The organism is Rathayibacter sp. AY1C7 (assembly GCF_002931865.1).
GTDB lineage: Bacteria > Actinomycetota > Actinomycetes > Actinomycetales > Microbacteriaceae > Rathayibacter.
In genome coordinates this window covers 1-55,318 of sequence record NZ_PSWB01000022.1, presented here as the reverse complement: position 1 = coordinate 55,318, position 55,318 = coordinate 1, and the positions used below count along the sequence as shown (strand labels likewise).

The following is a 55,318-nucleotide window of genomic DNA, read 5'->3' as shown; positions in this document are numbered from 1 at the left end:
TGCCCGCCGTCGGGCGCGACGATCCGCAGGCCGTCCTCGGTCGCCCAGTAGGCGGTGACGCCGTGCTCCTCGACGAGGGTCGTGAGCAGCGCGGCGGTCCGCTCCTGCTCGCCGGGACCGACGGTGATCGCGGCCCAGGGACCGGAGATCTCGACCGGGGCGCCCCGCTCCGCGCCCGCAGCGTCCCGCAGGTCCTCCGCCGCCCGGACGATCGGGAGCAGCGCGGGCAACCCGCCGGAGACGTCCTCGAAGGAGTCGAGGGCGAAGGACCCCTCGCGGAGCGACGCGTGCAGCTCCAGGTCGCGGCCGAGCCCGTCGATCCGCTCGAGCAGGGCCGACGCGTCGACAGCGGGAGCGGGGCACGCGGCGGTCGGCTCCTCCGCGCCCGCGAAGGAGAGGGTGTTCCCGCCTGCGGACGTCGCCCGGAACGACCACAGCACCGGATCCGCGTACTCGGTCGCGCAGGCCGTCGCGAGGGCGTCGGCGAGCGCCGGCTCCTCGACCGCGACCCCGACCCACGAGGTCGGCGGGCCGAACGCCGGCGCCTCGACCCAGCGCTCGGCGCCGTCGAGGGAGACTCCGGGCACCGCGGCGACCTCGCTCGTCAGACGGTCGAAGCCGGCGTCGGGCCGTGCGAACGGCGTCTCGTCGATCGTCCAGACGAGGAGCGTCAGCCCGCCGGCGGCGAGGACCGCGGCGAGGACGCCGGCGACGGGAAGGAGGAGGCGACGGGACACGCCCCCATCCTCGCTCCCCTCCTCCGCGGCGTCACGTGGACATCGGGTGAACGGACGGTGCGCCGGCGTCGCCGCCGCCCGCCTCGATCGAGCGCATCATCCGGGTGTTCACGGGCGACGGGTGGACCGAGTCGACGCGGACGCCGGTGCCCGCGACCTCGAGGGCCGCGCTCCTGGTGAGCCCGGCGACCCCGCGCTTCGAGGCGACGGAGGGGCTGAGGCCCGGGGCGCCGTCGAGCCCGGCGACGGAGGAGGTGGTGATCACGCTGCCCCGCCCCTGCTCGATCATCCGCGGCAGCACGGAACGGAGCCGGTGCCGACCCGCTCCCAGCACGCTGGGCGGCGGCCGGCCGCCTGCCACGGGGGTCGACCTCCGCGGGGGGCAGGGGTTACCGGCGCAGTCCCGAGACGAGCGCGAGGAGCCCGTCCATCGACTCGACGACGAGGGGCGGGAGGTCGCCGCGCTCGGCGACGAAGGCGACCGCGAGCACGCCCGCTCCGGACGCGTCCGACTGCTCCCGCTCCGGCACAAGGCCCAGCGCGCGGGCCGCCGTCTCCGCTTGACTGGGGGCGACGCGCCGACCCTCGGCGCACCCGGGAGGCGACATGGCGAACCACCGTTTCGAGCTGCGGTCCGGCCGCGGGATGGGCGTCTCGGCGGCGGGCGATCCCGTCGCCGACCGGCTGGTGGTGTTCTGCCACCCCACTCCCGGAGCGGGCGGCTTCGACCCCGACCCCACTGTCACCGGCCCCTGGGGCCTGCACCTGCTGATCCTCGACCGCCCCGGCTACGGCGCCTCGGACCCGGTCGACGCCGCTCACGGCCGCGTCGAGGACCGCGCGGACGACCTCGCCGAGTACCTGCGCCGCTCCGAGCGCACCGCCCGCATGGTCGAGGGCGCCCGCTTCGGCAGCGTCGGCGTGGTCGGCTGGGGCTCCGGCGGCGCGTTCGCGCTCTCGCTCGCGGCCCGGCACCCCGACCTCGTGGACCGCCTCGCGCTGGTCGGCACCCCCGCGCCCCCGCAGGCCGGCGTGATCGTGCACCCCACCAGCGCATGGGAGCGGCGCGAGACCCTCCGCGGGGAGGACGCCGACGCGATCGCCGCCGCCCTCCCGCAGACGCAGCCGGGCCTGGACGCGCTCGGGATCGACTCCGACGACCCGGTGCTCGCCACCCACGGCGGACTGCGCAACCGGCTGGAGCGGATGCTCGCCGAGGGCTGGCGGCAGGGCCCGAGCGGCGCCGCGACCGACCTCGCGGCGCTCCGCGACGGCTCCTGGGCCGACGACCTCGACCGGGTGACCGCCGAGACGCTCCTGGTCCACGGCGACGCGGACCCGGTGGCGAGCGCCGAGGACGGCCGCTGGTACCGCGGCCGCCTCGCGCGGGCGCGCACCGTGACGGTCGACGGAGCCGGCCGGCTGGCGCTCGTGCGCGAGTGGCGCCGGATCCTCGACCACGTCGCTCCGCTCGAGCGCGGGGCGGAGGGCCGATGAGCGGCCTGGGCGCGGGCCCGCTCGTGCTCGTGTCGGCGATGGCGGTCTCGGGAGTCGTCCACCTGGTGCACCCGCGGACCTTCGACGCGGTGGTCCCGCGAGGGATGCCCGGCTCGGCGCGCGGATGGGTCCTCGTCTCGGGAGCGGCGGAGCTGGTCTGCGCGGCCGCGACGCTGCACCCGCGGACCCGCGCGGTCGGCGGTCTCGCCTCCGCCACCCTGATGGCCGCCGTCCTCCCCGGCAACGTGCAGATGGCGCGGGACGCCCGTCGGCCGCGGACCCGGGTGATCACGCTGCTGCGCCTCCCGCTCCAGATCCCGCTCGTGCTCTGGGGTCTTCAGGCGGCACGCAGCCGCTGACGCAAGCCCGCGCGGGCGCGGATCGCCCGCTGCTACCGTCCAGGCATGACCGACCAGAGCGCGGACGACCGCCACGACCAGCTGACCAGCGCCCCGAAGGCGACGGAGGCCGACGCGGCCCCGCGCATCGAGGTCTCCACCACCGAGGCCGGCGACACCCGCATCGACATCCGCGAGGACGCCGCCGTGCGTCCGGGCCGTGTCGACGAGAACGGCGACGAGCTCGACGAGAGCCGCGACGATGCCTGAGCGCCGCCGCGCCGCCCTCGTCTACAACCCCGTCAAGGTCGACCTGGAGTCCGTGAAGGCCGCTGTGAAGCGCGCCGAGGAGGCCGCCGGCTGGGAGGAGACGCTCTGGTACGAGACCTCCGTCGAGGACCCCGGGGCCGGTCAGACGAAGGAGGCCCTCGCCGCGGGCGCCGCCGTCGTGATCGCGGCCGGCGGCGACGGGACGGTCCGCGTCGTGGCGGAGGCCCTCCGAGGCTCCGACGCCTCGCTCGCGCTGCTGCCCTCCGGCACCGGCAACCTGCTCGCCCGCAACCTGAACCTCACGCTCGACGACATCGACAACTCCCTGACCGTCGCGTTCTCCGGACAGGACCGCCCGATCGACGTCGGGATGATCGACATCGAGACCTCCACGGGCCGCGACCGCTATGCCTACGTCGTGATGGCGGGCCTCGGGATCGACGCGAAGATGCTCGCCAACACCGACGACGACCTCAAGAAGCGCGCCGGCTGGCTCGCCTACGTGGACGCGCTGCGGAAGGCCCTGCTCGACAAGAACCAGCTCGAGTTCCGCTACCGCCTCGACGGCTCGAGGACCCGCAAGGTGCGCGCGCACACGATCATCGTGGGCAACTGCGGCGCCCTGCCGGCGAACATCCTCCTGCTGCCGGACGCGGCCGTCGACGACGGCGAGTTCGACATCGTCCTGCTGCGCCCCGAGGGCTTCTTCGGCTGGGTGCAGATCATCTTCAAGGTGGTGTGGGAGAACGGCGTGCTCCGCCGCAGCGGCGTCGTCGGCAAGAAGCTGATGGGCCTGACCAAGGAGGTGTCGGCCCTGCGGTACGTGAAGGGCCGCGACCTCACGGTCCGCCTCGAGCACGCGCAGGAGATCGAGCTCGACGGCGATCCGTTCGGCTCGACCTCGGCGTTCCGCACCTGGATCGAGCCCGGCGGGCTGACGGTGCGCGTCCCGGCGTAGCGCCGGCGGCGGCCGGGCGGATCCGCCCGGTCCGCCTCCCGCCGGGAGAGAGGATCGTCATCCCTCCCGGCGGAGGCGTCTGCTCCGAGCAGGGCGGTGCAGTGCGGCTTCGGGTACCGCACCCCATGCACCTGCATGAACACGGCGACTGTAGTGCGGAATCCGTCGCCGCCGCAACGATCCGCGGGGCTCCGGCGGCTCGAACGGGTAGTTCCACCGTGCGATGCTCCGTGGCCGCGACGGATTCCGCACCTCCTCCGCATCGGGGCGCACGGGATCGCCCGTCCGTCGATCGACGGGGCTTCTCCTCGGCACAGTGCCGACACGCGCACGAAACGCCCGCCCGCTAGCGTGCGGACATGACATTCCGTGCGTCAGCCGCGCTCAGCGCGCTCGTGGCCTCCTCCCTCCTCCTCGCACCCGCCGCCATCGCCTCCCCCGCCGCCCGCGCGGGCGCCGTCGACGGGGGCACCAGCGCCGGCGATCCGTATTTCCCCGGCCTCGGCAGCAGCGGCTTCGACGCCCTCACCTACAGCCTCGTCCTGAAGTACGATCCGGCGACCCGGGCCCTCGGCGGCAGGGCCGTGGTCACCCTCGCGCCCCAGAAGGACCTGCGCTCGCTCTCCTTCGACCTGACCGGCCTCACCGTCTCGAAGGTCACCGTCAACGCGGGGGGCGCCCGGTTCTCGCAGTCGGGGGACGAGCTGACCGTCACGCCCGCCCGGACCCTCCGGAAGGGCCTGCCCGCGCTGGTGAGCATCGACTACGCCGGGACCACCGGGAACCCCGTCGACGGCACCGGGGCCCCCTTCGGCTGGTGGTCGACGGACGACGGCGCCCTGGTCGCCAGCGAGCCGGACGGCGCCTCGACCTGGTACCCCGTCAACGACTCGCCCGCCGACAAGGCGCGCTACACCTTCAGCATCACGGTCCCGGAGGGCCGGACGGTCGTCGCGAACGGCCTGCCGGTCGGCTCCCCCACCACGTCGAAGGGGTGGACGACCTCCCGCTGGGTCGAGACCAGCCCGATGGCGAGCTACCTCGCCATGGTGAACATCGGCGACTACGACCTGGTCCGCTCCACCCAGGGCGGCGTGACGACCATCGACGCGATCGACCGGGACATCACCGGCGACACCCGCGCCCGCACCGAGGCGGCGCTCGCGAAGCAGGGCGCGATCATCGACTACTTCTCCTCCGTCTTCGGCCCGTACCCGTTCCGCTCGGCCGGAGCCGTGGTCGACGACGAGCGGATCGGCTACGCCCTCGAGACCCAGGGCCGCTCGTTCTACTCCGGCGGCGCGGACGAGTCGACCGTCGCGCACGAGACCGCGCACCAGTGGTACGGCGACAGCGTCACTCCGGAGACCTGGTCCGACATCTGGCTGAACGAGGGCTTCGCGACCTACGCCGAGTGGCTCTGGGAGGAGCACACCGGCGGCGCGAGCGTCACCGAGTCCGCCGCCCGGGTCGCAGCCGCTCCCGCCGACGACCCGTTCTGGTCGACCGCCGTCGCCGACCCCGGAGCCGCAGGCCTCTTCGACGCGCCCGTCTACGCCCGCGGCGGCCTGACGCTCGTCGCCCTCCGCGACCGGATCGGCGCGGACGCGTTCGGCGTGCTGCTGAAGCGCTGGGCCTCCGAGAACCGCTACTCGAACGCGACGACCGCCGACTTCCAGGCCCTGGCCGAGAACGTCTCCGGCTCCGACCTGGCGGACTTCTTCGACACCTGGCTGCGCACGCCGGAGAAGCCCGCCGGTCTCTGACCCCCGGATCTTCGCGGCGCGGCCGGGGTGTCAAGGAGGGACGGCAGGTCGGTCCGAGCCGATACCGTCCCTCCATGGGCTTCTTCGACCGCAACGACTCCTCGACCAGCGCCGCCGCGCCGCAGCCGAGCGCACCCGATCCGCAGCGGCGGGTCTGGAGCGACGGCCTCGGCCGGTTCGCCACCCGCTGCCTCCAGGTGGTCATCGTCCTCCTGCTGGCCTCGGTGCTCGTCTTCGCGATGACGCAGCTCACGCTGGTGCTCATCCCCGTGATGATCGCGCTCATCCTCGCCGCGGCGATCCACCCGGTCCTGGCGTGGATGCGGCGCAAGGGCGTGCCGTCGATCCTCGCGACCTGGCTGGCGCTGATCGGGCTGCTCGCGGTCCTCGGCGCGGTCGGCTGGCTGATCACGGTCGCGGTCCGCAACCAGTGGGACGAGCTGGTCAGCAGCGCCTCCGACGGCATCACCTCGCTGCAGGACTACGTGCAGCACCTGCCGTTCCAGATCACCGACGAGCAGATCGAGTCCGCCCGCCAGTCGGTCGTCGACTTCCTCACCTCCAGCTCGTTCGGCAACGGCGCGCTCGCGGGCGTCTCCGCGGCGGCGAACTTCATCACCGGCCTCGTGCTGATGATCGTGGTGCTGTTCTTCTTCATGAAGGACGGCCCGAAGATCTGGGAGTTCCTCCTGCGCCCCTTCACCGGCTCGGGCTACGAGCGCGCCAAGCGCGTCGGGCACAAGACGGTCGACGTGCTGGGCGGCTACGTCCGCGGAACGGCGACCGTCGCGGCGGTCGACGCGATCGGCATCGGCGTCGCGCTGGCGATCATCCAGGTGCCGCTGGCGATCCCGCTGGCCGTCATCGTCTTCCTCACCGCGTTCATCCCGATCGTCGGAGCCACGGCCGCCGGCATCCTCGCCGCTCTCGTCGCCCTGGTCGCCAACGGCCCGGTCGCCGCGCTGATCGTGATCCTGGTCGTCATCGGGGTCAACCAGCTCGAGGGCAACTTCCTCCAGCCGGTCGTGATGGCGCGCTCGCTGAAGCTGCACCCGCTGATCGTCCTGATCGCCCTGACCGTGGGCACCGTCCTCGCCGGCATCGTCGGCGCCGTGCTGGCCGTGCCGATCGCGGCCGTCGTCTGGGGCATCGTCTCGATCTGGAACGGGCCCTCCGACCCCGCCGAGCCCGCGCGGCAGAAGCGCGCCGAGACGGTCTAGGCCCCCGGGACCGTCGAGCGCGGGCCTAGCGCTCGACGATCCCGTCGCGCAGCGCCTGCCGGCGGAGCGAGATCTTCGTGCCGACGGCCAGCCCCTCCGCCCGGTACTTGCCCCGGGCGCTGCGCAGCGAGCTCCGTGCGGCGTCCTGGGTGATGCCGAGGAGCGTGGCGACCTGCTTCAGCGGCATCCCGTCGACGAAGAGGCGGACGATCTCCCGCTCGCGGTGCGTCAGGGTGCCCGGGCGGTCGGCCCCGAGCAGCTCCCGCGTCTGCGCCGTCAGGAAGCGCTCGTCGCGCGCCGCCGCCCGGATCGCCGCGAGGATCGTCTCGGTCCGCTCGCTCTTGACCACGTAGCCGTGCGCCCCGGCCTCGAGCGCCCGGCTGATCGTGCCCGGCTCGGAGTGCGTGCTGATGATGATCGTGGCGGCGCCGGCGGCCGCGATGATCCGGATCTTCATGGCGAGGTCGAGCTCGTCGCCGAGGTCGATGTCGAGCAGCACCACGTCGGTCGGGAAGGCCGGATGCGCGAGCAGGTCCGTCCAGGTGCCGACCGTCGCCGCCACGCGGATGTCCGTGCCCGAGCGGCGGATCCACTCCGCCAGCGCCGCCAGCAGGATCGGGTGGTCGTCGAGGATGGCCAGCGTGATCGCGGGCTCGTCGCTCATGTCGCCGTCCTCCTCCGGGGCCGGTGGGCGACGAGGATCCTCGTCGCGCCGTGGTCGGTCGTCGTGCGGTGCTCGCCGAGCTCGCTGAGGATGCCCCAGACCGAGCGGTCGAGGTCGCGGGCGCGGATGCCCGCGGCGACCAGGGCGAGCTCCACCCCGCCGCCCTGGCCCGGCTCCAGGCGGACGGCGAGCGGAGTCCTCCCCGCGGGGGCGGTGAGCAGCCAGAGCACCGAGAGCAGCCGCGAGCGGTCGAGCGGGGCCAGCAGCGCCGCAGCCCCGCTCGGATCGTCGATCGCGACAGCGGAGGACAGCAGCGCCGACTCCTCCACCGCGATCCTCAGCCAGGTGCGGTCGTGGCTGCGGGCGAGCGCCTCGCGGAGCTCGTCTCCGAGCACCCGCGCCCGCTCGCCCAGCTCCTCGTCCAGCGGCACCGGCGTCCGGACCCGCTCGAGGAGCTCCTCGATGCGGGCGTCCACCTGCGAGAACTCGTCGTCCGCGGCGGGGACGGTGCCGTCGGCCAGGCTGCGGTCGAGCGTGCGCCGCACGTACTGGTCGAGCGAGGTGAGCACGACGACGCACACGGCCGCGGGCGCGACGGCGAGGAGGACGTTGCTCACCGCGAGGGCGGCGCCTCCGTCGCCGAGGAGCGCCTGGCCGACGAGGCCGAGCGCCGTGAGCCCGACCAGGACCACCAGAGCGAGGAACGAGCGCGAGAGCGGCTGGAAGGTGATCAGCGCGATCACGCCCGCGCCCACTCCCACGCAGACCGACGGGTAGTACATCGGAGCCGGTGTCGGCAGGGCGTGGTCGGCGAACTCGAGCAGCAGCGCGGCCACGTCCACAGCGAGGACGCCCGCGAAGGCCCGGCGCGGCAGCTCGCCGTGGCGGCGGAGGGCGATCGAGACCCCCACCGCGCTCGCGGCGACGACCAGCAGCCAGGAGAGTCCGCTCAGCCAGGTCGCGGACCGCGCGTCGAGGGACCAGAGGTACGAGATCACTCCGCGGATGTCGAGCAGCACCGCCATCGTGAGGAAGCCCAGCCCGAGGTAGCTCCCGCTCAGGCGGTTCGGCCGGGTGAGGCGCTCGCGGATGCTCCACAGCGCGCCCGGGCTCCTGTCCGCCGCCCGGACCAGCTCGAGGAGCGTCCCCTCCTCCTGCCGCGACCCGCTCACAGCGGCACGCTCAGCAGCACGGTCGCGCCGGACCCGGGCGCCGAGAAGACCCGGACCGTGCCGCCCACCGCCTCGATCCGGCCGACGACCGACTCCGCGAGGCCGAGGCGTCCGGCCGCCACCGCGGCCGGGTCGAAACCGCGCCCCTCGTCCGAGACGACGACGCGGAGCGTGCCCGCCTCCTCCGCCACGCTCACGTGGGCCAGGGCCGCTCCGGAGTGGCGCCGCACGTTCTCGAGGCACTCCCCGGTCGCGCGCACCACGGCGTCGAGCACCTCCGGTCGGATCCGCGGCTGCGCACCGCCGTGCCAGCGCACCTCCACGCCCACCGCCGCCGACCGCCGACCGAGCGCGAGGAGCGCCTCCGGCACCCCGGCCGCCCCGTCCGGGTCCGGCTCCTCCACCGTCTCCAGACCGCGCAGGAGGGCCAGGTCGGCGGCGGCCCGGTCGCGCAGCACGGGAGCGGGCACGCCCTCCCCCCGGTGCGCCACCAGCGTCAGCGTCGCCAGGATCGTGTCGTGCATCAGCCGCGCGTCGGCGCGGTGCCGGGACTCGCTCTCACTCGAGCGGCGCTCGGCGTCGTGGGCGGTCCGGAGGCGGGCGGTGCCGACGTGCGCACGCGCGACGCTGCCCGCGAGCCACCGCGCGGCGGTCAGCAGCAGCGCCCAGCAGACGACGACCGAGATCAGGACGAAGGGAGCGCGCCCGGACGCGCCCGTCGCCGCCGCGCTGAGGGCGAGGACCGGGAGCAGCGCGAGGACCGCGGCCCACGGCAGACCCCGCCAGGAGCCGACGGCGAGCAGCGCGCACGGCAGCGCCATCGAGGCGAGCATCGTGATCCCGCCCAGAACGGCGCGGAGGGAGGCGTCGACGCCCGGCGAGAGGAAGGCGGCGAGTGCCGCGACGTCCAGCGCGGATCCGAGGATCACGGCCCTCGTCCCGGTCGCGACCGATCGGCCGGGCGCGAGCTGCACGAGCGCCGAGACGACCAGCAGCGCCAGGCTCGGCAGCACCGTGGTCAGCTGCGCGGGCGTCAGGGCGAGCAGGTGCAACGCGGAGGCGGCGGTCAGCACCCCGCCTGCACGCCGGGCGCAGAGCACGCCGACCTCGCACTGCTCGCGCAGCAGCACCGCGGCGTCGGCGGGCCGGGGAGGCAGGGGCACGGTGACCTCGGGAGGACGGGCTCCGGGCTCGTTCCGGGGCGACGGTGGCGGGGAGGCTGTGGCGGGGAGGCTGTGGCGGGGTTCGGCGGCGGGGAACGGCGCGATCCGAGTCGTATCGTGGCACACCGCGACCCGCCCGGACAGCGGTTCCGGCCGCCTCGCGCACGCGGATCGGCGCGCCGTCTGACGCGGGCGGTCGCGCTCGGGGGCCGTGATCCCGTAGAGTCGAGACATCTCCTGGGCGATCGCCCGAATTCCACGGCTGAGAAGTCGCACGACGACGAAGAGACTCAGCCCCTGATAGAGACCGCACCGACCGAGAGCATCGTCCTCGGTCGTCCGGTTCGAACGCCCGCCTCGCACGCGGGTACCGCCCTTCACAGGACGCCGCGGAAGCCGCGCCGTTCCTCGTTCGACCCCCGCTCCACCGGCACGCCCGGTCCGCGGGACGTTCTCCCCCGCAGAGCCGCCCTCCCCCGGAGGCGCGAGCTCAGCCCCTAGACGACCCGGACGACTCCGGCAGACGCGTGTTTCACCCGCGGAGGCCGAGTCGAGCGGGTACCGCACACTCGTGCGGACTCTGACGACGCAGGCCCCGGTCGGCGTCATTAACACATAAGGAAAAGAAATGCCTACTGGCACCGTTAAGTGGTTCAACTCCGAAAAGGGCTTCGGCTTCATCGCTCCCGACGACGGAGGCGCCGACGTGTTCGCGCACTTCTCCGCCATCGCGAAGCAGGGCTACCGCGAGCTCGTCGAGAACCAGCACGTCGAGTACGACGTCGAGCAGGGCCGCAAGGGCCCGCAGGCCGCGAACATCCGCGGCGTCGGCGAGTAATCTCCGACTTCCGACGCCCCGTCGACCAGGATCCCCGGATCCAGTCGGCGGGGCGTCCGTCGTTGACAGGGTGATCCCGCCCTCGGCCGGCGGAGGCGAAACCCGTGTCACCCCTCCGGGTCGCAGGATCGGTATCCTCTCCGAGGCGGCTCCCGAGCTCACGGAGCCCGCGACGCCGTCCGGGACTCCGGCGCGTCGGCACCACTTCACGGCGGAGACAATGGGACGACTGATCTACGGACCGCAATCACTCGAGATCGACTTCGAGGACCGGCTCCTCGCGCACCTCAAGGTCGCGATGTTCACCAAGATGCGGCGGAACGAGTCGTTCAGCCTCTCCTGGAGCGAGCCTGAATCGTCCGGCTACGGCCGCAGCTCCGTCTGGGTGCACCCGACGACTCCGCTGCACTTCCGGTTCCACGGCAGCAAGCGGCCGTCGCTCAACCGCCTGTGGATCGAGCAGTTCATCGCGAGCGCGAACAACACCGGCGAGATGACCGTGGTGCCGGAGCCGGCCGAGGGCTCCTGACCCGCGACGCTCCTCAGACCACGAGCGGCCGGGCCGTGTGCACGAGCTCCTCGTGCGGCAGGGCCCCGAGGCGCTCGGCGATCTCGGCACGGGCGCCCGCGTCGACCGACGCCCGGGCGTGCTCCTGCGGCCGCAGTGGCGTGAGGGTGACCAGGTCGGCGTGACCGGTCGCCAGGTCGAGCCGCTCGGGCAGGCCGGGGCTGCGCAGGCCCAGGAGGACACCGACGGTGCCCTGCTCGTCGGTCCAGGCGGGCGGCGCCGCGACGTTCGCGAGCCGCGCCGTGTCGAGGGAGCTGCGGCAGCACACCCCCTGCAGGGCGGCCCGTCGGGCGGCCTCGTACAGCAGGCGGAAGTGCCAGTGGTTCCAGAGCTCGGCGGTGGGGACGCCGCGGACGGCGGACGTCTCGAGGCACAGCTCGAGGCCGAGACCGGTCCCGGGATGCGCGAGCCGGTCGAAGGGATCGCTCAGACCGTCGGTCGCGAGCACCACCGAGGCGCCGCGGTCCACGCGCAGGAACGCACGGTGATCGGTGGGCCAGCGCGCGCCGCCGCGGACGCCCGGGTCCTCGGTCGAGACGACGACGGTGCGATCCAGCGCACCCACTCCGCGCCAGGCGTCGGCCCGGTCCTCCGCCACCGCCTCGGCCAGCGCCCGCCTCTCGTCCTCGGTCCATCGGACCTCACGAGTGCGGTTCAGGAACAACGACATGGGACTCCCCGTCCGCGCGACCGGCGTGCCGCGCTCCCGGAACGCTACGGCGCCCACCCCTGCTCCTCCTCCGAGCAACCGGAACGCCAGCTGTGTTTGTTGCGCGGCGGTCCCCGCCCGCCGCGGCGCGGTCGGCTCCCAGGAGTGGCCGGGCAGGTGGAGCGGGTCGCGTCCGGCTACGCCGAAACGCTGGAACGCGTTTCGACGGTTCGCCTCCGGCGGTGTTCACTCCCGCGGCGGTCCCCGCCCGCCGCGGCGCGGTCGGCTCCCAGGAAAGGCCGGGCAGGTGGAGCGTGTCGCGTCCGGCTACGCCGAAACGCTGGAACGCGTTTCGACGGTTCGCGTCCGGCGGTGTTCGTTCCCGCGGCGGTCCCCGCCCGCCGCGGGAGAAGGCTCAACCCAGCGGGTTGATGCCGTTGGTGCGCCAGCGCTCGTCGGCGAGCTGACCGGGGGTGCCGGCGCTCGCGTTCTCGCCCAGGGGCTCGCCGCCCTCGACCGCGTCGGCGCCGAGTGCGGTGCCGGCTCCCTCGGCGGTGCTGCCGGGGGGAAGCAGGCCCTCCTCGTCCTCGCGGGGGCCGACCTCGTCCTCGGGGGCGTTCTCGGAGCCGCTCTCGCTCATCGGGTCGTAGCCGTGGTCCGGGTCGCGGCTCTCGTCGGCCGTCGTGTTCTCCTCGACCTCGGCGTCGGCGGGACGGACGTCGTCGGCCTTCTCCGCATCGGTGGATGGGGTGGCCTCGAAGCCTGCGAACTCGGGGCTGTCGTCTGCGCTCATGGCCGCCACGGTAGCACCGGGCCCGCGGGCACCGGAGGGGGTTCCGCCGGGCGCCCGCGACGCCTCCGCTCAGCGGCCACGCCCTAGGCTCGGGGGGCTGGCACGGACGACGGGAGCGACATGCGACGACTCGGGTACGACAGGTTCGGCGGGCCCGATCTGCTCTCGTGGCGGGAAGCGCCGGTGCCGATGCCGGGTCGCGGCGAGGTCCTGGTGCGCACGCGCGCGGCGAGCATCAACGCGACCGACGAGAAGATCCTGTCCGGCTCCGCGCGGATCATGGCCGTCGGCCGCTCCCGTCCCTACGGGTTCGGGCTCGACATCGCCGGCACCGTCGAGGCGCTCGGCCCGGGGTCCCACTCGGTCGCGATCGGCGACCGAGTGGTGGGGATGACCCGCGACGGCGACGCCTTCGCCGACGCGTCCATCGCGCGCAGCCGCTCGCTCGTCCCGATGCCCGACTCCCTCGGCTTCGTCGAGGCCGTCACGCTCGCCATGTCGGGCGGCACCGCGGTGGGCCTGGTGGACGCACTGCACGTGCGCGCCGGCGAGCGCGTCCTCGTCAGCGGCGGCTCGGGAGCCATCGGCGATCCGACGATCCAGCTGCTGGTGCGGGCGGGCTGCACGGTCGCGGCCACCGGCTCGGCCGCCTCCGCCGACCTCCTCCGCTCGCTCGGCGCCGAGCCGCACGACTACCGCGCGCTCGACCTCGGGGTGCTGGGCGGCCGCTTCGACGTGGTCGTCGACGTCTCCGGCCACCTGCCGGTCGACGACGCGGCGATCCTCCTGGCCGAGGGCGGGCGCATCGCGACGCTGGTGCCGAGCGGTCCGGCGCTGGTCTCGCAGGCGACGGGCCTCGTCCGCCGCGACCGCCCGCGGGTGCGCAACATGATCGTGGTGGCGACGGCGGAGCGGATAGGGCGCGCGGTCTCGCTCGCCGCCTCCGGCGAGCTGCGGCCCCGGCCGGGCGCCGTGCATCCGCTGGGCGACGTCGTCGACGTGCTGTCGCGCCGAGCGACCGGAGCCGACCGCACGATCGGCAAGATCGTCTTCACCGCCGGCGACTCGGCTCCGCTGAGCTGACCTCCGGCTCCTCCTCCTCGGCCGGTCGGCCGAGGGAGAGCGTGGCCAGGAAGCCGACGGCGAGGAACCCTGCGGCGGCGAAGGCGGCGTAGCGGGTGCCGTCCGAGAACGCCTCGCCCGCCGCCCGGGCCGCGTCGGCGGTGGCCGGTGAGGCGGCCAGCCCGGCGATCGCCGCACCGGAGGAGTCGACCACCGCGTCGACGGTGGTCGCCACCTGCTCCGCGGGGAGGCCCTGCTGCTCGAGCGAGGTCGTGAGGACCCCCGCGGTCGAGGTGTAGAGGATCGTCCCGAGCACGGCGATGCCCAGCGCCGAGCCGATCTGCCGTGCGGTCGACTGCGTGCCCGAGCCCTGCCCGCTGAGCTCGACGGGAACGTCCCGGAGCACGACCCCGGTCAGCTGCGCCGTCGCGAGGCCGACGCCGAAGCCGTAGACGGCGAGGAACGGGACGAGGGCCCACCACGGGGTGGAGTCGGAGACGACCAGGCCGATGCCCGCGACTCCGACGATCTCGGCCGCGAGGCCTACCCGCACGATCAGCACCGGCGCGACCCTGTTTCCGAAGGCGCCGGCGAAGCCCGAGGCGACGAAGGAGCCGAGCGCGAGCGCGAGGAGCACCAGGCCGGTCTGCACGGCCGTGTAGCCGAGGACGCTCTGGAGCCAGATCGGCAGCGCCAGGATGATCCCGAACTCGCCGAGGGAGACGATCATCGCGGCGAGGTTGCCGTTGCGGAACGAGGCGAGGCGGAAGAGCCCGATCGCAAGCATCGCCGAGCGCCCGGCGCGCTCACGGGCCCGCGCCCAGAGGACGAAGGCGACCCCGGCGAGCACCGCGACGGCGAACGCGATCGGGACCGGCGAGAGGCCGAGCGGCCAGCTCCAGCCGCCGACGCTCAGCCGCTCGTCGACGCCCCACCAGCCGAGGGTGCGCCCCTCGATGAGGGCGAACACGAGGGAGGCGGAGGCGATGATCGAGAGCGCGGCGCCGACGAGGTCGACCCTCCGCCCGTCGGGCTGCCGCGACTCGTCGACGAACAGCAGCGCTCCGACCACGATGATCACGCCGAGCGGGATGTTGATGCCGAACGCCCAGCGCCAGGAGAAGTCGGTGGTGAGCCAGCCGCCGAGCAGCGGGCCGACCGCGGTCATGCCGCCGATGGTCGAGCCCCAGACGGCGAAGGCGATGGCGCGCTCGCGCCCGCGGAAGGTGGCGTTGATCAGCGAGAGGGTCGTCGGCAGCACCATCGCTCCTCCGACGCCCTGCACGACCCGGGAGAGGATCAGCAGGTCGCCGGTCGGAGCGAGGGCCGCCGCGACGGAGGAGAGCGCGAAGAGCGAGACGCCGACGATCAGCATGCGGCGCCGGCCCCAGCGGTCGGCGAGGGTGCCGAAGACCAGCAGGAGCGCGGCGAACACGAGCGTGTACGACTCCTGCACCCACTGCACCTGGGTCGAGGTGATCCCGAGATCGGCGACGATCGACGGGATGGCGACGTTGACGATGGTCGAGTCGACGATGATCGTCGCCACTCCGAGGCTGATGACGACCAGCCCGATCCACTTGCGGTTGCGCACGACGCTCTCCTCCGACGATTTAGTAAGCCAGCTGACTATATGCCCTCGGAGGGCGCCGTGTCGAAGGGAGGGCCTGGAAGATTAGCGGGAGGCGGGCGCGGCGACAAGGGCGCGAAGCTCCCGGAGCCGCCCGGTCAGGATGGACGCATGCCCGCATCCCCCCGTTCCTTCCCGTATCCCCTCGGCGTCTCCCTCCGCGGCGACGCCGGCGCCGACGTCGCCGTCTACTCCGAGACCGCGGACAGCGTCGAGGTCTGCCTCTTCGACGAGTCCGGAGCAGAGACCCGCGTCGCCCTCACCGAGCGGACCGGCCACGTCTTCCACGGCCTCGTCCCCGAGATGGGCATCGGCACCCGCTACGGACTGCGCGTCGACGGCCCCTGGGACCCCGCCAACGGCCTCCGCCACAACGCCGCCAAGCTCCTCCTCGACCCGCACGCCACCGCGATCGAGGGCTCGTACACCTGGTCCGAGGACGTCTTCGGCCAGTTCTACGAGGACGCCGACTCCCGCAACGACGCCGACTCCGCGCACGCGGTCCCCCGCTGCGTCGTCACCGACCCCGACTCCTTCGACTGGAGCGGCGACACCGCGCCGCGCATCCCGCTCGAGGAGACCGTCGTCTACGAGGTGCACGTGAAGGGCTTCACGAAGCTGCACCCCGACGTGCCCGAGGACATCCGCGGCACCTACCGCGGCCTCGCGCACCCCGCCGCGATCAAGCACTTCACCGACCTGGGCGTGACCTCGGTCGAGCTGCTCCCCGTGCACCAGTTCGTGCAGGACTCGCACCTCGAGGAGAAGGGCCTGCGCAACTACTGGGGCTACAACTCCCTCGGCTTCTTCGCGCCGCACAACGAGTACTCGCACGCCGGGGACGACGGCTCGCAGGTCGACGAGTTCAAGGCCATGGTCAAGGCGTTCCACGAGGCCGGCCTCGAGGTCATCCTCGACGTGGTCTACAACCACACCGCCGAGGGCAACGACAAGGGCCCCACCCTCTCGTTCAAGGGCATCGACAACGGCTCCTACTACCGACTGGTGGAGGAGGACCGCGCGAACTACTTCGACACCACCGGCACCGGCAACAGCCTCAACGTCGCGCACCCGGCCGCGCTCGGCCTGATCATGGACTCGCTGCGCTACTGGGTGACCGAGATGCACATCGACGGCTTCCGCTTCGACCTCGCCACCACCCTCACCCGCCAGACCGGCGAGGCCGAGGTGCACAGCGCCTTCCTCGACCTGATCGCGCAGGACCCGGTGCTCGCGCCCGTCAAGATGATCGCCGAGCCGTGGGACACCGCCGGCTACCAGGTCGGCGGCTTCCCCGCGGACTGGTCGGAGTGGAACGGGAAGTTCCGCGACGACGTGCGCGACTTCTGGAACGGCGCCGACTCGGTGCTCGGCACGACCGCGCAGCGCGTCCTCGGCTCCCCCGACGTGTACGAGGCCGACCGCCGCTCGCCGGTCTCCAGCATCAACTTCGTCACCGCGCACGACGGCTTCACCCTCGCCGACCTCACCGCGTACTCGCGCAAGCACAACGCGGCCAACGGCGAGGACAACAACGACGGCGAGAGCGACAACCGCTCCTCCAACAACGGCGCCGAGGGCCCGACCGAGAACGAGGCGGTCAACGAGCGCCGCGACCGCATGCGCCGCAACTTCCTCGCGACGCTGCTGCTCTCGGCCGGCGTGCCGATGATCCTGGGCGGCGACGAGATCGCCCGCACGCAGGGCGGCAACAACAACGCCTACTGCCAGGACGACGAGATCTCGTGGTTCGACTGGGAGAACGCGGACCGCGAGCTGCTCGCCTTCACCCGCGAGCTGATCGCCCTCCGCGCCGCGGAGCCGGCGCTGCGCCCGAAGTGGTTCCGCCGCGCCCCCGGCGACGGCGGCCCCGACACGGTCGACATCCTCCGCTCCGACGCGCAGGGCTTCGCCGACGAGGACTGGGACAACCCCGACGCCCGCTCGATCACCTTCGTGTTCGAGCACGAGGGCAGCGCGAGCTTCGCCCTGCTGCTGAACGCGGCGGAGAACGGCGTCGAGTTCACCGTCCCCGAGGCGCCCGGCGCCGAGTGGACGCTGGCCGCCTCGAGCGACCCGGAGCAGGTCGTCGAGGGCGAGGTCACCACGCTGATCGTCCGCGACGGCTCGTTCACGCTGCTGCGCTCGGCCTCCTGATGACCGGCCGGACCCCGCGGCTCCTCCGCTTCGGCGGGCGCATCGCGGGGTTCGGCACGTCCTCGGGCACGAGGATCGTGCTGGGCCTCTGGGAGGACACCCCCTTCGGCCCGTTCGCCGACGCGATGGTCGAGGACGGCGACGGCCACCGCCTCCTGATCGCACCGACCCGCGAGGTCGCGGACTTCATCAGGTCGACGTACTCGTTCGACGAGGTGCGGATCGCGCCGGTGTCGTGGCGGAGGATCGCGGGCGGCCTGTCCGTCGCGGCCGGACCGCTCGCGGTGCGCCTGGAGCTCGGCGGTCTCACTCCGCTCGGCCGGCTGCTGCGGATCGTTCCGCGACCGCTCGCCGAGCACCCGGCATGGCTGACCGCGATCTCGCCGGTCGCCTCCCTGCTCGTCCGCGGGGTCAGTACGGCCGGGTCGGCCGGGCACGGACGCCGCGAGTACTACGGCGTGCGGGCGATCCGCCGCGTCGAGGGCGTCCACGCCGTGCTGGCGGAGGAGGACATCGGCCCGCTGCGCCCGCTCTCGCCGCCCGTGCGGTTCGGCTTCTCGTCGGCGCCCGCCGCTCCGGCGATCGTCGACGTCACCACCACCATCGCGCTCCCGCGCGAGGGGACCACCGCGCTCCGGCGCGACCGAGAGAGAGGAGCCGCCTCGTGAAGAAGGGCGACAAGATCAGCTGGAACACCTCGCAGGGCGAGACCCACGGCGAGCTGGTCGAGAAGAAGACGAAGGAGTTCCAGTTCGAGGGGCAGAAGTTCAACGCCTCGGACGACGAGCCCTACTGGATCGTGCAGAGCGACAAGACCGACGCGAAGGCCGCGCACAAGGAGTCGTCGCTGACGAAGAAGTGAGCGGGCGCACGCCGAGCGGCTGCGGGCCGGGCTCCGGATCGACTCCGGGGCCCGGCCCGCACCCGTCTCACGCGATGCGGATGAGCTTCTTGTTCACGAACTCCTCGAGGGCCGGGCGGCCCATCTCGCGGCCCGTGCCCGAGCGCTTCACGCCGCCGAAGGGAAGCTCGGCCGCGTCGCCGAGGACGAGGTTGATCCACACCATCCCCGCGTCGATCCGGTCCGCCAGGCGCAGGGCCTGCTCCTGATCGGTCGTGTAGAGGTAGGAGCCGAGGCCGTAGGGGGTGTCGTTCGCGAGGGCGATCGCCTCGTCCTCGTCGCGGACGCGGTAGAGCGCGGCGACGGGGCCGAAGAACTCCTCGCGGTAGGCGTCCATCTCGGGTGTGACGCCCTCGAGCACGGCGGGCGGGAAGAAGTTGCCGGTCACCTCGCCGCTGGCGCGGACGGTGGCCCCCTGCTCGCGCGCGGCCGCCAGCTGCGCCTCGAGGCGCTCCGTCGCGGCGGAGGAGGAGAGCGGGCCGAGGAGGGTGCCCTCCGCGAACGGATCGGCCGGCTGGGCGCGGGTGAACGCCTCCGTGAACTTCTCGGCGAACGCGTCGTACAGCTCGTCGATCACGATGAAGCGCTTCGCGGCGTTGCAGGACTGGCCGTTGTTGTCCAGGCGCGCGGCGACCGCGTCCTCGACCGCCTTGTCGAGGTCGTCGGTCGACAGGAGCACGAACGGGTCGGAGCCGCCGAGCTCGAGCACGACCTTCTTCAGGTGTCGGCCCGCGAGCTCCGCGACGGCCGCGCCGGCCCGCTCGGAGCCGGTGACGGAGACGCCCTGGACCCGGGGGTCGGCGATGACGGTCGCGGCCTGCTCGTTCGTGGCGTAGAGGTTCACGTAGACGCCGGCGGGCGCACCCAGCTCCTCGGCCGCGGTGCGGAACATGTCGGCGATGGCGGCGGCCGACTCCGGGCACTGCGGCGCGTGCTTGAGCAGGATCGTGTTGCCCGCGACCACGTTCGGGCCGGCGAAGCGGGCCACCTGGTAGTAGGGGAAGTTCCACGGCATGATGCCCAGGAGCACGCCCAGCCCGGCGCGGCGGATCAGCGCGGAGCCGGTGCCCTCGGCGAGCTCGATCGGCTCGTCGGCGAGGAAGGCCTCGCCGTTCTCGGCGTAGTAGCGGTAGATGTCGGCGGCGAAGCCGACCTCGCCCTGCGCCTGGTCGAGCGGCTTGCCCATCTCGCGGACGATGATCGCCGCGAGCTCGTCGGCGCGCTCGACGTGCAGCTCTGCCACCCGGGCGATCAGCGCCGCGCGGGTCGCGACGGGCACGGTCCGCGACCACGAGGAGTACGCGTCCTGCGCCGAGCCGATCGCCGCGGTCAGCTCGGCGTCGCCGAGGGTCGGGTACGCGCGGAGGGTCTCGCCCGTGGCCGGGTCGATCACGGCGTAGTGGGTGCTCATGCGGGCTGTGCTCCTTCGCTGCGGGGGGCCGGTGCGGTCGCGCCGTCCTCGTCGATGATCTCCTGTGCCAGGCGCCTGCCGACGCGGATGGCGCCGTCGACGTGCTGGTAGCCCTCGGCGGCGAGGTCGCTCGTGCCGAAGCGGAGCGGACCCACCGGCTCCAGCTGCAGCGCGCCGTACCGGGTCAGCCCGCCCAGGTCGAAGCTCGCGGCGTACGCGCCCTGCGTCCACTCCTCGGACGCCCAGTCGCTCTCGTAGTAGACGACCGGATCGAGTGCGGCCGGGCCGAAGTAGGCGGCGAGCGAGTCGAGGATCGCGGCCTTCCGCTCCGCCTCGTCGAGCGCGAGCACGCGGTCGGCCTTCTCGTCCGAGACGAAGCCGACCAGGGTGCCGCGCTCCTCCCCGTGGTTCGAGTTGTCGTAGGCCTCGTGGACGAGCGAGTGCGGACTGAACGCGGTGCCGGAGAGGCCGTCGGCGCGCCAGAAGGGCGTGGCGTACGTGGCGTGCACCTTGATCACGAGGCCGAGCGACTGGTGCTGCAGGGCCTGCTGCCGCAGGCGCGGGAGCGGCGGGTCGAACGAGATGCGGCCGACGAGGTTCGGCGGCACGGCGATGATCGCGCGGCGGGCGCGGAGGACGGCGCCGTCGGCGCGCACCTCGACCCCGTCGTCGCCGTGGCGGACGGAGCGGACCGGGTGCCCGAGCAGGACGCGCTCGGCGCCGAGGCGCTCGGCGAGCCGCTCCGGGACCTGCTGGAGGCCGCCGATCACGCGCTTGTCGAGGATGAAGTCGGCGTCGACCAGGTTGCTGAAGCTCCCCGCGCTCGCGGCCATGAGGAGCGCCTGGAGGAGGGAGAAGGCGTGCGCCGGCTTGGTGAGCATGGCGTCGGCGAGGAAGAGGGCGATGTTGGCCCGTGCCTCCTCGTCGTCGCTCTGCTGCTCCAGCCATGCGGCGAAGGTGATGCGGTCGTAGTCGCGGGCGAGCGGGTGCGTCCACGGCGCCGCCGGATCCGTCTCGGCGACGAGGCGGTCGAGCACCTCGATCAGACGGAAGATCTCGGACTCGGTGCGCTCGCTCCCCGGGAAGATGTCGCCGGTGAAGCGGCGAGCGGAGCCGTCGGCGCCGATGTAGACGCTCTCGCCCTCGCGGTAGCGGGAGTAGGTGCCGAGGCCGAGCTCGTCGAGGGTCTCGAGGAGCGCCGTCTGGTCCGGCGAGACCCACTGGCCGCCGAGCTCGAGGAGCTGCCCGTCGACCACGCGGGTCTCGAGCCGCCCGCCCACCCGCTCGCGCGCCTCGACGACGACGACGTCGAGGCCGTGCTGCTGCAGCCGGAGCGCCGCGGTGAGTCCGGTGGCACCGGCTCCGATCACGACGACGTCGTGCTCGCTGGGGGACATGACTTCTCTTTCCGTCGGTGATCGCGGGAGTGGACGCGCGAATACGGACGATCCTGTCACAGAAGCGGAGGAGAACGTCAGTGAGTGCGCACGATGGAGGGTGGACTCGAAGCGCTCTCCACCGAACTACATAGGCATGCTATATTGTTTCTCGTGCCCGATTCCAGTGCCCCCGTGCGTCTCGCCTCCGCCGCCACCGCCCTCACGCGGTTCGCGGGCCGGGCGAGCGGCGCGACCGGGCTCGGCGCGCAGTCCGGAGCCGTCTGGTCGACGCTCGCCGAGCTGCGCACCGCCTCCCCCTCCCGCCTCGGCGAGCTCGCCGAGCGGGTCCGCGTCACCCAGCCGACGATGACCGGCATCATCGCCCGTCTCGACGAGGCCGGCTGGATCCGCCGCGTCCACGACGCCGGCGACGGCCGCGCCTGGCTGATCGAGGGCACTCCCGCCGGCTTCGACGCCCTCGCCGAGCACCGGCTCCGCCTCGAGGCCGCTCTCGCCCCGCTGTTCGAGGACCTCGACGAGGACGACCGCCTCGCCCTCGAGCGCGCCGCGACCCTCGTCGAGGCCCGCGTCGCCCGCATCGCCGGCACCCCCGTCCCCTCCTCCCCCGAGAAAGGCTCCACGCCGTGACCACCTCCCCCCACTCGCCCGCCCAGGGCTCGATCCTGAAGCAGCCGCTGGCCGTCTGGGCCGTCGCCTTCGCCGCGGTGATCGCCTTCATGGGGATCGGCCTGGTCGACCCGATCCTCCCGGCCATCGCCGAGAGCCTGCAGGCGACTCCGACCGAGACCTCGCTGCTCTTCACGAGCTACCTCGTCATCACCGGCGTCGTGATGTTCTTCACCAGCTGGCTCTCCAGCCGCATCGGCGCCAAGAAGACCCTCATGATCGGCCTGGTGCTGATCGTGGTGTTCGCCGCGCTCGCCGGCACGGCGGGCAGCGTCGAGGGCGTCATCGGCTTCCGCGCGGGCTGGGGCTTCGGCAACGCACTGTTCATCTCGACCGCACTGTCGACCATCGTCGGCGCGGCGAGCGGAGGCTCCTCCGCGGCGATCGTGCTCTACGAGGCCGCGCTGGGCATCGGCATCGCCATCGGCCCGCTGCTCGGCGGGCTCCTCGGCAGCGTCTCGTGGCGCGGCCCGTTCTTCGGGACCGCCGTGCTGATGGCCGTCGGCTTCATCGCCATCGCGACGCTCCTGCGCGAGGACGGCCCGAAGCCCGCTCCGACTCCGCTCTCGGCGCCCTTCGCGGCCCTCAAGGTCCCGGCCATCCGCACGCTGGCGGGCGCCGCCCTGTTCTACAACATCGGCTTCTTCGTGCTGCTCGCCTACACGCCCTACCCGCTCGGGCTGGACGAGATGGGCCTCGGCTTCACGTTCTTCGGCTGGGGCCTGGGCGTGGCGGTCACCTCCGTGTTCGTCGCTCCGCTGCTCACCCGGCGCCTCCCGCGCACCGTCGTGCTGCGCTCGGTGCTGCTGCTGCTCGCGCTCGACCTGATCGCCGGCGGCCTCGTGATCTCGTCCCGTGTCGGCCTGATCGTCTGCATCATCGTCGGCGGCCTGCTGCTCGGAGTCGTCAACACGGTGCTCACCGAGTGCGTGATGGAGGCGACCGACCTGCCCCGCTCCGTCGCGTCGTCCGCCTACTCCGGCGTCCGCTTCCTCGGCGGCGCGATCGCCCCGCCCGCCGCCTCCGCCCTGGCCGCCGCGATCTCGCCGGCCTTCCCGATGTACGCCGCGGCCGGAGCCGTCGCCGTCGCCGCGCTGATCGTGCTGCTCGGACGCCGCACCCTGGCCCGCGCCGACGCCCACGAGCCCGAGCCCGAGCTCGAGCTCGTCGAGGCGCAGGCGATCACGCTCGGCGAGTGACGCGCCCGGCGGGCTTCAGGGGCCCGCCGAGGCGTCACGAACGGTCGTCATCCGGGCAGGATGACGACCGTTCGTGACGCCTGGACGCGGTCGAGCGGGAGGGGCGCAGGATCCGACCTGTGGAGAACCGGTTCACGAGGATCGGGAGGCGGGACAGTGGCCGGATGCACGATCCCTCGCCGCTTCCGATCGGACTCCGCGGCCGCGCCTTCACCGTCGCTGACGCTCGCGCGAGCGGTCTGAGCCGCGGGCGGCTCCGCAGCTCCGACCTCCACCGGCCCTTCCACGGCGTCCGCACCGCCGACCCCGACCCCGACCTGCGCCTGCGCGCGCAGGCGCTCCTCGCGCTGGTCGGTCCGGAGGCGCTCCTGAGCCACGTGACGGCGGCGCGGCTCTGGCCGCTCGACCTCCCGCCCGCCGCTGCGGACGAGCCGGTGCACGTCAGCGTCCGCCGGCCGGGACGCGCTCCCCGGCACCGGAACGTCGTCGGCCACGCCCTCGCCGATCCCGACGTCCGCCGCGTCCTCCGCCGCGGACTCCCCCTCACCGATCCGGCCTCGCTCTTCTGCCATCTCTCCGCGCTCCTCGAGCCGGACGACCTCGTCGCGGTGGGCGACGCGCTGGTGCGCACGCCGGTCGTCGGCGATCCGGCGGATCAACGGCCCTGGGTGCCGCTGCCCGACCTGCGGGAGCGCGTGTCGGCCTTCCGCGGTCGGGGCTCGGTGCGACTCCGCGCCGCGCTCGCTCTGGTGCGCGACGGGGCGGAGTCGCGGCAGGAGTCGCGGTTCCGGCTCGCGTCCGTGCAGGCGGGGCTCCCGGAGCCGGTGCTGCAGGAGCCGCTGTTCGACTCCGACGGGGTCTTCGTCGGGCGGCCGGACGGCTGGTACCCCGCGGAGCGGGTCGCGTGGGAGTACGAGGGCGACGATCATCGCACCAGCAACCGGCGCTTCGCGCGCGACCTCGGCCGCTACGACGACCTCGCCTCGATCGGGGTCCGCGTCGTCCGCATCGTCGGCGCCGAGTTCGTCCCCCACCCCGAGCGCTCCGTCGAGCGCCTGCGACGAGCGCTCGCGGAACGATCCCCGCATCGACGACCGCCGAGGGGTCACGAACGGTCGTCATCCGAGCGGGATGACGACCGTTCGTGACGCCTCACGGGAGGGCGCGCGCTCAGGAATCAGGGCGCGACCTCGAAGAGGCGCGGGCGCAGCGCGGACGTGCGCGGGTCGGCGGCGCAGGCGGCGAGCGCCGCCGCGAGGACGCCGCGGGCCGGGTGCGGCTCGCGGACGTACACGTCGACGCCGGCGGGCGTGAACGGCGTCCGGGCGAAGCGGGTGAGGGCCCAGCCCGCCTCCTCGTCGGCGGCGACGAACGACCAGCGGCTGCGGGCGAGGAGGGTCAGCGGCTCGACGCCGCGCCAGCGGAAGCCGGACGGATCGTGCGGGTCGGGGGTGTCGATCCCGACCACGTAGTGCGAGCGCGTGCGGCCGCGCCAGCTGACGATGTCGCCGATCCCGCCGGTCGGGAGCGGCGCGTACGTGATCGCCACCCCCGACCGCGAGCGCCAGAGCGGCAGCGAGGAGCCCCGGACGAACCAGGTGCCGCTCGCGAGCGCTCGGGCGTCGATCATCGGAGAGCGTGCTTGATGTTGGTGCGGGCCAGCGCGACGGCCTCGCCCGCTCCTCCGTTCATCACGATCTTCGAGACCGCCAGCGCGAAGCCCTTCACCTGCGCGCCCGTGATCGTGGGCGGGAGCGAGAGGGCGAGCGGATCCGTCACCACGTCGACGAGGACCGGGCCGCCGTCGGCGAGCGCCGAGCGGAGGGCCTCCTCCACGTCGCGCGGGTCCTCGACGCGGATGCCGCGGATGCCGATCGCCTCCGCCACCTTCGCGTAGTCGACCATCGGCACGTCGACGGCGAAGTCCGGGAAGCCGTCGACCAGCATCTCGACCTTCACCAGCCCGAGCGTGGAGTTGTTGAACACGACGATCGTCACGGGCAGCCGGTAGGCGGCGACCGTGACCAGCTCGCCCATCAGCATCGAGAGCCCGCCGTCGCCGCTCAGCGAGACGACCTGGCGACCGGGGTGCGAGAGCTGCGCGCCGACCGCCTGCGGCAGTGCGTTCGCCATCGAGCCGTGCATGTACGAGCCGAGCAGGCGCCGCTTCCCGTTGGGGGTGATGTAGCGGGCCTGCCAGACGTTGCCCATGCCGGTGTCGGCGGTGACGATCGCGTCCTCGGAGAGCAGGCCGTCGAGCGTGGAGGCGACGAGCTCGGGGTGGATCGGGCTGCGCGTGCCGACCTCGGTGTACTTCCCGACGACTCCGGTGACCAGCTTCTCGTGCTTCTTCAGCGTCTTGTCGAGGAAGCGGTGGTCCTTCCGCTGCACGAGCGGGGTCAGCGCGGTGAGGGTCGCCGCCACGTCGCCGTGGACGGGGTGCGCGACGCTGACGCGGCGACCGAGCTTCGAGGCGTCGCTGTCGACCTGAGCGATCACCACCTTCGAGGCGTCGGGGAGGAACTGCTCGTAGGGGAAGTCGGTGCCGAGGAGGAGGAGCAGATCGGCGTCGTGAATGCCGGCGTGCGCCGCTCCGTAGCCGAGGAGGCCCGTCATGCCGACGTCGTAGGGGTTGTCGTACTGGATCCACTCCTTGCCGCGCAGGCTGTGCCCGACGGGCGCGCCCACCAGCTCGGCGAAGGCGACGACCTCGTCGTGCGCGTTCTGCACTCCGGCGCCCGCGAAGATCGCGACGGTCCGCGCCTGGTCGATCGCGGCCGCGAGGGCGCGGACGTCGGCGTCGGCGGGGACCAGGACGGGCGTCGACGGCAGCACGAACGCGGGGAAGCCGTCCACCGCCTCCAGCTCGGCGATGTCGCCGGGGAGGGTGACCACGGCGACTCCGCGGAGCGCCACCGCGCTGCGCATCGCGGCGTTGACGACCCGCGGGGCCTGGGCGGCGGTCGAGATCAGCTCGCGGTAGTTCGAGCACTCGACGAAGAGCCTGTCCGGGTGCGTCTCCTGGAAGTAGGACGAGCCGATCTCGTTGCTCGGGATGTGGCTCGCGATGGCGAGCACCGGGGCGGAGGAGCGGTGCGCGTCGTAGAGGCCGTTGATCAGGTGCAGGTTGCCGGGGCCGCAGCTGCCGGCGCAGACGGCGAGGCGCCCGGTGAGCTGCGCCTCCGCGCCGGCGGCGAAGGCGGCCGCCTCCTCGTTGCGCACGTGGATCCAGTCGATGCCTCCCTTCTCGGAGCCGCCGCTGCGGCGCACCGCGTCGACGATCGGATTCAGCGAGTCGCCGACGATCCCGTAGATGCGGGAGACGCCGGCGTCGATGAGCTGAGCGATGAGCTGGTCTGCGACCGTCTTCTGAGCCATGACCCCATTCGACCGGACCGGGCTGAGCGTCCGCTACTCCGGAAAGTGGAGATCCGGATCGGGTGCATCCCCCTCGGGACGGATGCCCTGCACCTCTAGCCTGGGAGTCGTCACAGGAACACCTCCGTACCGCTGATCCCGGGAGTCGCCATGAACCGCCGCAGAACCGCCCTCGTCCTGGCCGCCGGCGCGGCCCTCGCCCTCGGCCTGACCGGCTGCTCGGGCCTGAACGGCCTGATGGGAGGCGAGACCCGCGACGACGAGACCGGGGAGATCACCGAGGGCGGGACGACCGACGTCTTCCAGCTGCGCGTGGGCGACTGCCTGAACGGCGAGCTCAGCGAGGAGGCGACCGAGGTCACCGACGTGCCGACCGTGCCCTGCACCGACCCGCACGTCTACGAGGTGTTCCAGAACCTGACGATGGCCGATGCCGACGAGTACCCGGGCGAGTCCGTCGCGACGGAGCAGGCCGAGACCGACTGCGTCACGGCGTTCGAGTCGTTCACCGGGATCGGCTACCAGGACTCGGCGTACGACTTCAGCTACTACTACCCGACCGCCGAGAGCTGGGGCACGGGCGACCGCACGATCAACTGCATGATCACCGACCCGAACGGGCCGAGCACGGGCACGCTGGCGGGCGTCGCGGCCTGATCGCGATCCCCGCGCGCGGTGGTGCCGGTCCCGCCGAGCGCTCCGCGCGCGGCTCGGGTCAGTCGCGGTCGCGCGCGGGGAACAGGCGCAGGAGCAGGCCGGAGCCGATCCAGACCACGGCGATCCCCGCGACGAGCCAGGAGGCTCCGAGGCCGGACGCCGCTCCCGCCAGCACGGCGCCGACGGCCGCGGCGGCGGAGCGCAGCCCCGCGCCGATCGTGAACACCTGCGAGCGGACGGCGGCGGGGCTCTCCTGGTCGCGCAGCAGCAGCATCGCCGCGTTCGAGGGGGCCGTGAAGACGCCCGCGACCGCGAAGGCGGCGATCGCCACGACGACGCCCAGGTCGGGGACGGCGACCAGGAGGACGGCGCCGGTCGCGATGTAGGCGGCGCCCATGGTCCACGCCGGCGGACGGCGGGTCCAGCGGCGAGCCGCCACGGCGAGGGCGCCGAGCAGGCCGCCCACGGCGAAGGCGGTCAGGATCCACGCGGCGGCGTCGGTGCTGCCCAGCCGCTCCACCGAGAGGCTGATCGCCGCGACTCCCGCCGCTCCGCCCGCGACCTGGCTGAGCGTGCCCGCCGAGGTGACCACCGCGATCGGACGGTGCCGCACGAGGTGGGTGACGCCCGCGACGATCGTCCGCAGCACGCCGACGGTCGGCGCCGGACGAGCCTCCATCGCCAGGCCGAGCGACCCGACGACGCCGATGAGGGCGAGGACCGCCATGGCGAGCATCGCGGTCCGCGCTCCCCCGACTCCGACCGCGAGGCCCACGATCGCCGGCCCGCTGATCGAGGCGACCGTGTACGAGAGCGAGTCCTGCGCGTAGGCGCGGCGCGGCTCCGGGATGGCGCTCGTGACGAAGCTCGACATGCCGCCCATGTAGACGGGCGTCGCGAGCCCCGCGAGGAGCAGCAGCAGCACGATGAGCGGCGTCGGCACCTCGCCGAGGAAGGCGGCGACCGCGAAGGCGACGGCGGTCGTGAGCGCGGCGCCGACCAGGAGCCGGCGGGGGCGGCGGACCCGGTCGAGCACCGTGCCGACCAGCGGCGCGGCGATCACGGCGGGGAAGAGCGCCGCTCCGGTCAGGGCGCCGCCGAGCGCGACGTCGCCGAGACGCTCGACGGCGAGGACGGGGAGGGCGACGACCATGCCGGCGCTGGCCAGGCGGAGGGGGATCGACGCGGCCTGGTAGCTGACCGCGCTCATGCGGGACCGGGGATCGACATCACCTCCGATGGTGTCACGGCTGCGGGACCGGGTCGGCCGGGGAGGCAGGCCACCGGCGTCCGAGCGGCCTGCGGAGCCTGCCCTAGGCGATCGGCGTCCGCGCCGCGAGCTCGGCCGCCGCCGCGACGCCCAGGCGCCAGGGCGCGCCGTGGCCGGGCAGGAGTGTCCGCGCCCCGGTCCCGGCGAGGACCCGCAGCGAGTCGAGGGACTGCGCCGTGTCGGCGGTGGCGGCGCGCGCGACCAGGTGCGGGCCGGTGCGCGCGGAGTAGGGGTCGAGCGTGACCAGTGCGTCTCCGTCGATCACCGCGTCGCGCTCGGGCAGGTGCAGCGAGACGTGCCCGTCGGTGTGCCCCGGAGTCGCGAGCACGCGGGGCGATCCGGGCACGTCGAGCACCGCTCCGGCGGTCAGCGGCAGGGTCCCGTGCACGGGCGGCACCGCGAGCGCGCCCGCACGGGCCATCGCTCCGAGCACCGGGATCGCGGAGGGGTGCAGCAGCGGGTACACGAACGGGGTGCGCTGGCGGCGGTAGGAGTAGGGCTGCGCGGCGAGCGGCTGGTCGGCCACGTGCAGGTGCACGGGGACGCCCCGCCGGACGAGGCTGCGGGCGACGCCGAGGTGGTCGACGACGGTCAGCCGGCCGGCCTCCTCGATCAGGTAGAGGTTCGTCCAGGCGTGCTCGAGCCGGTGCACCCCGGGTGCGACGTCCCGGTGCAGGCTCGCGCCGCCCCCTCGCCGCTGCTGCCGGCCCTGCTGCTCGCGCTGCTGCTGCTCCATCGTGCTCCCGCCCCTCCGGGCCCGCGCCCGATCGCGACGACGCTACGAGCGTCTGCGACGGATCGGACAGGGCGTTGACGGCGGGGGTCCGCGTCGTGCAGGGCTCAGCGGCGCCGCCCGCGGAGGGCGAGCTGCACCGCGGCGAGCAGGAGGAGGACCGCGAAGAGGATCCCGGACACGCGCGCCGGCAGGAGGAAGGAGAGCGCCACTCCGGCGAAGGAGAACGCCGTCGCGGTGAGCCCGACCACGAGGCCCGCGCGCACGTCGAGCAGGCCGCGCCGGGCGTTCGCGATCGAGCCGGTGACCGCCGTGGGGATCATCGCGGCGAGCGAGGTGCCCTTGGCCAGGAGGTCCGCGAGCCCGAAGGCGCCGACCAGGACCGGCACGGCGATCGCTCCGCCGCCGATGCCGAAGAGGCCGGAAGCGACGCCCATCCCGATGCCGAGCCCCGCGAATCCGGGCCACACGCCCCAGCCCTCGGCGACGTCGCCGGTGTCGTTCGAGCCGAACACGGCCATCCGCACCGCCGCGGCCACGAGCAGCGCCACGAACATCCAGCGCAGCACGCCCAGAGGCAGCCGCGCGAGCAGCCAGGATCCGGCCACCGCCCCGAGCATCGCCGCAGCCGCGATCACCGCCGCCGGGACCCAGGCGACCTGGCCGGCGAGGGCGTAGCCGAACGCTCCGGCGACCGAGGTCGGAGCGATCGCGAGCAGCGAGGTGGCGGAGGCGCGGCGCTGGTCCATCCCGGCCCACGCGATCAGCATCGGCACCATCACGATCCCGCCGCCGACGCCGAACGCGCCCGACAGGGTCCCGCCGACCGCGCCGATCAGGGCCAGGACGAGCAGGGCGCGCGGGCGCATGCGCGCGGCCGTCCGATCGGGGAGGGGCGCCTGCGGGGCGGTCGCGTCGGTCACGGCTCCATGCCACCACAGCACCGGGCCGAGGGCGAATCGACGGGCGTCGACCGCGTTCCTGAGAGGACCGGCCCGGCCCGGCCCTCCTCTCTGGCAGTTGCCTGGGCGGGGCGGATCCGACCGTGACGTTCGGCGTCGACGGAGCGTCCTACCTGCATACCCCGCCTGATCGAGCGATCGGGCCCCGAGCGAAAGAGGAGACCATGGCCGAGACCACCGCGACCACCACCCGTCAGACCAGCACCGGATCCGGACGCACCGTGATCGAGGACGGCGTCATCGCCAAGGTCGCCGGCATCGCCGCGCGCGAGGTCCCGGGCGTCCACGCCCTCGGCGGAGGAGCGGCCCGAGCGATCGGCGCCATCCGCAGCGCGATCGGCAACGACGACCGCGGCCAGGGCGTCAAGGTCGAGGTCGGCGAGCGCCAGGTCGCCGCCGACATCACCATCGTCGCCGAGTACCCCGCGCCGCTGCAGAAGGTCGCCGAGGACGTGCGCTCCGCCGTCGCCGACGCCATCCAGCACATCGCCGGCATGGAGGTCGCCGAGATCAACGTGACCGTCCAGGACGTCCACATCCCCGAGGACGACACCCAGGAGTCCGACCCGCGCGTCGTCTGACCGTTCCCCCGCACCGACGCCCCGGGCCGGACGGCACCGGGGCGTCGGCGTGTCGGCGACCCTGCGCCACGGCCTCGAGCAGGGCGGCGCCCTCCTCCCCGGAAGCGACGAGAACGAGATCGCGACCGCTCTGGGTGGGCTGAACGCCCGCCTGCGTGGGACCATCGGGTGATCGCGCCGCGTTCGACGTTCCCGTAGCCTTCATCCGCGCTCGTGTCGACCCCGGAGACGCGCTCCCCCGCCCGCGGGTAGCGTCCGGTCCGGTCCCGCACTCCCACGGGGTCGCTGAACCCCGAGAGCCGGAGGAGATCCGATCGTGAACGGTGACCACTTCGTCCTCTCGACCGCGACGCCGTGGGACGACCGCACCGAGATCATCGGCGTGTACGCCTCGGAGGCATGGGCCCGCGAGGCCGCGGCCGCATGGCTCGGCTCGCCGGACCGCGAGGCGTTCCCCCGGTGCGTCATCGAGGGCTGGAGCGGCGCGCACCTCCTCGGCCGCGAGGTCGTCGAGGCCCTCGGCTTCGACGACGAGGGCGGCGACGAGTCGCTGGGCGGCCCCCGCAGCCTCTGACCTGGCGGGCTAGCCGCCCCAGTGCGACGGGCGCTCAAAATGCGACGGCAGCGTGGTCGCCGCATCCCCTCGGGCGCTGTTCACCTGCGCCTGGGTGAGGTAGACCGCCTCGGCGAGCCGCGCACCGGACACGTCCGCATCACGAAGGTCCACCCCGAGCAGGTCGCACCGCTGCAGATCCGCACCCCGCAGATCCGCGGCGAGGAGGAGCGCGCCCCGCAGATCCGCCCCCCGCAGGTCCGCGTTCCGGAGCGATACGCCCGCCAGATCGGCACCCGGAGCGAGCCGACGGCCCCTCGACCGGCGGGCAGCCGGCGCCGCTCCTGCGCGAGCGGCCGCGCTCGCTGCGATCAGGAGCGGCCGGGACGCTCCGTACTCCGCGTCGACGTCGACCGCGACCACCTGCTCCGGCTCGCCGAGGGTGTGCGCGTGCACCGCGTCGAACCGCTCGCGCAGCTCATCGAGGAGCGGCGCGCCGACGCCGGGCAGCGCCAGAGCGGAGTCGAGGTACCAGAGCAGCTCGTGCAGGCGGCGCATCAGCGGGAACACCGCGAACATCCGCTCGCGCACGGCCGGGTCGGACCGCCAGGAGACGCCGCCGAACGTCTGCTGCGAGACCTTCTGACCGGCGCCGAAGCAGTCGAAGACGGTGCAGCCGACGAAGCCCTGGGGCCGGAGCCGGCGGTGGATCGTGCACGCGTCCTCGCCGTCGAGGTTGACGCACGGGTCCCCGGCGCGCTTGTCGAACGGGAAGTCGGCGGAGCGGGCGAAGGCGAGGGCGACGCAGCACAGGCCGAAGCAGTTCGCGCAGTCGGCGCCGAGGTCCTCCCGGCGGCCGAGCTCGACCCTGGTGCGTGACGTCATCCGTCCGAGCCTACGCGCGGCGGCGCCTCCGGATCAGTGCGCGAGCGCGAGCACGCCGACGACCAGAACGCCGAGGCCCACGATCCCGAGCAGCGAGACGAGGCTCTCCTTCCAGGAGAGGCCCGCGCGAACGACGGCGATGAGGGCGATCCCCGCGAGCGTGGCGACGTAGACGCCCGCGCCGATCCGCAGCGCGACCGTCGCGTCGATCCAGCCCAGCGCCGCGGCACCGAGCGCGAGGACCGGCAGCGACGCCGAGGCGAGCGCCCCGCCCGCGATCCGCAGCATCGTGCCCGACTCCGCTCGCGAGGGCGTCGCCGCGTGCACGACCTGGTGCGCGATCACCTCGGCGACGAAGCCCGCGGCCGAGATCCCGATGATCGAGATCACGAGGCTCTGGAGGGCGTGGACCGCGTCGGGGTGGTCGCCGACGAGGTAGATCATCACCACGGCCAGGCCCGTGAAGGTCGCGTAGACGCGCTCCTTGAGGGCGCGGGCGATCTCGTCGAGGGGGCGGCGGGTCCGCTCCGCCCACCGGCCGGCGCGGCCCGGGCGCAGGCGCACGGGCGTCATCCGGTCGGCGGGTGCGGTGCGGCCCTCGTCGGCCGCTCCGTCAGTAGGAGGCTGAGTCGACACGTGCCGCGGAGGAGTCGCCCGAGTGCCGCGCCGCGAGGTCGGCGAGGATGGTCGCGGAGCCGCTGGTGCCGAAGCGGGTGACGCCGAGGCTGCGGTAGGCGAGGAGCGTGTCGAGGTCGCGGACTCCGCCGGACGCCTTCACCTGGACGGCCTCCGAGACGGCGCCGCGCATGAGGCGGAGGTCGTGCTCGTTCGCGCCTCCGCCCGCGAAGCCGGTGGCGGTCTTCACGAAGTCCGCGCCGGCGCGCTCGGCGGCCCGGCTGCCCTCGACGACCTGCTCGTCGTCGAGGAGGCTCGTCTCGAGGATGACCTTGACGACGTGGCCCTCGGCGGCCTCGACCACGGCGCGGACGTCGTCCTCGACGTCCTGGAGCAGGCCGCTCCGGAGGCGGCCGATGTTGACGACCATGTCGAGCTCGGACGCGCCGTCGGCGAGCGCCTGACGCGACTCCGCGACCTTCGCCGCGGTCGAGGTGGTGCCGTGGGGGAAGCCGATGACCGTGCCGACCAGGACGCCGGAGCCCTCGAGCCGAGCGACCGAGTGGGCGATGTCGGAGGGGCGGACGCAGACGCTGAACACGCCGGACGCGCGCGCCTCGTCGAGCTGGGCGTCGACCTCGGCGCGGGTGAGCTCGGGCTTCAGGATCGCGTGGTCGATGAGCGCCGCGATCTCGGCGACGGTGGGCAGGCTGGAGTCGGTCATCCGCACATTTTACGTCCGCCGGCGGGACGACGAAGGCCCGCGATCCTTCGATCACGGGCCTTCGGTCGTTCACGCCGCTAGCGGCGCTCGGTCACCAGCTGGACTTGGTGATGCCGGGCAGCTCGCCGCGGTGCGCCATGTCACGGAAGCGGACACGCGAGATGCCGAACTTCGTGAGGTTGCCGCGGGGGCGGCCGTCGACGGCGTCGCGCGAGCGGACGCGGACGGGCGAGGCGTTGCGGGGGAGCTTCTGGAGGCCGACGCGGGCGGCCTCACGGGTCTCGTCGGTCCCGGCCGGGTCGACCAGGGCCTTCTTCAGCTCGAGGCGCTTGGCGGCGTAGCGGTCGACGATCACCTTGCGCTGCTCGTTGCGGGCGATCTTGCTCTTCTTGGCCATACTTAGCGCTCCTCGCGGAAGTCGACGTGCTTGCGCACTACGGGGTCGTACTTCTTGAGCACGAGACGGTCGGGGTCGTTGCGGCGGTTCTTCTTGGTCACGTAGGTGTAACCGGTGCCGGCCGTCGAACGGAGCTTGATGATCGGACGGACGTCCTGCTGCTTGGCCATTAGATCTTCACCCCGCGAGCGAGAACATCCTTGACGACGGACTCGATGCCACGGGCGTCGATGACCTTGATGCCCTTGGCCGAGAGGGTCAGGGTGACGTTACGGCGAAGCGACGGCACGTAGTACGTCTTCTTCTGCACGTTCGGGTCGAAGCGGCGCTTGGTGCGCCGGTGCGAGTGCGAGATGGCGTGCCCGAAGCCGGGGACGGCTCCGGTCACCTGGCAGACTGCTGCCATGGTTTCCTCCATGTGTGGTTACCGTGGATCACGCGCGGCACGAAGCCCCGCCCGACCCACCCAAGGTCACTTGTCGGCGCACCGCCCGACTGTCCGGCCGGAGCCGGAGCTCCTGCCCGGCGGGCAGCACGCAAGCGCGTGCAGATGCACGCAACCTCACTAGGCTACGCGACCCGGGCGGCGGCCGCAATAGGGCGGGGACGCTGCTCCGACAGGGGGGGACGCTGCCCCGACAGGGGGGACGCTCCCCCGACAGGGTGAGGATGCTGCGTCGACGTGCACGGGTACTTCCTGGGAGGTTCCGGCAGAAGCGGCCTCCTGTACCCCCCGAGCAGGGCGCTCGTGTATCTTTCGTCTTCCTCGCGGGTCGACGACCGCCCTACTCTGAGCCGACCGTGGACGCCCGCTCCCGGCAGCAGCCGGGAGTAGCAGCGCATGCGACAGTCCTTCCTCCGTTCCCTCGTCGCGGCCGCCGTGCTCGTGGCGGGTGCCGGCCTCAGCGTCGTGGCCGCGCCGGCCGCCTCCGCGGCGCCGGTCTTCAGCACCGCGTGCTTCACCTCCCCGAAGGTCTCGACGGTGTCGCAGTACACGGTTCCCGCGACCGGGGTCTCGACGGTCCGCGCCGTACTCAGCGGCCAGAACGGCGGGAAGGGTGCGAGCGGCCTCGGGACGGGCAACGCCGGCGGACGCGGCTCCAGCCTCGTCGTGGAGGTGCCCGTCACACCCGGGCAGGTGCTGGAGATCGGGCGCCTCACCGGCGCCCCGGCCGGAGCGGCAGGCGCCACGCGCTACGTGAACGGCGGCGTCTACGCGGGCGACTCCGGCGGCGCGGGCGGCGACGCCCAGTACCTCAGCACGGCCGGCTCGGACGGCTGTCAGCACGCCCTCGCCGTGGCGGCGGGCGGCGGAGGCGGCGGCGGGCGGTCCTCGGTCGGCGGCGACGCCGACGCCGGCAGCGGCGCGAGGGGCGGCGGGAACGGCGGCAGGAACAACGCGGCCGACGGCGGCGGCGGCGGCGCGGCCGGGCAGAGCTCGGGCGGCTCGCCCGGCGCCCGCGGCTACAGCACGTTCGGCGAGTGCGCCGACGGCAACAACGGCCAGTGGGGCGTGTTCCTCAACGACGGCAAGGGCGCCGACGCCGGCGCCTCCCGCGGCGGCGGCGGCAACTGCTCGTTCCCCGGCCACAGCGGCGGCGGCGGCGGGGCCGGCTGGTGGTACGGCGGCGGCGGCGGATCGCCCTACGTGTTCGGCAGCATGAACGACACCCTCGGCGTCATGAACGACCCCGGCGCCGGCGGCGGCGGCTCGAGCTACGTGCACCCGAGCGTGACGAGGATCTCGCAGACGGCCGGCCCGACGGCGGCCGACCCCGTGGTCGCTCCGGTGTACGACACCGCCGTGACCGTGACGCGGACCCCCGACTTCTCGATGCTCGGGCAGGAGGTCACCGTCACCGCGAAGGTGACCATCCCGAGCCTGGGCCGGCCGGTGGCCGCCGGCGGCACCGTCGAGATCCTCACCGGTGCAGGTACCAGCAGGGTGACCCTCGACGCGGACGGCGTCGGCGTTCTGACCACGAGGGACATCCCGCAGGGCTGGAACGAGATCCGCGCGCACTACCCCGACACCATCACCCCCGCCGAGGCGGGACGAGGGAGCTGGTCGGCGCTCCCCGCTCTGCGCCACGAGGTGCGCGCGTGCGCCGCGGCACCCGTCATCACCCGGCAGCCCTCGGACATCGCGGGCGTCACCAACCAGGTCTACACGCTGACGATGGGCGTGAGCGTCTCGGCCGTCTACGGCGGCATCCCCGCCGTGTCGTGGGAGAGGTCCACCGACGGCGGCGCCACGTGGAAGCCCGCCCTCGGCCGGGCGGGCGCCCGGGAGGACGGGACCGCGTTCCTCGAGGCCGGCCCCGATCCCACCGGCTCCTACCGCTACCGGGCGACCCTGACCACCTGCGGGGGCAGCGTCCGCAGCGAGCCGGCCACCGTGGCGGTGGGCGGCGTGCGCTTCGACCTGTCGACGCTCCCGCAGAAGGCGTACGGCGACTCCTTCGACGCGAGCCCCTACGCGCAGGCCGTCGATGTGCCCGGCCGCTCGATCGTCCTGAGCAGCAGGACCGCCGAGACCTGCTCCGTCAGCGGCATGAGGGTGACCGTGCTCCACGCCGGCGTCTGCACGCTCGCGGCGAGGCTCGACGCGCTCGCTCCTCTGGGCTGGGCGGGCGAGCCCCTGCAGAGCTTCACGGCGAAGCCGAAGGCGCTCACGGTGACCGCTCCGACGGTCGACTACCCGCGAGGCGCGCCGTCCCCCGACCTGCGCTGCACGGCCGCCTTCGTCGGCACCGACACCTTCGGCGCCCCGCTCACGGCCGGCGTCTACCGGCCGATCGTCACGGCGGACGACGTCATCTACCGCTTGATCCCGAACTGGCCCACCTCCACCTTCACCACCTTCACCACGCGGTGCAGCGGCGCGAAGGTCAGCAGCGACTACACGATCGCGGGGTACAGGGACGGCGCGCTGCGCATCGTCGCGGCCGTCCCGATGGTGACCGCCTCCTCGCCCTCGTCGACCTACGGATCCACTCCCCCCGCGATCACCGCCTCCGTGACCGGCTCCCCCTCGGGGACGGTCTCCTGCGGCGCCTTCGCGGCGTCCGACACCGGCTTCACGACGCCGCTGGCGCTCTCCGCGACGACCCCCGTCGGCCGCTACCCCACGCGCTGCTCCGGCCTGACGAACCCCTCGGGACAGCTGATCACCATCGACGGCGCGCTCACGATCTCGCCGGCGCCCCTCTCGGTGACCGCGTCGAGCCCCGGGACGCAGGCGCACGGCACCGCGACCGCCCCGACGGTCACCTGCACGGCCGACGGCTTCGCAGGAACCGACCGGTTCGTCACCGAGCCGACCGGCGCCTACTACACGGCGGACGGCACCGGGAAGGTGACGATCGGAGCGCGCACGCCCGTCGGCGACTACGTCACGCGGTGCGACGGAGGCGACGCGGGGCCGAACTACACCCTCCGGTCGATCCCCGGCACCTTCGCGCTGGCCGACCGCTCGGCCCCCGTCGTGACCGTGCCCGCCGCCGTCACGGCCGAGCCGGCCGACGTCTCCGGCGCCGTCGTCACCTTCGCGTCCTCCGCGCAGGACGCGGTCGACGGAGCCGTGGGCTCGACCTGCACGCCCGCCTCGGGAAGCGTCTTCCCGATCGGGGACACGACGGTCGACTGCACCGCGGACGACGAGGCCGGCAACACCGGCACGTCCTCGTTCCGGATCACGGTCCGGAAGTTCTCGCAGACGGTCGCCTTCACCTCCTCGCGGCCGACCGCGCCGACGGCGCTGGGCACCTTCACTCCGACGGCCACCGGCGGCGGCTCCGGGAGCCCCGTCTCGATCGGAGCGACCGGATCCTGCGCGATCGCCGACGGCGTCGTGACCTTCACCCGGAGCGGCACCTGCACCGTGACCGCCGACCAGGCCGGCGACGACCACTACACCGCGGGGCGCGCCTCCTTCGATCTCGAGGTCGCGAAGGCGTCGCAGACGCTGACGGTCGCGGTGCCGAAGACCGGCGTCCTGGAGTCGACCGGCGTCGCCACGGCGACCTCGAGCTCGGGACTGCCGGTGCTCGTCAGGACCTTCTTCGGCTGCACCGTCGCCCCCGACGCGACGGGTGCGCAGATCCTGACCTACACCGAGCCCTCGACCTGCGGCGTGCAGTTCGACCAGCCGGGCGACGAGGTGTACGCGGCCGCCGACGGCCTGGTGCGCTTCGTCCCGATCTCGCGGATCCCCCAGACCGTCGTCGTCACCTCGACTCCGCCCGACCGGGTGTTCACCGACGACCGGTACACGGTCGAGGCGACCGGCGGCGGCTCGGGCAACCCGCTCGTGATCGCGGTGATCGAGAACGGCAACTGCACCATCGCGGACGACGTGGTGACGTTCTTCGGCGACGGCACCTGCACGGTGACGATCGACCAGGCCGCGGACGATCGGCACGACGCCGCTCCGCAGGTCCGGCAGGTCATCACGGTCGGGACTCCCGAGGGGAACCTCTCCTTCGGGAGCACCGCGCCCCCGCACGCGATGTCGCTCGAGACGTACCGGCCGACGATCGTGCCCGGCCCGTCGAAGGGCGTGCCCGTGCTCTCCGCGAGCCGAGACTGCTCGATCCTCCCGGACGGCGTGACTGTGCGGAACGACGGGGCCGGGCTCTGCGTGCTGTCCCTCGACCAGCCCGGAGACGGCTACTGGCCCGCGCGGCACGCCGAGCAGGAGTACTCGATCTACTTCCTCCCGCAGACGGTCCGGATCACGAGCGCGCCTCCGGTCGGCGCCGTCCTGGGGGACACGTACCGCCCGGTGATCGAGGGCGGCGCCTCGGGCATCGCTCCGTTCCTCCTCACCACCGCGTCGTGCTCGGCGAAGGACGGCGTGGTCACCTTCACCACGAAGGGCGTCTGCGGCGTCTTCGCCTACCAGAACGGGAACCGGCAGTACGACAGCGCCCGGCCCGCCGTGCAGGAGGTGGAGGTCGGCTACGCGCCCGGCTCCGTGGCGTTCACGACCGCCGTCCCGACCGACGCGGAGGTCGGCGGATCCTTCACTCCCGCCTTCACGCGCGGACCGTCCTCCGGCCCCTCGGTGCTCAGCGTCTCGGGCGCCTGCTCCGACGGCGAGAACGGCGCCGTCCGGTTCGACTCCGCGGGCACCTGCACGCTGACGGCGATCCACTACCGCGACGCCACCTACGGCACCGCGCGGGCGGTCCAGACCTTCGAGGTCACCGCGATCGCGCAGACCGTCGCCTTCACCTCGACCGCGCCGTCGACGGCCGCGGCCGGCGACACGCTCACTCCGACCGCGACGGGCGGCGCGTCCGGGCTCCCCGTGACGATCGGAGCGACCGGCGCCTGCACGCTCGCGGACGGCGTCGTCACCTTCGCCGGCAGCGGCACCTGCACCGTCACGGCGGACCAGGCGGGCGACGGGCGCTACGCCGCGGCGGCGCAGGCCTCGCAGACCGTCGCGGTCACGCAGCTCGCGGGCACCGTCGCGTTCGGCGGCGATGCTCCGGCCGAGGCCCGGGTCGGGGGCTCCTCGACGGCCGCGGTCGTCGCCGGCCCCTCCAGTGCTCCCCCGGTGCTGACGGCCTCCGGCGCCTGCTCCGTCGGGCCCTTCCGACTGGTCTCCTACGACTCCGCCGGCACCTGCACGCTGACGCTGGACCAGGCGGGCGACATCCGCCACAGCGCAGCGCCGACGGCCGTGCGCAGCTTCGAGATCACCCGGGTCGCGCAGACCGTGGCCTTCACCTCGCAGGCGCCGGACTCGGCGCTCGCGGGCGGCACCTACCGCCCGACCGCGACCGGCGGAGCCTCCGGGCGGCCCGTGGTGCTCGGCGCCTCCGGATCCTGCACGCTCACGAACGGGGTCGTCTCCTTCACCGGATCGGGCACCTGCACGGTGACCGCCGACCAGACGGGCGACGCCCGGTACGACGCGGCGGAGCGGGCCTCGCAGGTGATCGCGGTCGGACTGCTCGCGGGCACCGTCTCCTTCGGCGGCACCGCGCCGACCGGCGCGACGGTCGGCGGGACGACCACCCCGCGGATCATCGCCGGGCCCTCCACGGCGCGTCCGGTGCTGACCGCCTCCGGAGCATGCTCGGCGGCCGCGGGAGTCGTGTCCTACGACTCCGTCGGCACCTGCACGCTGACGCTCGACCAGGCGGGCGACTCGCGGTACGGCGCCGCTCCGCAGGCCGTCCGCACCTTCGGGATCGGCGCCCTCGGCCAGACGCTGGCGTTCGCCTCGCCGGTCCCCGACGCGGCGGTCGCGGGGGGCTCCTACACGCCCGTCGTGACGGCCGGCGCGTCGAGCGCCCCCGTGGTGCTCGGAGCGGCCGGGTCCTGCACGATCGCGGGCGGGGTCGTGTCCTTCACCCGCTCCGGCACCTGCACGGTGACCGCGGACCAGGCCGGGGACGAGCGCCACTCGGCGGCTCCGCGGATCACGCAGTCGATGGAGGTCGGCGCGGCATCGGGAGCGGTGACGTTCCGCGACGCCGCTCCGACGGACGCCCGGATCGGCGGCTCCTGGACCCCGTCGATCGTCCGCGGCCCGTCGAGCGCCGACCCGGTGCTCGACGCCTCCGACTCCTGCTCGCTGGGAGAGGACGGCACGGTGTCCTACGACTCCGTCGGCACCTGCACGCTGACGCTGGACCAGGCCGGCGACGACGCTCACGCGCCCGCGGAGCAGGTCGTCCGGACGTTCCCGATCGGCAGGGCGCTGCAGACGGTCGCCTTCACCTCCGCGGCTCCGAGCACGGCGACCGCGGGCGGCCGCTACACGCCGACCGCGGCGGGCGGCTCCTCCGGTCTGCCGGTCACGATCGGCGCCACGGGCGCGTGCTCGCTCGCGAGCGGCGTCGTGACCTTCAGCGGATCCGGCACCTGCACGGTCACCGCGGATCAGGCCGGCGACGCCTCGCACGACGCGGCTCCCCGGGCGACCCAGTCGATCGCGGTCACCGCGGTCGTCCCGCAGAAGAAGAAGGCGCAGAAGGTCGCCTTCTCGACCGCGATGCCGTCCTCGCCCGAGAAGGGGATCGCCTACCCGGTCGCGGCCACCGCCTCCTCCGGTCTGCCCGTGAAGCTGTACGCGAGCGGCAGCTGCACGCTGACCGCGACCGGCGCGGGCACGGCGACGGTGCGGCTGACGGGTGCGGCGAGCTGCACCGTCCGGGCCACGCAGGCGGGCGACTCCGCGTGGCTCGCCGCGACCTCGGTGACGCAGTCGCTGCAGGTGAAGTCCTCCACCCGCGCCGACCTCACACTGACGCTGGCGCCGGCGCCGGGACTGGCGGCGACGGCTCCGCTCTCGGGCACGATCACCGTCCGGAACACCGGCACCCGGGACGCGGCGACGACGACCACCCGGGTCGTCGTCAGCGGAACGGTGGCGAGTGCGCCCGGCGCCGTGCAGACGAAGGGCTCGGCCGCGGGCACGACGGTCCTCACCTGGACCGCGCCGAGCGTCTCGGCCGGGCGGAGCACCACCTACTCGGTGACGCTGGTCGACCGGCCGGCCGCCACGACGATCGACGCCAGGGTGTCGACCGCCGCCGCCGATCCCACACCGGCGAACAACGCGGTCAGGCGCACCTTCCGGTAGAGGCTGCGGGGAGGGAGGGGTGTCGCGCCGCGTTGCCCGTTCCCTCCCCGACCGCTACGGTCGCGGGGACGCTCCGGGGGACGGGGCTCGCGAGGGGGGCCCGTGGACCGGTTGAGGCGACGCGCGCTGCTGCTGGGGATCGCCTCCTCGGCGGTCGCGCTGACGGGGTGCACGCCCGCCCGTCCCGCTCCCGCGGCGCTCCCGCCGAGCACGGCGCCGGCGGCGGTGCTGCCGTCCGCCGCTCCGACGGCCGTCCCGACCCCTCCCCGCCCCGTGCCGACCATGACCGCCGCGGCGACTCCGGTGCGGCGGAAGGCGCCGCTGCCCTCCGGCACGATCTCGGAGCTGCCAGGCGAGGGGAGCACGCTCGCCTGGACCGTCGACGACGGCGCCGACTCCGACGTGGTCGCCGCCTACGCGCAGTTCGCCCGGGACACCGGAACCCGGCTGACCTTCTTCCTCAACGGGAAGTACGACTCGTGGACCGTGAACGCGCCGCTGCTGGCTCCGCTCGTCGCCTCGGGGCAGGTGCAGCTCGCGAACCACACCTGGTCGCACGCCGACCTGACGAGCCTCTCGAGCGACGGCGTGCAGGAGGAGCTGGGCCGCAACGGCGACTTCATCCGCTCGATCTACGGGGTGGAGGCGGCGCCCTTCTACCGGCCGCCGTTCGGCTACACGGACGAGCGGAGCCGGGCCGCCGCGGCGGCGATCGGCTACACGGCGACGGTGCTCTGGTACGGCTCGCTCTCGGACTCCGGGCGGATCACGCCGGAGCAGGTGGTCGGCTTCGCGGACCAGTGGTTCCTGCCGCAGCACATCGTGATCGGGCACGCCAACTTCGATCCGGTGACGCAGGTCTACGCGCGGCTCGTCGACATCCTCCGCGAGCGCTCGCTCGAGACGGTGACCCTCCGCGACGTGTTCGCGGTCTGAGCCGCGCCTTCAGCGGAGAGACGCGCGCGCGGCGGCGGAGACGGCCGCGGCGACCGCGGCGAGGGCGGGCGTGTGCAGGGCCCACTGCTGCCAGTAGAGGGGGACGTCGACGGGGTCGCCGCCCAGCTCGACGAGGCCCTCGCCGCCGACCGGGGCCTGCAGCTCGGGCAGCATCCCCCACCCCATGCCCAGGCGCACGGCCCGCTCGAAGTCGGTCGACCCGGGGACGCGGTGCTGCGGCGGGCGGCCCTCGACGCCGGCGGCTCGGAGGAAGTCGTCCTGCAGGCGGTCCTTCTCGTCGAAGACGACCAGCGGAGCGCTCGCGAGACCGGCCGTGCCGCCGTCCGGGAACCAGCGCTCGGCGAACGCGGGCGCGGCCATGGCGCGGTACCGCATCACTCCGAGCGGTGCGACGGTGCAGCCGAGCACCGCTTCCGACTCTCCGGTGACGGCCGCCAGCACGGTGCCGTCGCGGAGGAACGCGGTGGTGTGCGCCTGGTCCTCGCGGTGCAGCTCCACCACGACGTCGGGGACGGAGGCGAGCGCGGGCAGCACCCAGGTGGCCAGGGAGTCGGCGTTGACGGCGAGCGGGAGGACGACGGGGCCCGCCCCCGCCGCGTCCTCGCCGCCGAGCGAGCGGACGGCGTCGTCGGCGAGGAGCTCGATCTGACGGGCGAGGCGGAGGAGCCCGGCACCGGCCTCGGTCGCGACGACGGGGCGCGAGCGCACCAGCAGGACGCGGCCGGCGGCGGTCTCGAGCGCCTTGATCCGCTGGCTGAGGGCGGAGGGGGTGATGTGCAGGGCTCGGGCGGCGGCGTCGAAGGAGCCGAACCGGACGGAGGCGGCGAGCGCGCGCAGGCGGGAGAGGTCGAGATCGTCGGTCAGCATCAGTAGTGCTTACGGTACTGAAGGAGCATGAGCTGGTCTACAGAAGTGCCCCGCCCTAGCGTCGGAGCGTGTCCCCCCTCCTCGCCGCCCTCTCCGGCCTCGGCTTCGGCCTCTCGCTCATCATCGCGATCGGCGCGCAGAACGCCTTCGTGCTCCGCCAGGGCCTCCGCCGCGAGCACGTGCCCGCCGTCGTCGCGATCTGCGCGCTCTGCGACGCCGCGCTGATCGTGCTCGGGATCGCGGGGATCGGAGCGGTCCTGGAGTCGGCGCCGTGGCTGCTGGTGGTGATCCGCTGGGGCGGGATCGTCTTCCTCCTCGCCTACGCGGTGATGGCGGCGAGACGCGCACTGCGGCCGGGGACCCTCGACGGCGATCCGACCGGCGCCTCGACGTCGCTCCGCACGGCGATCGGCACATGCCTGGCGCTGACACTGCTCAACCCGCACGTCTACCTCGACACGGTCGTGCTGCTCGGGTCGGTGGCGAACACGCACGGCGACGAGCGCTGGTGGTTCGGGGCGGGGGCGGCGGCCGGGAGCGTGCTGTGGTTCACCGCTCTCGGCTTCGGGGCGCGCGCGCTGCGGCCGCTGTTCCGGAGCCGCGGGGCCTGGCGGATCCTCGACGCGGCCGTGGCGGTCGTGATGGTGGTGCTGGCGGTGTCGCTCGCGCTGCACTGAGGGCCTGGTGGTGCACTGCTTGTTCTACTAACATTGTGAACATGTTGTTCCGGGTCGACCACTCCGCGGCGGGCTCGCTCGCCGACCAGCTGGAGTCGCAGGTGCGCTCGGCCGTCGCCCGGGGCGAGCTCTCGGCGGGCGACCGCCTGCCGCCCGCCCGCGAGCTCGCCGACTCGCTCGGCATCAACATGCACACCGTGCTGCGCGCGTACGCCGCCCTGCGCGACGACGGGATCCTCCAGATGCGCCGGGGCCGCGGCGCGTGGATCACGGAATCGGCCGGGCCCGGGCTCGTGCGTGTCACCGCCCTGGTCGACGAGCTGCTCGCGGAGGCCCGCCGCAGCGGCATCACCCCGGCGGAGCTCGTCCGCCTGATCGAGAGGACCGGATCATGACCGCCACCGCCGACCGCCGCCGCGAGCTCCTCGCCGCCGCGTCCCTCCTGCTCCCCGCCGCCGGAGTGCTCGTCTCGCGCCTCGTCCTGGACGACGCTCTGCCCGCGGAGCTCGCCTCGCACTGGTCGGGGACCGGGGCGGCCGATGCGACCGCGGCGACGGGCGCCCTGCTCGCGATCGCCCTCGTGCTCTCCGGGCTCCCGGCCGTCGCGGGCGTCGTGGCGGCGGCCGTCGGGCGCGCCCCGCGGCTCCTGCTGGCGACCCTCGGCCTCGTCGCCGGGATGGGCGCCTCCGCCTGGGCGACCTCGGTCGGCACGACGCTCGCGGCCGGGCGCGCCGAGGGGGCGGAGCTCGGCGGGTGGCTGCTCGCGCTGCTCGGAGGGATGCTCTTCGCCGTCGTGCCCGCGCTGATCGCTCCGGGCACCCGGCGCGCCTCCCGCCTGGCCGCCGGCCGCCTGCCGCTCGCGGCGGAGGAGACCGGCGCCTGGTCGCAGACGCTGACGGGCCCGGTGTTCGCCGTCGCCGCGGTCGCCACGGCGGCGGGCGCGGCCCTCTCCCTCGCGACGCTCGCCGCGGCGGGCGCCACCGGTCCGGCGATCGCGACGGCCGTCGTCCTCGGCGTCGTCGCGCTGGTGCTCCTCTCCTTCTCCCGCCTGAGGGTGACCGCCGACCGCCGCGGCCTCCGCGTCGTCACGACCGCCCTCGGCATCCCGCTGCGCCGCATCCCGCTCGACACCATCGCCTCGGCCGGCACGGCCCAGCTGCGGCCGTCGGAGTGGGGCGGCTGGGGGTACCGGGTGATGCCGGGCCGCTCGGCGGTCATCCTGCACGCCGGGCCGGGGCTGGTGGTGACGACGGACCGCTCGCGCGAGTTCGCGATCAGCCTCGACGACCCCGAGACCCCCGCGGCGCTGCTCGAGACCCTGCGCTCGCGGGCCTGAGGCGCCGACCCGTCAGTCGACCACGATCCGGACGAGCGTCGTGACGGCGTCCACCGCGTTCACGTAGGAGTAGTGCCGCGAGGTCGGGAAGGCGAGGTGCCGTCCGGGCTCCAGCCGCACGGGCTCCTCGCCCTCCCGCTCCAGGAGGAGCGCGCCGGCGGTGACGAGCAGGATCTCGTGCCACCCCTCGGGGTCGGGCTGCGCGTCGTAGCGGTCCCCCGGACCGAGCGTCCAGGTCCAGAGCTGGGCCTCCCGGCGCGCGGGGACGGAGGAGAGCAGGACGGCGACGCTCGCCTCGCCCGCTCCCCGCCAGGCGACCTGGTCGATCGCCGCGGGCGCGGATCCCGGGGCCGAGACGAGTGCAGTGAACGTGGTGCCGAGGGCGGTCGCGAGGCGGTCGACTCCGGTCAGCGAGATGTTGGCCTCGCCGGCCTCGGCCGCGACGATCGTCCGCCGGCTGATACCCGAGCGCGCCGCCAGCGCGGACTGGCTCAGCCCGGCTCCGCGCCGCGCGAGGCGGAGGTTGCCGCCCAGGTGGGCGAGGACGGGAGCCGACATGCGCACTATTCTGCACTGACAGGCCCCTGTTGCTCCTAGGATGTGCAGAATGATGCACATCTCGCCGCTCCGGGGCCTCCGCTTCACTCGTCCGGAGTGGGCGCTCATCGGCATCACCGCGATCTGGGGCGGGACCTTCCTCGCCGTGCACATCGCGATGGAGCACAGTGGGCCGCTGTTCTTCGTCGGGATGCGGTTCGCCATCGCGGGGCTGATCAGCGCGGTCGGGTTCCACCGGTCGCTCCGGGGGATGCGGCGGATCGACCTCGCGGCCGGCGTCGCGATCGGGGTGATGATCTTCGCGGGCTACGGCCTGCAGAGCTACGGGCTGCAGACGATCCCGAGCAGCACCTCCGCGTTCCTGACCGCGCTGTACGTGCCACTGGTGCCGCTGCTCCAGTGGGTCGTGTTCCGTCGCCGTCCGGGCGTGCTGACGCTGGTGGGCGTCGCGCTGGCGTTCGTCGGACTGCTCCTGATCGCGGGCCCGCAGCCGGGCGTCGCGCTCGGAGCGGGCGAGGTGGCGACGATCGTGAGCACGCTGCCGATCGCGGCGGAGATCATCCTGATCGGCCTCGTCGCCGGACGGGTGGACCTCGGCCGGGTGACCGTGGTGCAGCTGCTGGTCGCCGGCGCGCTCGGGTTCGCCTCGATGCCCCTCGCGGGCGAGGCGGTCCCGGCGTTCTCGTGGGCCTGGCTGATCCCCGCGCTCGCGCTCGGGGCGAGCAGCTGCCTGATCCAGCTGACGATGAACTGGGCTCAGCGCTCGGTCTCGCCGTCGCGCGCCACGATCATCTACTCCGCCGAGCCCGTCTGGGCCGGTCTGATCGGCCGCCTCGCCGGCGACCGGCTCCCCGCGCTCGCCCTGCTCGGGGCGGGGTTCATCGTCGCGGGCACGCTCGTCAGCGAGCTGAAGCCGCGCCGCGAGCCTGCGCCGCCGGCTCTCAGGTGACGGCGGGGAGGGCGGCGGAGGCGACGAGCGCGCCGCCGGCGTCGGTGATCTCGACGGCGGCGACGGACTCGCGCAGGACGGCCGCGTTCATCTCGCAGTCGAGCTCCGCGGAGCTGCCGAGGAAGGAGCCGGACGGGAGCCGCTCGCCGGAGCCGGTGACCAGCACGAGGTCGTAGCTCTCGCCGAGGGCGAAGCCGGTCCCGCGGAGGATCGTCTCGGTGCCCCAGGTGTGCGCGACCAGCGAGCCGTCGAGCGTCACGCCGGCAGTCCGCTCCTCGAAGGCGATCGCCTCGACGGCGCCGAGCGTCCCGGGCGGTCCCGCGACGGGGCGCTCCTCGGCGGACCGCAGGGCCGCTCCGGCGACGCCGCCCACGACGAGGAGCGCGGCCGCCGCGGCGACGGCCAGGACGGCACGGCGGCGCGAGGCACGGAGACGCGAGGCACGGCGGCGCGGGGCACGCAGACTCTCCCCGCGCTCGGGCCGCTCCCCGGCGAGCGCCGCGACGCGCGACCGCAGCTCCGGCGACGGCTCCGCCTCCTCCCAGCGGCCCAGCGCGCCGACCCGGTCGACCACCGCACCGAACGACGCGAGCTCGGGGTCGATCGAGGGGTCGGCGGCGCGCAGGCTCTCGAACTCCCGCGTCTCCTCGGCGGAGAGGTCGCCGGCGAGGGCCGCGGCGAGGAGCTCCTCGCGGCGGCCGCCGGGCTCGTCTCCGTCGGGCTGGTCTCGGTCGATCACGATCTCTCCTCGTCGGTGGGTCCGGCGCTCGCGAGGTGACCGCGGAGCGCTCGGAGAGCGTAGAAGGCGCGGCTGCGCAGGGTGGCGACCGGCACGCTCGTGGCCGCCGACAGCTCGGCGTAGGTCTCGCCGTTCACGTGGACGGCGACGACGACCTGCCGGTGCTCGGCGGAGAGCCGCGCGAGCGCCTCGGCGATCGCGAGCGGCTCGAGGGGGTCGCGGTCCTCCGCGGGCACCTCCTCCAGAATCTCGGCCTCGACCAGGCGCGGCAGGCGCCGGCGCGAGCGGTGCACGTCGATGACGACGTTGCGGGCGATGGCGAAGAGCCAGGTGCGGGTGCTGGCGCGCTCGGCGGAGTAGCTCGCCCGCGAGCGCCAGGCGCGCAGGAACGTCTCCTGCACGCAGTCCTCGGCGAGGCCGCGGTCGCGCAGGGCGTTGAGCGCGAAGCCGAGCAGGGCGGACCCGTGCTCGTCGAAGGCGGCGGCCGGGTCGAACTCCGCCGTCCGGGGCTCGAGGCGCACCACGGGAGCCGGGACCTCCGAGTGCTCGCGCGGCATCGCGGGCCCTTCGTCTCGTCGTGCCGTCGCCGTCCGCGCCACACCGCCTCCTCGTCGGGACCGGTGGTCCGTCGGAAGGGGGTACGGCCGCGGCGGCGGCGGCGTTCATCGGAGGCGAGCACCGTCTCCGTGAAGATCCTCTCAGATGGAGTGAACGCAGCGCCGCTTCCGGCCGTACTCCCTGCATCGGGCCCGCTCGGCGCTCGCGATCGAAAGGCTCCACCATGACGAAGACGTTCCCCGCGCGGAACCGCGCCGGCCGCCGCCTGCTCTCCCTCGGCGGCATCACCGCCGTCGCCGCCGCCTCCTTCTTCGCCGCCGCGCCGGCCCAGGCCGAGACCGAGGTCGCCGAGCCGTCCTCGTTCACCAGCGCCTTCACGGTGATGGCGACGCCCGACCAGGTCGTGAACGCCGATTCCGCCGCGACCCCCGGCCAGCCCGGCGCCACGGGCGAGATGACCTTCCGGGTCAACAGCGACCTCGACATCATCTGCTACGACATCACCCTCACCGGCGTGACCGGCGACTACCAGAGCCCCGCGAAGACCGCGACGCACATCCACCAGGCGGCCCTGGGCAAGGCGGGCCCTCCGCGCATCGCGTTCCCGAACCCCGCGCCGGTCGGAGACGGCCCCCGCACCAGCAGCGGCTGCCTGCAGGGCCCCTTCACCACTGGCATCCAGGCGAACGGGGCCGACACCGGCGCCGGATTCACGCTGAAGGCCCTCGAGGCCGATCCCGCCGCCTTCGCGGGCGACTCCCACACGGCCTCGTATGCGGCTGGCGTCGTCCGCGGCCAGCTCTCGCAGGTGCCGGTCGGCGGCCTCCAGACCGGTGGCGGCGCGACCGCCGCCGGGAGCGACGCCACGGGCCCGTCCGGTCTCGCCGCGATGGCCGGCCTCGGAGCCGTCGCCGCCCTCGGCGCGGCCGGAGTGGTCGTCGCCCGCCGGCGCACCGCCTCCTGATCGTGGGCACCCGGTCGAGGAGCGGCGCGGCGGCACTGTGCGCCGTGCTGCTCCTCGCGGGGTGCGCCGCCGCGGACGGGAGCGGAGGAGCGGAGACGCCCGCGAGCACGCCCGCGCCTCCGGCCCTCGCTTCTGCTCCCCCGCTCACTCCTCCCCCGGTCCCCGCGCCCGACCCCGCCGCTGCCGCGCCTGCGCGCACCGTCGGCGTCGAGCCCGCCCGGCTGAGCGTGCCCGCGATGGGCCTGGACGAGCCGCTGATCGCGCTGGGCATCCAGTCGGACGGGGCGATGGAGGTGCCGGTGGACTACGACGACGTCGGCTGGTTCTCGGGAGGCGGGCGCCCGGGTGGCAGCGGCCGCACCGTGATCGCGGCGCACGTCGACTCGCGGTCCGGTCCCGCGGTCTTCTTCCGCCTCGGCGAGCTCGCCCCGGGCGATGAGATCGCGGTGAGCGGAGTGGACGGCTCCGACCACCGCTACCGGGTGACGGCGGTCGAGTCCCACGCCAAGGCCGCGTTCCCCACCGCCCGCGTCTTCGGCGCGACCCTCGAGGAGGAGCTGATCCTCGTGACCTGCGGAGGCGAGTACGACGCGGCGATCGGCCGCTACCGGGACAACCTGGTGGTGTTCGCCTCCCCGCTCTGAGGCCTGCCACGGAGGCGCGGCACAGAGGGGCGGCACGACCGCCCGGCATCGTGGCGCGGAACGGTGGCGCAGAGCACAGCACGAGAGCCCCGTCGGCGCAAGGGTCCGGGCGCGCGCACGCCGTGTGGTCGGATAAGGAGGGCCGGCCCCCCGCCGCCGCTCCCCTCCCGCTCCCCACTGCCGTGGCGCGGCCGATCCGACAGGACGCCCGTGTCCACCAGCCCCCGCCCCACCCTCTTCGCCCTGCCCGGACTCGGGCTCGACGGCCGCGCCTTCGACGCGCTCGGCCGCGAGCTCGCCGACGTCGCGGACCTCGTCGCGCTCGACCTGCCCGGTGGATCCGGGACCTCGCTCGAGGAGATGACCGCTGCCACGATCCGCCGGATCCGCGAGCACGGCTCCTCCCGCTGGCTGCTCCTCGGGCACAGCATGGGCGGGAAGATCGCCTCGCTCGTGGCCTCCCGCACGGTCACCGGCCGCTCGGGCCTGTTCGGGCTCGCGGGCGTCGTGCTCCTCGCCGGGTCGCCGCTCTCGCCCGAGCCGATGGAGGAGGAGCGCCGCTCGACCATGCTCGGCTGGGTCGCCGACGGGCACCTCGACGAGGCGCAGGCGCGCGAGTTCGTCGACCAGAACGTCGGCTCGCCGCTGCCCGCCGACGCCGACGCGGAGGTGCTGGCCGAGCTGCGCCGCTACTCCCCCGAGGGCTGGCGGGACTGGCTCGAGCACGGCAGCCGCGAGGACCGCACCGGCGAGGCCGCCCTCGGGGCTGTGCCCGCGCTGCTGATCGCGGGCGGAGAGGACGGCGACCTCGGCGCCGACGCGCAGCGCCGCCTCAACGGCTCCCTCTACTCCCGTGCCCGGCTGCTCACGCTCGCCGGGGCGGGCCACCTGCTGCCGTTCGAGCGCCCGGTCGAAGTGGCGGCGGCGATCCGCCGGTTCTGGGAGGAGGAGGCCGGCACGGCGCCGTCGGTCCCGGCCGACGTCGGCGCAGCCATCGCCTCCGCCCGCACCTCCACGCGGGTGCGCGGGCTGCTGGCCGTGCGCGCGCTCGCCGACGACCCGGAGTACGCGCCGCGCGCCCTGACCGTCGCCCAGCTCGCGGAGCTGCGCGCGATCGCCGACCGGGTCGTCCCGCAGGAGGGCGGCCGGATCGACCTGGCCGCACGGGTGGACACGCAGCTCGCGAACGGCGAGGGCGACGGCTGGCGCAACGCCGACCTGCCGGCCGACCCGATCGCCTACGGTCTGGCGCTCGACGCCCTCCGGGGCTTCGCCGGCCTCGGCCCCGCCGAGCAGGACGCGCGCCTCACCGCGATCGCCGACGGCTCCGCGGAGCCCGGCGACGGCTCGGCCGGCGGGCTCGGTGCCGAGCAGCTGACCGCCTGGTTCGAGGACTGCCGCGTCGACCTCGTGAAGCAGTGGCTGGCCCACCCCGCGTCGATGGCGCGGATCGGCTACGACGGCTACGCCAGCGGCGGCGACACGCTGCCGCTCGTGACGGGCTTCCGCCTGCTCGGCGCCGACGACCGCGAGACCTGGGAACCGACGACGAGGAGTCACCGATGAACACGACCGGCATGCGCCGCTTCCCGCTCGACGAGACGGTCGACGCCGTCGTGATCGGCACCGGGGCAGGCGGAGCGCCCCTGCTCTCGGTGCTCGCCGCTCGAGGGCTGCGGGTCGTCGCCCTCGAGGCCGGGCCGCACTTAGATCCGCTCGGCCACACCGCCGACGAGACGGCGGCCGTCGAGATCAACTGGATGGAGGAGCGCCTCAGCGGAGGCGAGACCCCCACCGCCTTCGGGCAGAACAACAGCGGCCGCGGGGTCGGCGGCTCGACGCTGCACTGGGGCGCGTTCACGCCCCGCCCCGACCCGCGCGACCTGCGGCTCCGAAGCGACTCCGGCGTCGGCCGCGACTGGCCGATCGAGCACGCCGAGCTCACCGCGTACATCGAGAAGGTGGAGGCGACGATCGGAGTGGCGGGCCCGGCCGAGTACCCGTGGGACCCGTCGCGCCGCTACCTGCAGGGCCCGCTCGCGCGGAACGCCTCGGCCGACATGATGCTGCGCGGCTGCGCGGCGATCGGGATGCGCGCGACCGACGCGCCCGCCGCCGTGCTCAGCGGCCCGCGGGACGACGGCCGGCCCTCCTGCGTCAACTGCGGCCAGTGCCATCAGGGCTGCCGGACCGGCGCGAAGACGAGCATGGACGTGACCTACCTGCCGGAGGCGGTGCGGGCCGGTGCCGAGATCCGGGCCGACTCGTTCGTGCACGGCATCGAGCTGGACGCCGCGGGCCGCGTGTGCGCCGTGGTCTACACGAGCGGCGGAGTGGAGCACCGGCAGCGCTGCTCCGCCCTGTTCCTCTGCGCGGGCGGCGTCGAGACGCCCCGGCTCCTCCTGCACACCGGCATCGCGAACAGCAGCGGCCAGGTGGGCCGCAACTTCCTGGCGCACGGGGCGACCCAGGTCTGGGGCACCTTCGAGAGCGAGATGCGCGGCTACCGCGGCTACCCCTCCTCGGTGATCACCGAGGACACCGTCCGCCCGGCCGACGCGGACTTCGCGGGCGGCTACCTGATCCAGAGCCTCGGAGTGATGCCGCTGACCTACGCGACGACGCTCGCCCGCGGCGCGGGCCTCTGGGGCAGGGATCTGATGGACGCGCTCGACGGCTACCGCTTCGCGGCGGGCGTCGGTATCAACGCGGAGTGCCTGCCCGCCGACGGCAACCGGCTGGAGCTGACCGACGAGCTGGACGAGCACGGGGTGCCGAAGGCGCGCATCACGTTCTCGGCGGGCGCCAACGAGGAGGCGATCGACCGGCACGCGATCCGGACGATGACCGCGATCGTGGAGGCGGCCGGCGCGACGAGCACGCGGGTGATGGCGCGCACGGCGCACACGCTCGGCACCGTGCGGATGGGCACCGACGCCGGTGACGCCGTGATCGATGCGGACGGCCGCAGCTTCGACGTGCCGAACCTCTGGGTGTGCGACAACTCGGTTTTCCCGAGCGCGCTGATCGCGAACCCGGCGCTCGCGACGATGGCACTCTCGCTGCGGACGGCGGACCGCTTCCTGGCGGCGTAGCGTCGCGGCTGCGGGGCGGCTGCGGGGCGGGACGACGGGCGAGGTGCTCCTCCGCGTCGCCGACTGACCGCGCGGGCGCGCCCGGACTGCTCGCCCGGACTGCGCACCCCGCCGGAGCAGCCGTGGGGCGGTGCGGGGCGCCAGCGCAGTCGCGAGACGCCCTGACCGAACGGCGGGCCGTCGCGACGGCGCTCGACGGAGGTTCAGCGCGCGCTGATTTGCTGAGGTGCTGAGGTGCTGAGGTGCTGCATCGTGGTGGCCGAACGGCGGCATGGCGCAAGGCGGCGGCACGGCCCTGGTGTCGGCACGGCGTCAGGCGACGGTGCGGCCCCGGTGACGGTCCGCGCCTCAGCGGCGGTGGTGCGGCGGTGGTGCGGCGGTGGTGCGGCGGTGGTGCGGCGGTGCGGCCGCGTGAACCCGAGCGAAGGCGCAGATCCGAGCGTCAGCGGCGCGGCGGTAGGTCGCTGAGCACTCGCCTCCGAGCGACAGCACGGCCCGATCACCAGTGCGAACCCGCGCAATGGGCCGAACCCGCCCGACAGCCGATTCCCTCAGGGGTGCACGGCGGCACGGGAGCACGGCAGCACGTCAGCACGGCAGCACGGCAGCACGGCAGCACGGCAGCACGGCAGCGTGTCAGCACGGCAGCGTGTCAGAACGGCGGCGGCCGGTCCGCGAACCTCGGGGTCGCCGGTGGGCCTGGACGGAGCCGTGCCTCGAGGCCCGGCGGGCGCGTGGTGATGCGGCGGCCGGTGGGGGTGGTCCAGTCGGCGGTGCCGTCGGGGTGGAGGACGTAGGTCCAGCGGTCGCCGTGCCGCACGTGGTGGTGGGCGACGCAGAGGCTGGCGAGGTTGCCGGGGTCGGTGCCGCCGCCGTTGCGCCACTCGACGACGTGGTCGGCCTCGGCGCTCGCGGCGGAGCGGGTGCAGCCGGGGAAGCGGCAGGTCACGTCGCGGAGCTGGAGGAGGAGCCGCAGCTCGCGGTGCGGCAGTCGGCGTGTGCGCCCGACCGAGAGGACGGCGCCCGCCCGGGGCTCGGTCAGCACGCGGGTGACGGTCGCGGGGACGAGGCTCCGGGCGACGTCTGCCGGGATCGGGCCGTAGCCGTCGAGCTCGGCGGAGGCGTCGTCGGCGCCGGACGCAGTGCTCGCCGACAGGGTGACCCGCACCTCGGCGCGCACGCCGGTGACGAGGGTCGGAACGGGCCGGTCGGCACCGACCGGGTCGGGCACCGTGCCGATGACGTCCGCCTCGCAGAGGAGGTCGGCCAGAGCGTCGGCTCGCAGCTGGGCGAGGGTCCGCTCGTCGCCCGCTCCGGAGATCGCGTCGACGTCGCACGCCCCGGTGATTCCGGTCGGCTCCGCCCCGGTCGTCCCGCTCGACTCCGCCCCGCAGGAGCCCGCATCCGTGGCGGCAGGCGGCTCCGCCCCCGCCGGCCCCTCGGCGCCGTCGCGGAGGATCCGGGCGATCCGGTCGAGGCGGCTGTACGCCCCCACGGCGACCGGGGCGGGGAGGAGGGCGCAGAGCGTCGCCATGCCGTCGACCTCGGGGGTCAGCCAGACCGCGCGGTCCTCGCGGGCACGTCGGTGGCGCTCGGCGAGGGGCTGCTCGTAGAGCTCCTCCCGCAGTCGGGCCAGAGCGCGCCGCAGCTGGGTCGGCGTGGTGCGGGCCGCGAGCTCGGCCGCCCGCGTATCGAACGCGGCGCGGGAGCCCGGAGGCAGGGTGGCCGCGACGGCGCAGACGACCTGGCCCGCCTCCCACCGCAGGCGCGCCCCGGCGAGGGCGGCGCGGGTGGTCGGCAGGTCCTCGACGAGGAGGCGCGCGTGGTCGAGCTCGCGGGAGGCGACCCGCTCGGAGACTCCGAGGGCGACCGCGAACTCCGCGCGGATCGACCGCTCGGCGAGGTCGCTCGACGCGTGGGGCGCCGAGCCGCGGGCGAACGACTCCGGATGCTCGAGCGCGGCCCGGTGCCCGGCGTGCAGCTCCTCGGCCGCGGCCAGGAGCAGCGGGGACGCCGAACGTGCCAGCGCGGCGGCCCGGTCGCCGCGAGCACGCACCTCGCTGAGCACCGCCTCCACTGCTGTCGACCCGCTGATCATCGTCATACCTGTATTCAATCAGCGACCACCGACACGGAAGCGACGGATCGTCACATCTGTGGAGAACCGGCGTGAAGCCCTCCTGTGGAGGGAGGGATCACCGCAGCCGACACCGCACATCCCCGCCGTCCTTGGGGCGGCGCGCGCAGGACACCGGCGCAACACCCCGCCACACGCACCGCCACACGCCCCCCGCTCACGCGAACCGCACCGCCACACACGCCCCCGCTCACCCGATCCGCACCGCCACACGCACCCGCTCACGCGAACCGCACCGCACCGCCTCACGCACCCGCTCACGCGAACCGCGCCGCCACACGCACCCACTCACGCGAACCGCACCGCCTCACACGCCCCCGCTCACCCGAACCGCACCGCCACACACGCACCCGCTCACCCGAACCGCACCGCCACACACGCCCCCCACCCGCTCACCCGAACCGCACCGCCACACACGCC

The 55,318-nt window shown here is 74.1% G+C and carries 56 protein-coding genes (1 of these 56 cut by a window edge); 29 read left to right on the top strand and 27 right to left on the bottom strand.

What is annotated here, in order from left to right; translation table 11 throughout:
* The 3 genes from C5C69_RS12395 to C5C69_RS16720 form a co-directional block, all read right to left on the bottom strand.
* A protein-coding gene (locus C5C69_RS12395; protein WP_104257999.1) for a hypothetical protein crosses the window boundary here: on the bottom strand, positions 1-737 show its 5' portion. 82 nt of this gene lie to the left of the window's left edge; the window shows 737 of its 819 coding nt (coding positions 1-737); its start codon is at positions 735-737; its stop codon lies beyond the left edge, outside the window.
* 31 nt (positions 738-768) lie between these two features.
* Positions 769-1,038 carry an SDR family oxidoreductase gene (locus C5C69_RS12390; RefSeq protein WP_258067529.1) on the bottom strand — a complete coding sequence of 90 codons (270 nt, stop codon included), beginning with the start codon at positions 1,036-1,038 and terminating at the stop codon, positions 769-771.
* Positions 1,039-1,126: 88 nt separating this feature from the next.
* Positions 1,127-1,345: a hypothetical protein gene (locus tag C5C69_RS16720; protein ID WP_146078495.1), complete on the bottom strand. Its 219-nt coding sequence runs from the start codon at positions 1,343-1,345 to the stop codon at positions 1,127-1,129.
* Between C5C69_RS16720 and C5C69_RS12385 the strand changes: the two genes are divergently transcribed.
* From C5C69_RS12385 to C5C69_RS12360, 6 genes are all read left to right on the top strand, one after another.
* Entirely contained in the window at positions 1,344-2,234 is an 891-nt protein-coding gene (locus C5C69_RS12385) for an alpha/beta fold hydrolase (protein WP_104222928.1), read from the top strand. The genes C5C69_RS16720 and C5C69_RS12385 overlap by 2 nt on opposite strands.
* Positions 2,231-2,593, top strand: coding sequence for a hypothetical protein (locus C5C69_RS12380; protein WP_181067772.1), 363 nt, complete (start codon positions 2,231-2,233; stop codon positions 2,591-2,593). Before C5C69_RS12385 ends, C5C69_RS12380 begins: the two co-directional genes overlap by 4 nt.
* Before the next feature lie 45 nt (positions 2,594-2,638).
* A complete protein-coding gene (locus tag C5C69_RS12375) occupies positions 2,639-2,842 on the top strand; it encodes a multidrug transporter (RefSeq protein ID WP_104222930.1) in 204 nt (67 codons plus the stop codon).
* Positions 2,835-3,800, top strand: a complete 966-nt coding sequence (locus C5C69_RS12370; RefSeq protein WP_104257997.1) for a diacylglycerol kinase family protein — start codon at positions 2,835-2,837, stop codon at positions 3,798-3,800. The genes C5C69_RS12375 and C5C69_RS12370 overlap by 8 nt, the downstream gene beginning before the upstream one ends.
* A 359-nt stretch (positions 3,801-4,159) precedes the next feature.
* Positions 4,160-5,566 (top strand): M1 family metallopeptidase, encoded by a 1,407-nt coding sequence (locus C5C69_RS12365; RefSeq protein WP_104257996.1) that lies wholly within the window; start codon positions 4,160-4,162, stop codon positions 5,564-5,566.
* Positions 5,567-5,640: 74 nt separating this feature from the next.
* Positions 5,641-6,786 (top strand): AI-2E family transporter, encoded by a 1,146-nt coding sequence (locus tag C5C69_RS12360; protein WP_104233055.1) that lies wholly within the window; start codon positions 5,641-5,643, stop codon positions 6,784-6,786.
* Between the two features lie 25 nt (positions 6,787-6,811).
* Here C5C69_RS12360 and C5C69_RS12355 read toward each other — a convergent pair whose 3' ends face one another.
* Genes C5C69_RS12355 through C5C69_RS12345 form a run of 3 tightly spaced genes read right to left on the bottom strand, consistent with a single transcriptional unit; the run spans position 6,812 to position 9,785 of the window.
* Positions 6,812-7,450 (bottom strand): response regulator, encoded by a 639-nt coding sequence (locus tag C5C69_RS12355; protein WP_104257995.1) that lies wholly within the window; start codon positions 7,448-7,450, stop codon positions 6,812-6,814.
* Positions 7,447-8,622, bottom strand: a complete 1,176-nt coding sequence (locus C5C69_RS12350; protein WP_104257994.1) for a hypothetical protein — start codon at positions 8,620-8,622, stop codon at positions 7,447-7,449. The genes C5C69_RS12355 and C5C69_RS12350 overlap by 4 nt, the downstream gene beginning before the upstream one ends.
* Entirely contained in the window at positions 8,619-9,785 is a 1,167-nt protein-coding gene (locus C5C69_RS12345; protein ID WP_104257993.1) for a sensor histidine kinase, read from the bottom strand. The genes C5C69_RS12350 and C5C69_RS12345 overlap by 4 nt, the downstream gene beginning before the upstream one ends.
* 628 nt (positions 9,786-10,413) lie before the next feature.
* Here C5C69_RS12345 and C5C69_RS12340 point away from each other — a divergent pair.
* Positions 10,414-10,623, top strand: a complete 210-nt coding sequence (locus C5C69_RS12340) for a cold-shock protein (protein ID WP_055786246.1) — start codon at positions 10,414-10,416, stop codon at positions 10,621-10,623.
* A gap of 220 nt (positions 10,624-10,843) precedes the next feature.
* Complete coding sequence (locus C5C69_RS12335; RefSeq protein WP_104226101.1) at positions 10,844-11,152, top strand: hypothetical protein; 309 nt, start codon at positions 10,844-10,846, stop codon at positions 11,150-11,152.
* 13 nt (positions 11,153-11,165) lie between these two features.
* Here C5C69_RS12335 and C5C69_RS12330 read toward each other — a convergent pair whose 3' ends face one another.
* Positions 11,166-11,861 carry a hypothetical protein gene (locus C5C69_RS12330; protein ID WP_104257992.1) on the bottom strand — a complete coding sequence of 232 codons (696 nt, stop codon included), beginning with the start codon at positions 11,859-11,861 and terminating at the stop codon, positions 11,166-11,168.
* A 394-nt stretch (positions 11,862-12,255) separates the two neighbouring features.
* The gene (locus tag C5C69_RS12325; RefSeq protein ID WP_104314845.1) at positions 12,256-12,633 is read right to left on the bottom strand and encodes a hypothetical protein; all 378 of its coding nucleotides are present in this window, start codon (positions 12,631-12,633) and stop codon (positions 12,256-12,258) included.
* A gap of 120 nt (positions 12,634-12,753) precedes the next feature.
* Here C5C69_RS12325 and C5C69_RS12320 point away from each other — a divergent pair, with 120 nt between their 5' ends.
* Positions 12,754-13,716 (top strand): NADP-dependent oxidoreductase, encoded by a 963-nt coding sequence (locus C5C69_RS12320; protein WP_104257991.1) that lies wholly within the window; start codon positions 12,754-12,756, stop codon positions 13,714-13,716.
* Here the strand turns inward: C5C69_RS12320 and C5C69_RS12315 are convergent.
* Positions 13,685-15,289, bottom strand: a complete 1,605-nt coding sequence (locus tag C5C69_RS12315; RefSeq protein ID WP_104257990.1) for a DHA2 family efflux MFS transporter permease subunit — start codon at positions 15,287-15,289, stop codon at positions 13,685-13,687. The genes C5C69_RS12320 and C5C69_RS12315 overlap by 32 nt on opposite strands.
* 147 nt (positions 15,290-15,436) lie before the next feature.
* Between C5C69_RS12315 and glgX the strand changes: the two genes are divergently transcribed.
* From glgX to C5C69_RS12300, 3 genes are read left to right on the top strand one after another with little or no spacing between them, the layout of a single operon-like run.
* A complete protein-coding gene (glgX, locus tag C5C69_RS12310) occupies positions 15,437-17,482 on the top strand; it encodes a glycogen debranching protein GlgX (protein WP_104233047.1) in 2,046 nt (681 codons plus the stop codon).
* Positions 17,482-18,150: a hypothetical protein gene (locus C5C69_RS12305; protein ID WP_104257989.1), complete on the top strand. Its 669-nt coding sequence runs from the start codon at positions 17,482-17,484 to the stop codon at positions 18,148-18,150. Before glgX ends, C5C69_RS12305 begins: the two co-directional genes overlap by 1 nt.
* Positions 18,147-18,344 carry a DUF2945 domain-containing protein gene (locus C5C69_RS12300; RefSeq protein WP_056866275.1) on the top strand — a complete coding sequence of 66 codons (198 nt, stop codon included), beginning with the start codon at positions 18,147-18,149 and terminating at the stop codon, positions 18,342-18,344. Before C5C69_RS12305 ends, C5C69_RS12300 begins: the two co-directional genes overlap by 4 nt.
* 67 nt (positions 18,345-18,411) lie before the next feature.
* Here the strand turns inward: C5C69_RS12300 and C5C69_RS12295 are convergent, their stop codons facing one another.
* Both C5C69_RS12295 and C5C69_RS12290 read right to left on the bottom strand, forming a co-directional pair.
* Positions 18,412-19,794, bottom strand: a complete 1,383-nt coding sequence (locus tag C5C69_RS12295) for an NAD-dependent succinate-semialdehyde dehydrogenase (protein ID WP_104257988.1) — start codon at positions 19,792-19,794, stop codon at positions 18,412-18,414.
* A complete protein-coding gene (locus C5C69_RS12290; protein ID WP_104257987.1) occupies positions 19,791-21,191 on the bottom strand; it encodes an NAD(P)/FAD-dependent oxidoreductase in 1,401 nt (466 codons plus the stop codon). Before C5C69_RS12290 ends, C5C69_RS12295 begins: the two co-directional genes overlap by 4 nt.
* 153 nt (positions 21,192-21,344) lie before the next feature.
* Here C5C69_RS12290 and C5C69_RS12285 point away from each other — a divergent pair, with 153 nt between their 5' ends.
* The 3 genes from C5C69_RS12285 (at position 21,345) to C5C69_RS17020 (ending at position 24,207) form a co-directional block, all read left to right on the top strand.
* Complete coding sequence (locus tag C5C69_RS12285; protein ID WP_160035382.1) at positions 21,345-21,821, top strand: MarR family winged helix-turn-helix transcriptional regulator; 477 nt, start codon at positions 21,345-21,347, stop codon at positions 21,819-21,821.
* Positions 21,818-23,059, top strand: a complete 1,242-nt coding sequence (locus C5C69_RS12280; protein WP_104257985.1) for an MFS transporter — start codon at positions 21,818-21,820, stop codon at positions 23,057-23,059. The genes C5C69_RS12285 and C5C69_RS12280 overlap by 4 nt, the downstream gene beginning before the upstream one ends.
* Before the next feature lie 164 nt (positions 23,060-23,223).
* Positions 23,224-24,207 (top strand): hypothetical protein, encoded by a 984-nt coding sequence (locus C5C69_RS17020; RefSeq protein WP_104257984.1) that lies wholly within the window; start codon positions 23,224-23,226, stop codon positions 24,205-24,207.
* 29 nt (positions 24,208-24,236) lie between these two features.
* Here C5C69_RS17020 and C5C69_RS12270 read toward each other — a convergent pair whose 3' ends face one another.
* Entirely contained in the window at positions 24,237-24,689 is a 453-nt protein-coding gene (locus tag C5C69_RS12270) for a hypothetical protein (protein ID WP_104257983.1), read from the bottom strand.
* On the bottom strand, positions 24,686-26,437 hold the full coding sequence (locus C5C69_RS12265; RefSeq protein WP_104257982.1) for a pyruvate dehydrogenase: 1,752 nt from the start codon (positions 26,435-26,437) through the stop codon (positions 24,686-24,688). Before C5C69_RS12265 ends, C5C69_RS12270 begins: the two co-directional genes overlap by 4 nt.
* A 150-nt stretch (positions 26,438-26,587) precedes the next feature.
* Between C5C69_RS12265 and C5C69_RS12260 the strand changes: the two genes are divergently transcribed.
* Complete coding sequence (locus C5C69_RS12260) at positions 26,588-27,094, top strand: septum formation family protein (protein WP_104226088.1); 507 nt, start codon at positions 26,588-26,590, stop codon at positions 27,092-27,094.
* A 58-nt stretch (positions 27,095-27,152) separates the two neighbouring features.
* Here C5C69_RS12260 and C5C69_RS12255 read toward each other — a convergent pair whose 3' ends face one another.
* The 3 genes from C5C69_RS12255 to C5C69_RS12245 all read right to left on the bottom strand — a co-directional run bounded on the left by C5C69_RS12255 (position 27,153) and on the right by C5C69_RS12245 (position 30,020).
* A complete protein-coding gene (locus C5C69_RS12255; protein WP_104257981.1) occupies positions 27,153-28,304 on the bottom strand; it encodes an MFS transporter in 1,152 nt (383 codons plus the stop codon).
* 103 nt (positions 28,305-28,407) lie between these two features.
* Entirely contained in the window at positions 28,408-29,100 is a 693-nt protein-coding gene (locus C5C69_RS12250; RefSeq protein ID WP_104257980.1) for an MBL fold metallo-hydrolase, read from the bottom strand.
* Positions 29,101-29,204: 104 nt separating this feature from the next.
* The gene (locus C5C69_RS12245) at positions 29,205-30,020 is read right to left on the bottom strand and encodes a sulfite exporter TauE/SafE family protein (protein WP_104233037.1); all 816 of its coding nucleotides are present in this window, start codon (positions 30,018-30,020) and stop codon (positions 29,205-29,207) included.
* Positions 30,021-30,223: 203 nt separating this feature from the next.
* Here C5C69_RS12245 and C5C69_RS12240 point away from each other — a divergent pair, with 203 nt between their 5' ends.
* From C5C69_RS12240 to C5C69_RS12235, 3 genes are all read left to right on the top strand, one after another.
* Complete coding sequence (locus C5C69_RS12240; RefSeq protein ID WP_104225148.1) at positions 30,224-30,640, top strand: Asp23/Gls24 family envelope stress response protein; 417 nt, start codon at positions 30,224-30,226, stop codon at positions 30,638-30,640.
* 49 nt (positions 30,641-30,689) lie between these two features.
* Entirely contained in the window at positions 30,690-30,812 is a 123-nt protein-coding gene (locus tag C5C69_RS17290; protein WP_258067525.1) for a hypothetical protein, read from the top strand.
* A 144-nt stretch (positions 30,813-30,956) separates the two neighbouring features.
* Positions 30,957-31,214 carry a hypothetical protein gene (locus tag C5C69_RS12235; RefSeq protein ID WP_104238985.1) on the top strand — a complete coding sequence of 86 codons (258 nt, stop codon included), beginning with the start codon at positions 30,957-30,959 and terminating at the stop codon, positions 31,212-31,214.
* A gap of 9 nt (positions 31,215-31,223) precedes the next feature.
* Here C5C69_RS12235 and C5C69_RS12230 read toward each other — a convergent pair whose 3' ends face one another.
* The 6 genes from C5C69_RS12230 to rpmB form a co-directional block, all read right to left on the bottom strand.
* Complete coding sequence (locus C5C69_RS12230; RefSeq protein WP_104257979.1) at positions 31,224-32,078, bottom strand: pentapeptide repeat-containing protein; 855 nt, start codon at positions 32,076-32,078, stop codon at positions 31,224-31,226.
* 33 nt (positions 32,079-32,111) lie between these two features.
* On the bottom strand, positions 32,112-32,714 hold the full coding sequence (locus C5C69_RS12225) for a hypothetical protein (protein WP_146078532.1): 603 nt from the start codon (positions 32,712-32,714) through the stop codon (positions 32,112-32,114).
* On the bottom strand, positions 32,692-33,417 hold the full coding sequence (gene deoC / locus C5C69_RS12220; protein WP_181127059.1) for a deoxyribose-phosphate aldolase: 726 nt from the start codon (positions 33,415-33,417) through the stop codon (positions 32,692-32,694). The genes C5C69_RS12225 and deoC overlap by 23 nt, the downstream gene beginning before the upstream one ends.
* A gap of 91 nt (positions 33,418-33,508) precedes the next feature.
* Positions 33,509-33,814 carry a 30S ribosomal protein S14 gene (rpsN, locus tag C5C69_RS12215; RefSeq protein ID WP_104225107.1) on the bottom strand — a complete coding sequence of 102 codons (306 nt, stop codon included), beginning with the start codon at positions 33,812-33,814 and terminating at the stop codon, positions 33,509-33,511.
* Positions 33,815-33,816: 2 nt separating this feature from the next.
* The gene (gene rpmG, locus C5C69_RS12210) at positions 33,817-33,984 is read right to left on the bottom strand and encodes a 50S ribosomal protein L33 (RefSeq protein ID WP_027692168.1); all 168 of its coding nucleotides are present in this window, start codon (positions 33,982-33,984) and stop codon (positions 33,817-33,819) included.
* Entirely contained in the window at positions 33,984-34,220 is a 237-nt protein-coding gene (rpmB, locus tag C5C69_RS12205; protein WP_056038148.1) for a 50S ribosomal protein L28, read from the bottom strand. Before rpmB ends, rpmG begins: the two co-directional genes overlap by 1 nt.
* Before the next feature lie 435 nt (positions 34,221-34,655).
* Between rpmB and C5C69_RS12195 the strand changes: the two genes are divergently transcribed.
* Positions 34,656-41,417 (top strand): HYR domain-containing protein, encoded by a 6,762-nt coding sequence (locus C5C69_RS12195; protein WP_146083626.1) that lies wholly within the window; start codon positions 34,656-34,658, stop codon positions 41,415-41,417.
* Positions 41,418-41,519: 102 nt separating this feature from the next.
* On the top strand, positions 41,520-42,353 hold the full coding sequence (locus C5C69_RS12190; protein WP_219812372.1) for a polysaccharide deacetylase family protein: 834 nt from the start codon (positions 41,520-41,522) through the stop codon (positions 42,351-42,353).
* A 9-nt stretch (positions 42,354-42,362) separates the two neighbouring features.
* Here C5C69_RS12190 and C5C69_RS12185 read toward each other — a convergent pair whose 3' ends face one another.
* Positions 42,363-43,241 carry a LysR family transcriptional regulator ArgP gene (locus C5C69_RS12185; protein WP_104257976.1) on the bottom strand — a complete coding sequence of 293 codons (879 nt, stop codon included), beginning with the start codon at positions 43,239-43,241 and terminating at the stop codon, positions 42,363-42,365.
* A gap of 68 nt (positions 43,242-43,309) precedes the next feature.
* On the opposite strand from C5C69_RS12185, the gene C5C69_RS12180 reads away from it, so the two are divergent.
* From C5C69_RS12180 to C5C69_RS12170, 3 genes are read left to right on the top strand one after another with little or no spacing between them, the layout of a single operon-like run.
* A complete protein-coding gene (locus C5C69_RS12180) occupies positions 43,310-43,918 on the top strand; it encodes a LysE/ArgO family amino acid transporter (protein ID WP_104257975.1) in 609 nt (202 codons plus the stop codon).
* A gap of 41 nt (positions 43,919-43,959) precedes the next feature.
* Complete coding sequence (locus tag C5C69_RS12175) at positions 43,960-44,313, top strand: GntR family transcriptional regulator (RefSeq protein WP_104225158.1); 354 nt, start codon at positions 43,960-43,962, stop codon at positions 44,311-44,313.
* Positions 44,310-45,254 (top strand): hypothetical protein, encoded by a 945-nt coding sequence (locus tag C5C69_RS12170; RefSeq protein WP_104257974.1) that lies wholly within the window; start codon positions 44,310-44,312, stop codon positions 45,252-45,254. The genes C5C69_RS12175 and C5C69_RS12170 overlap by 4 nt, the downstream gene beginning before the upstream one ends.
* Before the next feature lie 12 nt (positions 45,255-45,266).
* On the opposite strand, the gene C5C69_RS12165 is transcribed toward C5C69_RS12170, so the two are convergent.
* Positions 45,267-45,812 carry a helix-turn-helix domain-containing protein gene (locus C5C69_RS12165; RefSeq protein ID WP_104227343.1) on the bottom strand — a complete coding sequence of 182 codons (546 nt, stop codon included), beginning with the start codon at positions 45,810-45,812 and terminating at the stop codon, positions 45,267-45,269.
* A 49-nt stretch (positions 45,813-45,861) separates the two neighbouring features.
* Between C5C69_RS12165 and C5C69_RS12160 the strand changes: the two genes are divergently transcribed.
* Positions 45,862-46,761: a DMT family transporter gene (locus tag C5C69_RS12160; protein ID WP_258065313.1), complete on the top strand. Its 900-nt coding sequence runs from the start codon at positions 45,862-45,864 to the stop codon at positions 46,759-46,761.
* Here the strand turns inward: C5C69_RS12160 and C5C69_RS12155 are convergent.
* Positions 46,754-47,500: a hypothetical protein gene (locus C5C69_RS12155; protein ID WP_104234543.1), complete on the bottom strand. Its 747-nt coding sequence runs from the start codon at positions 47,498-47,500 to the stop codon at positions 46,754-46,756. The two genes, C5C69_RS12160 and C5C69_RS12155, sit on opposite strands and share 8 nt — an antisense overlap.
* On the bottom strand, positions 47,497-48,057 hold the full coding sequence (locus C5C69_RS12150; RefSeq protein ID WP_104234542.1) for a sigma-70 family RNA polymerase sigma factor: 561 nt from the start codon (positions 48,055-48,057) through the stop codon (positions 47,497-47,499). The genes C5C69_RS12155 and C5C69_RS12150 overlap by 4 nt, the downstream gene beginning before the upstream one ends.
* A 224-nt stretch (positions 48,058-48,281) precedes the next feature.
* Here C5C69_RS12150 and C5C69_RS12145 point away from each other — a divergent pair, with 224 nt between their 5' ends.
* The 4 genes from C5C69_RS12145 (at position 48,282) to C5C69_RS12130 (ending at position 52,761) form a co-directional block, all read left to right on the top strand.
* Positions 48,282-49,022 carry a CHRD domain-containing protein gene (locus C5C69_RS12145; RefSeq protein WP_104234541.1) on the top strand — a complete coding sequence of 247 codons (741 nt, stop codon included), beginning with the start codon at positions 48,282-48,284 and terminating at the stop codon, positions 49,020-49,022.
* A gap of 2 nt (positions 49,023-49,024) precedes the next feature.
* Positions 49,025-49,666, top strand: coding sequence for a class F sortase (locus C5C69_RS17280; RefSeq protein ID WP_181067871.1), 642 nt, complete (start codon positions 49,025-49,027; stop codon positions 49,664-49,666).
* Between the two features lie 210 nt (positions 49,667-49,876).
* On the top strand, positions 49,877-51,232 hold the full coding sequence (locus tag C5C69_RS12135; RefSeq protein ID WP_181067870.1) for an alpha/beta hydrolase: 1,356 nt from the start codon (positions 49,877-49,879) through the stop codon (positions 51,230-51,232).
* Entirely contained in the window at positions 51,229-52,761 is a 1,533-nt protein-coding gene (locus C5C69_RS12130) for a GMC family oxidoreductase (RefSeq protein ID WP_104234538.1), read from the top strand. The genes C5C69_RS12135 and C5C69_RS12130 overlap by 4 nt, the downstream gene beginning before the upstream one ends.
* Positions 52,762-53,413: 652 nt before the next feature.
* On the opposite strand, the gene C5C69_RS12125 is transcribed toward C5C69_RS12130, so the two are convergent.
* A complete protein-coding gene (locus C5C69_RS12125; protein ID WP_104257973.1) occupies positions 53,414-54,865 on the bottom strand; it encodes an HNH endonuclease signature motif containing protein in 1,452 nt (483 codons plus the stop codon).
* Positions 54,866-55,318: the final 453 nt, after the last annotated feature.

Coding starts and splice junctions, on each gene's coding strand:
- C5C69_RS12340 (WP_055786246.1), top strand. CDS start 10,414: ATGCCTACTGGCACCGTTAAGTGGTTCAACTCCGAAAAGGGCTTCGGC.
- C5C69_RS12265 (WP_104257982.1), bottom strand. CDS start 26,437: ATGGCTCAGAAGACGGTCGCAGACCAGCTCATCGCTCAGCTCATCGAC.
- C5C69_RS12165 (WP_104227343.1), bottom strand. CDS start 45,812: ATGTCGGCTCCCGTCCTCGCCCACCTGGGCGGCAACCTCCGCCTCGCG.
- C5C69_RS12365 (WP_104257996.1), top strand. CDS start 4,160: ATGACATTCCGTGCGTCAGCCGCGCTCAGCGCGCTCGTGGCCTCCTCC.
- C5C69_RS12270 (WP_104257983.1), bottom strand. CDS start 24,689: ATGATCGACGCCCGAGCGCTCGCGAGCGGCACCTGGTTCGTCCGGGGC.
- C5C69_RS12125 (WP_104257973.1), bottom strand. CDS start 54,865: ATGACGATGATCAGCGGGTCGACAGCAGTGGAGGCGGTGCTCAGCGAG.
- C5C69_RS12335 (WP_104226101.1), top strand. CDS start 10,844: ATGGGACGACTGATCTACGGACCGCAATCACTCGAGATCGACTTCGAG.
- C5C69_RS17020 (WP_104257984.1), top strand. CDS start 23,224: ATGCACGATCCCTCGCCGCTTCCGATCGGACTCCGCGGCCGCGCCTTC.
- glgX (WP_104233047.1), top strand. CDS start 15,437: ATGCCCGCATCCCCCCGTTCCTTCCCGTATCCCCTCGGCGTCTCCCTC.
- C5C69_RS12305 (WP_104257989.1), top strand. CDS start 17,482: ATGACCGGCCGGACCCCGCGGCTCCTCCGCTTCGGCGGGCGCATCGCG.
- C5C69_RS16720 (WP_146078495.1), bottom strand. CDS start 1,345: ATGTCGCCTCCCGGGTGCGCCGAGGGTCGGCGCGTCGCCCCCAGTCAA.
- C5C69_RS12255 (WP_104257981.1), bottom strand. CDS start 28,304: ATGAGCGCGGTCAGCTACCAGGCCGCGTCGATCCCCCTCCGCCTGGCC.
- C5C69_RS12355 (WP_104257995.1), bottom strand. CDS start 7,450: ATGAGCGACGAGCCCGCGATCACGCTGGCCATCCTCGACGACCACCCG.
- C5C69_RS12260 (WP_104226088.1), top strand. CDS start 26,588: ATGAACCGCCGCAGAACCGCCCTCGTCCTGGCCGCCGGCGCGGCCCTC.
- C5C69_RS12375 (WP_104222930.1), top strand. CDS start 2,639: ATGACCGACCAGAGCGCGGACGACCGCCACGACCAGCTGACCAGCGCC.
- C5C69_RS12170 (WP_104257974.1), top strand. CDS start 44,310: ATGACCGCCACCGCCGACCGCCGCCGCGAGCTCCTCGCCGCCGCGTCC.
- C5C69_RS12240 (WP_104225148.1), top strand. CDS start 30,224: ATGGCCGAGACCACCGCGACCACCACCCGTCAGACCAGCACCGGATCC.
- C5C69_RS12185 (WP_104257976.1), bottom strand. CDS start 43,241: ATGCTGACCGACGATCTCGACCTCTCCCGCCTGCGCGCGCTCGCCGCC.
- C5C69_RS12370 (WP_104257997.1), top strand. CDS start 2,835: ATGCCTGAGCGCCGCCGCGCCGCCCTCGTCTACAACCCCGTCAAGGTC.
- C5C69_RS12230 (WP_104257979.1), bottom strand. CDS start 32,078: ATGACGTCACGCACCAGGGTCGAGCTCGGCCGCCGGGAGGACCTCGGC.
- C5C69_RS12380 (WP_181067772.1), top strand. CDS start 2,231: ATGAGCGGCCTGGGCGCGGGCCCGCTCGTGCTCGTGTCGGCGATGGCG.
- C5C69_RS12320 (WP_104257991.1), top strand. CDS start 12,754: ATGCGACGACTCGGGTACGACAGGTTCGGCGGGCCCGATCTGCTCTCG.
- C5C69_RS12360 (WP_104233055.1), top strand. CDS start 5,641: ATGGGCTTCTTCGACCGCAACGACTCCTCGACCAGCGCCGCCGCGCCG.
- C5C69_RS12195 (WP_146083626.1), top strand. CDS start 34,656: ATGCGACAGTCCTTCCTCCGTTCCCTCGTCGCGGCCGCCGTGCTCGTG.
- C5C69_RS12160 (WP_258065313.1), top strand. CDS start 45,862: ATGATGCACATCTCGCCGCTCCGGGGCCTCCGCTTCACTCGTCCGGAG.
- C5C69_RS12130 (WP_104234538.1), top strand. CDS start 51,229: ATGAACACGACCGGCATGCGCCGCTTCCCGCTCGACGAGACGGTCGAC.
- C5C69_RS12250 (WP_104257980.1), bottom strand. CDS start 29,100: ATGGAGCAGCAGCAGCGCGAGCAGCAGGGCCGGCAGCAGCGGCGAGGG.
- deoC (WP_181127059.1), bottom strand. CDS start 33,417: ATGACCGACTCCAGCCTGCCCACCGTCGCCGAGATCGCGGCGCTCATC.
- C5C69_RS12145 (WP_104234541.1), top strand. CDS start 48,282: ATGACGAAGACGTTCCCCGCGCGGAACCGCGCCGGCCGCCGCCTGCTC.
- C5C69_RS12175 (WP_104225158.1), top strand. CDS start 43,960: ATGTTGTTCCGGGTCGACCACTCCGCGGCGGGCTCGCTCGCCGACCAG.
- rpmB (WP_056038148.1), bottom strand. CDS start 34,220: ATGGCAGCAGTCTGCCAGGTGACCGGAGCCGTCCCCGGCTTCGGGCAC.
- C5C69_RS12385 (WP_104222928.1), top strand. CDS start 1,344: ATGGCGAACCACCGTTTCGAGCTGCGGTCCGGCCGCGGGATGGGCGTC.
- C5C69_RS12325 (WP_104314845.1), bottom strand. CDS start 12,633: ATGAGCGCAGACGACAGCCCCGAGTTCGCAGGCTTCGAGGCCACCCCA.
- rpmG (WP_027692168.1), bottom strand. CDS start 33,984: ATGGCCAAGCAGCAGGACGTCCGTCCGATCATCAAGCTCCGTTCGACG.
- C5C69_RS12330 (WP_104257992.1), bottom strand. CDS start 11,861: ATGTCGTTGTTCCTGAACCGCACTCGTGAGGTCCGATGGACCGAGGAC.
- C5C69_RS12295 (WP_104257988.1), bottom strand. CDS start 19,794: ATGAGCACCCACTACGCCGTGATCGACCCGGCCACGGGCGAGACCCTC.
- rpsN (WP_104225107.1), bottom strand. CDS start 33,814: ATGGCCAAGAAGAGCAAGATCGCCCGCAACGAGCAGCGCAAGGTGATC.
- C5C69_RS12150 (WP_104234542.1), bottom strand. CDS start 48,057: ATGCCGCGCGAGCACTCGGAGGTCCCGGCTCCCGTGGTGCGCCTCGAG.
- C5C69_RS12290 (WP_104257987.1), bottom strand. CDS start 21,191: ATGTCCCCCAGCGAGCACGACGTCGTCGTGATCGGAGCCGGTGCCACC.